54 protein-coding genes and 3 pseudogenes (2 of these 57 only partly in view) are annotated in these 57,671 nt (G+C 34.6%); 24 read left to right on the plus strand and 33 right to left on the minus strand.

Annotated features, from left to right (window positions below; translation table 11 throughout):
• On the minus strand, nt 1-359 hold the 5' end (the start) of the coding sequence (locus C7Y47_RS08685; RefSeq protein WP_142508407.1) for an AbrB family transcriptional regulator. Its footprint begins 670 nt before the window's first position; only the first 359 of its 1,029 coding nucleotides appear in the window; the start codon lies at nt 357-359; its stop codon lies beyond the left edge, outside the window.
• A gap of 213 nt (nt 360-572) precedes the next feature.
• On the opposite strand from C7Y47_RS08685, the gene C7Y47_RS08690 reads away from it, so the two are divergent.
• From C7Y47_RS08690 to C7Y47_RS08700, 3 genes are all read left to right on the plus strand, one after another.
• On the plus strand, nt 573-1,022 hold the full coding sequence (locus tag C7Y47_RS08690; RefSeq protein ID WP_142508408.1) for a LytTR family DNA-binding domain-containing protein: 450 nt from the start codon (nt 573-575) through the stop codon (nt 1,020-1,022).
• Nucleotides 1,023-1,455: 433 nt separating this feature from the next.
• Nucleotides 1,456-2,211 carry a DUF2087 domain-containing protein gene (locus C7Y47_RS08695; RefSeq protein ID WP_142508409.1) on the plus strand — a complete coding sequence of 252 codons (756 nt, stop codon included), beginning with the start codon at nt 1,456-1,458 and terminating at the stop codon, nt 2,209-2,211.
• Between the two features lie 16 nt (nt 2,212-2,227).
• A complete protein-coding gene (locus C7Y47_RS08700) occupies nt 2,228-2,569 on the plus strand; it encodes a GIY-YIG nuclease family protein (protein WP_142508410.1) in 342 nt (113 codons plus the stop codon).
• 288 nt (nt 2,570-2,857) lie between these two features.
• Here the strand turns inward: C7Y47_RS08700 and C7Y47_RS08705 are convergent, their stop codons facing one another.
• The 8 genes and pseudogenes from C7Y47_RS08705 to C7Y47_RS08740 form a co-directional block, all read right to left on the minus strand.
• Nucleotides 2,858-3,217, minus strand: coding sequence for an MmcQ/YjbR family DNA-binding protein (locus tag C7Y47_RS08705; protein WP_142508411.1), 360 nt, complete (start codon nt 3,215-3,217; stop codon nt 2,858-2,860).
• A 174-nt stretch (nt 3,218-3,391) separates the two neighbouring features.
• Complete coding sequence (locus C7Y47_RS08710) at nt 3,392-4,207, minus strand: YitT family protein (protein WP_142508412.1); 816 nt, start codon at nt 4,205-4,207, stop codon at nt 3,392-3,394.
• Between the two features lie 129 nt (nt 4,208-4,336).
• A complete protein-coding gene (locus C7Y47_RS08715; protein WP_142508484.1) occupies nt 4,337-5,638 on the minus strand; it encodes a M48 family metallopeptidase in 1,302 nt (433 codons plus the stop codon).
• Nucleotides 5,639-5,989: 351 nt separating this feature from the next.
• Nucleotides 5,990-6,787, minus strand: a complete 798-nt coding sequence (locus C7Y47_RS08720; RefSeq protein ID WP_142508413.1) for a hypothetical protein — start codon at nt 6,785-6,787, stop codon at nt 5,990-5,992.
• On the minus strand, nt 6,784-7,878 hold the full coding sequence (locus C7Y47_RS08725; protein ID WP_142508414.1) for an MBL fold metallo-hydrolase: 1,095 nt from the start codon (nt 7,876-7,878) through the stop codon (nt 6,784-6,786). Before C7Y47_RS08725 ends, C7Y47_RS08720 begins: the two co-directional genes overlap by 4 nt.
• Complete coding sequence (locus tag C7Y47_RS08730) at nt 7,871-9,532, minus strand: ABC transporter permease (protein ID WP_142508415.1); 1,662 nt, start codon at nt 9,530-9,532, stop codon at nt 7,871-7,873. Before C7Y47_RS08730 ends, C7Y47_RS08725 begins: the two co-directional genes overlap by 8 nt.
• Before the next feature lie 59 nt (nt 9,533-9,591).
• Nucleotides 9,592-10,616, minus strand: a pseudogene (locus tag C7Y47_RS08735) (ABC transporter substrate-binding protein).
• Nucleotides 10,613-11,581, minus strand: coding sequence for an ABC transporter ATP-binding protein (locus C7Y47_RS08740; protein ID WP_255505096.1), 969 nt, complete (start codon nt 11,579-11,581; stop codon nt 10,613-10,615). The pseudogene C7Y47_RS08735 and the gene C7Y47_RS08740 overlap by 4 nt, the downstream one beginning before the upstream one ends.
• Before the next feature lie 134 nt (nt 11,582-11,715).
• Here C7Y47_RS08740 and C7Y47_RS08745 point away from each other — a divergent pair, with 134 nt between their 5' ends.
• The 6 genes from C7Y47_RS08745 to C7Y47_RS08770 all read left to right on the plus strand — a co-directional run bounded on the left by C7Y47_RS08745 (nt 11,716) and on the right by C7Y47_RS08770 (nt 17,695).
• On the plus strand, nt 11,716-12,627 hold the full coding sequence (locus C7Y47_RS08745) for a LysR family transcriptional regulator (RefSeq protein WP_142508416.1): 912 nt from the start codon (nt 11,716-11,718) through the stop codon (nt 12,625-12,627).
• Nucleotides 12,628-12,691: 64 nt separating this feature from the next.
• Nucleotides 12,692-13,147, plus strand: a complete 456-nt coding sequence (locus tag C7Y47_RS08750; protein WP_142508417.1) for a PTS sugar transporter subunit IIA — start codon at nt 12,692-12,694, stop codon at nt 13,145-13,147.
• A complete protein-coding gene (locus tag C7Y47_RS08755; protein WP_142508418.1) occupies nt 13,147-13,410 on the plus strand; it encodes a PTS sugar transporter subunit IIB in 264 nt (87 codons plus the stop codon). The genes C7Y47_RS08750 and C7Y47_RS08755 overlap by 1 nt, the downstream gene beginning before the upstream one ends.
• A gap of 49 nt (nt 13,411-13,459) precedes the next feature.
• Nucleotides 13,460-14,728: a PTS ascorbate transporter subunit IIC gene (locus C7Y47_RS08760; RefSeq protein ID WP_142508419.1), complete on the plus strand. Its 1,269-nt coding sequence runs from the start codon at nt 13,460-13,462 to the stop codon at nt 14,726-14,728.
• A 322-nt stretch (nt 14,729-15,050) separates the two neighbouring features.
• The gene (locus tag C7Y47_RS08765; protein ID WP_142508420.1) at nt 15,051-16,037 is read left to right on the plus strand and encodes a BMP family lipoprotein; all 987 of its coding nucleotides are present in this window, start codon (nt 15,051-15,053) and stop codon (nt 16,035-16,037) included.
• Nucleotides 16,034-17,695 carry a methyl-accepting chemotaxis protein gene (locus tag C7Y47_RS08770; RefSeq protein ID WP_142508421.1) on the plus strand — a complete coding sequence of 554 codons (1,662 nt, stop codon included), beginning with the start codon at nt 16,034-16,036 and terminating at the stop codon, nt 17,693-17,695. Before C7Y47_RS08765 ends, C7Y47_RS08770 begins: the two co-directional genes overlap by 4 nt.
• Before the next feature lie 351 nt (nt 17,696-18,046).
• On the opposite strand, the gene menC is transcribed toward C7Y47_RS08770, so the two are convergent.
• From menC to C7Y47_RS08785, 3 genes and pseudogenes are all read right to left on the minus strand, one after another.
• The gene (gene menC, locus C7Y47_RS08775) at nt 18,047-19,156 is read right to left on the minus strand and encodes an o-succinylbenzoate synthase (RefSeq protein WP_142508422.1); all 1,110 of its coding nucleotides are present in this window, start codon (nt 19,154-19,156) and stop codon (nt 18,047-18,049) included.
• Nucleotides 19,157-19,170: 14 nt separating this feature from the next.
• Nucleotides 19,171-19,659, minus strand: a pseudogene (locus C7Y47_RS08780) (oligopeptide/dipeptide ABC transporter ATP-binding protein); the annotation flags it as partial.
• Nucleotides 19,660-20,184: 525 nt separating this feature from the next.
• Complete coding sequence (locus tag C7Y47_RS08785) at nt 20,185-20,757, minus strand: helix-turn-helix domain-containing protein (protein ID WP_142508423.1); 573 nt, start codon at nt 20,755-20,757, stop codon at nt 20,185-20,187.
• An 84-nt stretch (nt 20,758-20,841) separates the two neighbouring features.
• On the opposite strand from C7Y47_RS08785, the gene C7Y47_RS08790 reads away from it, so the two are divergent.
• The gene (locus C7Y47_RS08790) at nt 20,842-21,807 is read left to right on the plus strand and encodes a DMT family transporter (RefSeq protein ID WP_142508424.1); all 966 of its coding nucleotides are present in this window, start codon (nt 20,842-20,844) and stop codon (nt 21,805-21,807) included.
• A gap of 677 nt (nt 21,808-22,484) precedes the next feature.
• Here C7Y47_RS08790 and C7Y47_RS08795 read toward each other — a convergent pair.
• Nucleotides 22,485-22,925, minus strand: a complete 441-nt coding sequence (locus C7Y47_RS08795) for a GNAT family N-acetyltransferase (protein ID WP_142508425.1) — start codon at nt 22,923-22,925, stop codon at nt 22,485-22,487.
• A 550-nt stretch (nt 22,926-23,475) separates the two neighbouring features.
• The gene (locus C7Y47_RS08800; protein ID WP_142508426.1) at nt 23,476-24,444 is read right to left on the minus strand and encodes a DMT family transporter; all 969 of its coding nucleotides are present in this window, start codon (nt 24,442-24,444) and stop codon (nt 23,476-23,478) included.
• A 243-nt stretch (nt 24,445-24,687) separates the two neighbouring features.
• Here C7Y47_RS08800 and C7Y47_RS08805 point away from each other — a divergent pair, with 243 nt between their 5' ends.
• Both C7Y47_RS08805 and C7Y47_RS24895 read left to right on the plus strand, forming a co-directional pair.
• Nucleotides 24,688-25,536 carry a LysR family transcriptional regulator gene (locus C7Y47_RS08805; RefSeq protein ID WP_142508427.1) on the plus strand — a complete coding sequence of 283 codons (849 nt, stop codon included), beginning with the start codon at nt 24,688-24,690 and terminating at the stop codon, nt 25,534-25,536.
• A 70-nt stretch (nt 25,537-25,606) separates the two neighbouring features.
• Nucleotides 25,607-25,765, plus strand: a complete 159-nt coding sequence (locus C7Y47_RS24895; RefSeq protein WP_185903440.1) for a hypothetical protein — start codon at nt 25,607-25,609, stop codon at nt 25,763-25,765.
• 544 nt (nt 25,766-26,309) lie between these two features.
• Here the strand turns inward: C7Y47_RS24895 and C7Y47_RS08810 are convergent.
• Entirely contained in the window at nt 26,310-26,705 is a 396-nt protein-coding gene (locus C7Y47_RS08810) for a VOC family protein (RefSeq protein ID WP_142508428.1), read from the minus strand.
• A 164-nt stretch (nt 26,706-26,869) separates the two neighbouring features.
• Nucleotides 26,870-27,754: a LysR family transcriptional regulator gene (locus tag C7Y47_RS08815; RefSeq protein WP_142508429.1), complete on the minus strand. Its 885-nt coding sequence runs from the start codon at nt 27,752-27,754 to the stop codon at nt 26,870-26,872.
• 103 nt (nt 27,755-27,857) lie between these two features.
• Here C7Y47_RS08815 and C7Y47_RS08820 point away from each other — a divergent pair, with 103 nt between their 5' ends.
• Nucleotides 27,858-28,625, plus strand: a complete 768-nt coding sequence (locus tag C7Y47_RS08820; protein ID WP_142508430.1) for a sulfite exporter TauE/SafE family protein — start codon at nt 27,858-27,860, stop codon at nt 28,623-28,625.
• Between the two features lie 299 nt (nt 28,626-28,924).
• Here C7Y47_RS08820 and hblA read toward each other — a convergent pair whose 3' ends face one another.
• From hblA to C7Y47_RS08850, 6 genes are all read right to left on the minus strand, one after another.
• A complete protein-coding gene (gene hblA / locus C7Y47_RS08825) occupies nt 28,925-30,037 on the minus strand; it encodes a hemolysin BL binding component B (protein ID WP_142508431.1) in 1,113 nt (370 codons plus the stop codon).
• Nucleotides 30,038-30,060: 23 nt separating this feature from the next.
• Nucleotides 30,061-31,293, minus strand: a complete 1,233-nt coding sequence (gene hblD, locus C7Y47_RS08830) for a hemolysin BL lytic component L1 (RefSeq protein ID WP_142508432.1) — start codon at nt 31,291-31,293, stop codon at nt 30,061-30,063.
• Between the two features lie 46 nt (nt 31,294-31,339).
• Entirely contained in the window at nt 31,340-32,659 is a 1,320-nt protein-coding gene (gene hblC, locus C7Y47_RS08835; protein WP_142508433.1) for a hemolysin BL lytic component L2, read from the minus strand.
• A gap of 510 nt (nt 32,660-33,169) precedes the next feature.
• Nucleotides 33,170-34,207, minus strand: coding sequence for a Fic family protein (locus tag C7Y47_RS08840; protein WP_142508434.1), 1,038 nt, complete (start codon nt 34,205-34,207; stop codon nt 33,170-33,172).
• 436 nt (nt 34,208-34,643) lie between these two features.
• Nucleotides 34,644-36,140, minus strand: a complete 1,497-nt coding sequence (locus tag C7Y47_RS08845; protein WP_142508435.1) for a serine hydrolase domain-containing protein — start codon at nt 36,138-36,140, stop codon at nt 34,644-34,646.
• Between the two features lie 1,007 nt (nt 36,141-37,147).
• Complete coding sequence (locus tag C7Y47_RS08850) at nt 37,148-38,290, minus strand: serine hydrolase domain-containing protein (protein WP_142508436.1); 1,143 nt, start codon at nt 38,288-38,290, stop codon at nt 37,148-37,150.
• Nucleotides 38,291-38,743: 453 nt separating this feature from the next.
• On the opposite strand from C7Y47_RS08850, the gene C7Y47_RS08855 reads away from it, so the two are divergent.
• Together C7Y47_RS08855 and C7Y47_RS08860 are read left to right on the plus strand one after the other, a co-directional pair.
• Nucleotides 38,744-38,959, plus strand: coding sequence for a hypothetical protein (locus C7Y47_RS08855; RefSeq protein WP_142508437.1), 216 nt, complete (start codon nt 38,744-38,746; stop codon nt 38,957-38,959).
• Between the two features lie 119 nt (nt 38,960-39,078).
• Nucleotides 39,079-39,732 carry a hypothetical protein gene (locus C7Y47_RS08860; RefSeq protein WP_142508438.1) on the plus strand — a complete coding sequence of 218 codons (654 nt, stop codon included), beginning with the start codon at nt 39,079-39,081 and terminating at the stop codon, nt 39,730-39,732.
• 439 nt (nt 39,733-40,171) lie between these two features.
• Here C7Y47_RS08860 and C7Y47_RS08865 read toward each other — a convergent pair whose 3' ends face one another.
• Nucleotides 40,172-40,903, minus strand: a complete 732-nt coding sequence (locus tag C7Y47_RS08865) for an HAD-IIB family hydrolase (protein WP_142508439.1) — start codon at nt 40,901-40,903, stop codon at nt 40,172-40,174.
• A gap of 84 nt (nt 40,904-40,987) precedes the next feature.
• Between C7Y47_RS08865 and C7Y47_RS08870 the strand changes: the two genes are divergently transcribed.
• The 3 genes from C7Y47_RS08870 to C7Y47_RS08880 all read left to right on the plus strand — a co-directional run bounded on the left by C7Y47_RS08870 (nt 40,988) and on the right by C7Y47_RS08880 (nt 42,969).
• Nucleotides 40,988-41,650 (plus strand): Crp/Fnr family transcriptional regulator, encoded by a 663-nt coding sequence (locus C7Y47_RS08870; protein ID WP_142508440.1) that lies wholly within the window; start codon nt 40,988-40,990, stop codon nt 41,648-41,650.
• A 504-nt stretch (nt 41,651-42,154) separates the two neighbouring features.
• Nucleotides 42,155-42,598 carry a DUF4183 domain-containing protein gene (locus C7Y47_RS08875; protein ID WP_255505097.1) on the plus strand — a complete coding sequence of 148 codons (444 nt, stop codon included), beginning with the start codon at nt 42,155-42,157 and terminating at the stop codon, nt 42,596-42,598.
• Nucleotides 42,599-42,648: 50 nt separating this feature from the next.
• On the plus strand, nt 42,649-42,969 hold the full coding sequence (locus C7Y47_RS08880) for a DUF4183 domain-containing protein (protein ID WP_142508441.1): 321 nt from the start codon (nt 42,649-42,651) through the stop codon (nt 42,967-42,969).
• A gap of 504 nt (nt 42,970-43,473) precedes the next feature.
• Here the strand turns inward: C7Y47_RS08880 and C7Y47_RS08885 are convergent.
• The 3 genes from C7Y47_RS08885 to C7Y47_RS08895 form a co-directional block, all read right to left on the minus strand.
• Complete coding sequence (locus tag C7Y47_RS08885; RefSeq protein WP_142508442.1) at nt 43,474-44,382, minus strand: DMT family transporter; 909 nt, start codon at nt 44,380-44,382, stop codon at nt 43,474-43,476.
• Between the two features lie 300 nt (nt 44,383-44,682).
• A complete protein-coding gene (locus tag C7Y47_RS08890) occupies nt 44,683-46,323 on the minus strand; it encodes a sensor histidine kinase (RefSeq protein ID WP_142508443.1) in 1,641 nt (546 codons plus the stop codon).
• The gene (locus C7Y47_RS08895) at nt 46,320-47,021 is read right to left on the minus strand and encodes a response regulator transcription factor (RefSeq protein WP_142508444.1); all 702 of its coding nucleotides are present in this window, start codon (nt 47,019-47,021) and stop codon (nt 46,320-46,322) included. Before C7Y47_RS08895 ends, C7Y47_RS08890 begins: the two co-directional genes overlap by 4 nt.
• 740 nt (nt 47,022-47,761) lie before the next feature.
• Between C7Y47_RS08895 and C7Y47_RS25580 the strand changes: the two genes are divergently transcribed.
• The 4 genes and pseudogenes from C7Y47_RS25580 to C7Y47_RS08910 all read left to right on the plus strand — a co-directional run bounded on the left by C7Y47_RS25580 (nt 47,762) and on the right by C7Y47_RS08910 (nt 50,059).
• Complete coding sequence (locus tag C7Y47_RS25580) at nt 47,762-48,058, plus strand: hypothetical protein (protein ID WP_255505098.1); 297 nt, start codon at nt 47,762-47,764, stop codon at nt 48,056-48,058.
• Nucleotides 48,022-48,924, plus strand: a complete 903-nt coding sequence (locus C7Y47_RS08900; RefSeq protein ID WP_255505099.1) for a DUF418 domain-containing protein — start codon at nt 48,022-48,024, stop codon at nt 48,922-48,924. Before C7Y47_RS25580 ends, C7Y47_RS08900 begins: the two co-directional genes overlap by 37 nt.
• A gap of 92 nt (nt 48,925-49,016) precedes the next feature.
• Nucleotides 49,017-49,477 (plus strand): annotated as a pseudogene (locus C7Y47_RS25585) (hypothetical protein); the annotation flags it as partial.
• A gap of 30 nt (nt 49,478-49,507) precedes the next feature.
• Nucleotides 49,508-50,059, plus strand: coding sequence for a GNAT family N-acetyltransferase (locus C7Y47_RS08910; RefSeq protein ID WP_142508445.1), 552 nt, complete (start codon nt 49,508-49,510; stop codon nt 50,057-50,059).
• Between the two features lie 41 nt (nt 50,060-50,100).
• Here C7Y47_RS08910 and C7Y47_RS08915 read toward each other — a convergent pair whose 3' ends face one another.
• The 4 genes from C7Y47_RS08915 to C7Y47_RS08930 all read right to left on the minus strand — a co-directional run bounded on the left by C7Y47_RS08915 (nt 50,101) and on the right by C7Y47_RS08930 (nt 52,646).
• Nucleotides 50,101-50,484: a GntR family transcriptional regulator gene (locus C7Y47_RS08915; protein WP_142508446.1), complete on the minus strand. Its 384-nt coding sequence runs from the start codon at nt 50,482-50,484 to the stop codon at nt 50,101-50,103.
• 240 nt (nt 50,485-50,724) lie between these two features.
• A complete protein-coding gene (locus tag C7Y47_RS08920) occupies nt 50,725-51,504 on the minus strand; it encodes an ABC transporter permease (protein ID WP_142508447.1) in 780 nt (259 codons plus the stop codon).
• Between the two features lie 4 nt (nt 51,505-51,508).
• Nucleotides 51,509-52,411 (minus strand): ABC transporter ATP-binding protein, encoded by a 903-nt coding sequence (locus tag C7Y47_RS08925; RefSeq protein ID WP_142508448.1) that lies wholly within the window; start codon nt 52,409-52,411, stop codon nt 51,509-51,511.
• A complete protein-coding gene (locus tag C7Y47_RS08930) occupies nt 52,395-52,646 on the minus strand; it encodes a PLD nuclease N-terminal domain-containing protein (protein ID WP_142508449.1) in 252 nt (83 codons plus the stop codon). The genes C7Y47_RS08925 and C7Y47_RS08930 overlap by 17 nt, the downstream gene beginning before the upstream one ends.
• Before the next feature lie 177 nt (nt 52,647-52,823).
• Between C7Y47_RS08930 and C7Y47_RS08935 the strand changes: the two genes are divergently transcribed.
• Both C7Y47_RS08935 and C7Y47_RS08940 read left to right on the plus strand, forming a co-directional pair.
• On the plus strand, nt 52,824-53,363 hold the full coding sequence (locus tag C7Y47_RS08935; protein ID WP_142508450.1) for a helix-turn-helix domain-containing protein: 540 nt from the start codon (nt 52,824-52,826) through the stop codon (nt 53,361-53,363).
• A gap of 34 nt (nt 53,364-53,397) precedes the next feature.
• Nucleotides 53,398-54,258 (plus strand): YitT family protein, encoded by an 861-nt coding sequence (locus tag C7Y47_RS08940; protein WP_142508451.1) that lies wholly within the window; start codon nt 53,398-53,400, stop codon nt 54,256-54,258.
• A gap of 165 nt (nt 54,259-54,423) precedes the next feature.
• Here C7Y47_RS08940 and C7Y47_RS08945 read toward each other — a convergent pair whose 3' ends face one another.
• The 3 genes in view from C7Y47_RS08945 to C7Y47_RS08955 are tightly spaced (at most 12 nt apart) and all read right to left on the minus strand, a layout consistent with a single transcriptional unit that may run on beyond the window.
• Nucleotides 54,424-55,524: an ABC transporter permease gene (locus tag C7Y47_RS08945; RefSeq protein WP_185903441.1), complete on the minus strand. Its 1,101-nt coding sequence runs from the start codon at nt 55,522-55,524 to the stop codon at nt 54,424-54,426.
• Nucleotides 55,521-56,774: an ABC transporter permease gene (locus C7Y47_RS08950; RefSeq protein ID WP_142508453.1), complete on the minus strand. Its 1,254-nt coding sequence runs from the start codon at nt 56,772-56,774 to the stop codon at nt 55,521-55,523. The genes C7Y47_RS08945 and C7Y47_RS08950 overlap by 4 nt, the downstream gene beginning before the upstream one ends.
• A 12-nt stretch (nt 56,775-56,786) precedes the next feature.
• Nucleotides 56,787-57,671, minus strand: partial view of an ABC transporter ATP-binding protein gene (locus C7Y47_RS08955; RefSeq protein WP_142508454.1) — the 3' portion only. The gene runs 48 nt beyond the window's last position; 885 of the gene's 933 nt are visible here — the last part of the coding sequence; its start codon lies beyond the right edge, outside the window; its stop codon occupies nt 56,787-56,789.

Consider the following 57,671-nt stretch of genomic DNA (forward strand, 5'->3'; position numbering starts at 1 on the left):
CAGCATGTTAACGCGGTCGCAAAATCTAAATCCGCACGTTTTGCAACTAAATAACTAACACCAAAAAACAATACAATAAATAATACATTTAAAACAATCATGCTTCCTAAAAATTGTTTAATATCCTGCACCGCTTCTGGTGTAAACGCAAAACCTATGGAATATCCCGCAACGATTAAACCAAAATTCCGGAAATATTTATGCCATTTCAATTGTACTTTCGTCGATAACTGAACAATTAGCACCGCCGCAATAGCTCCAAGTAACCATGGCATTGGAATATGTAATACATTAAATAAAAACGCACCTGTTAAACCAATACATAATGTAATAAACATGTGCTTGTCAAAAATAAACATAGAAGCAACCCCTCATGACTGTATCATTCTATTATGCCGTGAACCTGCCTATTTTTCTACTTCATCACTTTTTTACAATGTTTTATATCGTTAAAATTGAACCTGTTATTTATAAAACCTCTTATCCAAGACTAAGCCCAAATTTTCTATGCTACATATTTATTCCCTGATTCAGTGATTCTCCGTTGTGGAGATATGTAAAGGAGGCCTTCAATGAAAATTTACTTAACGATTAACAGTGAATTAGAAGAAACTGAGGTTCATATACATGCAAAGGAATACAACAAGCAAATTGAACGTCTGATGAAGCAACTACAAACTTCACAAACGACAATGCTAGATGGCTATTTTCAACAAGAAATTCATATGTTAAAAATTTCAGATATTTACTCCATTTATGCAGAGGGTGCAAAAGTATTTTTGCAGACGGAGGAACAGGAATTCGAAACGAAGCGTAAATTATATGAGCTGGAAGCACAATTTGCGAAAGACTTTGTCCGAGTCAGTAAATCGACACTCGTCAACATTAACAAAATTACCTCTATTCAAATGGGTACAATCGGTACAACAGAACTAATTTTAGAAAATGATGTGTCCGTCCATGTTAGCCGCAAATATTTAAAAGAACTAAAACAACACTTAGGTATTGGAAGGGACTCATAATATGAAAAAATTTATACGTATGATGACAAGTGGTCTACTCAGCTCTTCCTACGCCTTAGTACATTCAGTTTCCTATCTAATATTCCCCAATCAGCTATACAACTTTACTAGTACGCAATGCCTTTATGGAGAGTTCAATCTCCAAGGTTTTCGAAGGTGCGCCCGCTTCACAGCTAGAAGAATACAAAAAAGTATATGGTATTGTCTATGACCTTGACGGAAATATACTAAGTACCTCAACAAGCATGATCATTATTATCGTCACAATTATTGTGCTAGCTATCTTATCTATCATTAGAAGAATAAATAAACACTTTCGCACATCGTTTATAAAACGATGTGTTTTTCATTGATTTTATTTAAACATTTTGTTATTTTAATAATATATAAGCAAACAAATTTAACAATCGTTTGTTTTATAGGAGGATTTCCAATGGATGTAAATGAATTATTTTGGCAAGCTTCGATTCATGACATAAAAAATGGCTACAACGATGAAGCAACACACCTCACTTGTTTACTTTGCGGGGAAAAGATTGAAAAGGGTATTATTTATCCACATGAAGGCGTTCTCTACGAGGCAGAAAAATTTATGCAACATCATATTACTGCTGCACATCAATCCGTATTTCATTATTTAAATGGCCTTAATAAAAAAAGGACAGGACTAACTGATCATCAAAGTCATATTTTACGCTTATTTTATGAAGGAAAAACCGATCAAGACATTAAAGAAGAATTGGAGATTGGTAGTGCAACCACAATACGTCATCATCGCTTTACCCTTAAAGAAAAGGAACGTCAAGCGAAAACCTTTCTTGCAATGATGGAACTATTAAAAGAGCAGAATGAAAAGGAAGACAGCTTTGTCCCTATTCACAAAACGGCTACGATGGTCGACGATCGCTATAATATTACGATTTCTGAAGAACAACAATTACTTGAAAAGTACTTTCCAAACGGTATTGGCAAAGAGCTTGTCCGCTTCCCAAAACGTGAAAAACATAAAATTGTCATACTCCGTGCAATCACAAAGCTATTCGATGCAACAAAACAGTATTCAGAAAAAGAATTAAACGAAATAATTCAACCATTATATGAGGACTATGTACAAATACGTCGCTATTTAATCGAATACGGCTTCATGGATCGACATGAGGATGGCAGTGCTTACTGGATAAAAAAATAAGAAGGCAGGGTTTCCAATGGACCATAAAAAAGAATTAAAGGAAATGTATAAAGAAATAAAAATCGAAGCTGGTGTTTTCACAATGACCAATCAACAAAATGGTAAAGTGTTTGTTGGCAGCTTCAATAATTTAAAACGCTTAAACGGCTTTCAATTTATGTTAAAAACGAAGACACATACTAATAAAGAACTACAAGCGGATTTCAACACATTCGGCCATGATGCTTTTGATATTGAAGTTGTGGAATATTTGAAGAAAAAAGAAGAAGGCTATTTCGATCCAAAAAAAGAGCTAGAAAAACTGGAACAAAAATGGCTCGACAAACTTCAGCCATTTGGTGAACGTGGATATAATTAAATAACAAAAAAGAATCTGTTTTCTACGAGACTAAGCTTGAGAAACTTGCAGATTCTTTTTTTGTTTCATATATTGTGTTGTATCGCACGGGGATTCACTCCTTCCGGGGAATTCCTTTTCACTGGTAGAGTAAATATCAGTTGGATCTGATCAGTTCTTCGGCCGACCCGAGCACTTTTCTCTTGCATCCGATCAGTTTAACCGGAGTGGTTTTCTTGGCATCTGAGTATTTCTTCGTCGGCCTGCCCCCACTTCTTTGCGTGCGGGAATCCTACTTGCTCTCTCACTTCATTTCTGAATTTCCTGCTGAGCTTTTTTTGTTAGCTTTCCGAAAACTAGCTCATACGAATGTTTGATTAAATTTTCAACTAAATCAATAGGTACGTCATCTACATCCATATAGATTGAATTCCAATGTGTTTTATTCATATAATAACCTGGAATAATACCTTCATAGGCTTCTCTTAACTCTTCAGCTCGATTAGGTTCACATTTTAAAGTAAGTACAGGTCTTCCGGTACTATCTCCACCCATCATGCCATACATTTTATCCCCAACATGATAACGATCCGCCTGCCATTCTTCTTTGTAATCATGCGTTGTTCCACGAAGTTTTAGGCAATATTTATGAATTGTTTCTTTGTTCATTATTCAACCCCATTTCGTTTTAAAAATAAAGAAACACACGTTCGATTATTTTCATTATAATCAATAACGTGTGTAGAGGAAATAATTATTTTAAATTAATTTCAGTTTCTAATAATTTTTGTTCGAGCAGATCTTCGGTCACACGATTTAATTTTTAAAGTGTTAGGACACTTTTTACTTTATGCCTCTATCAAACACACCGATGACCTCAGTAGTTTGTAATATATTGACAAAAGCTTTAGCATCTGCATTCTTGATCATACTTTTAACATCAGCAAGCTGATAGCGTGTAATGACGGTAATTAAAACTTTGCGCCCTTCGCCTGAATAAGCACCTTTCGCATCCATAATCGTTACACCTCTATGAAGCTTTTCCAGTAGCTGCTGTTTTACTTCCTCGCCCTTACTCGTAATAATCATCAGTGTCAATTTAATATGGCTCGTATGAATGGTGTCGACAACCTTCCCTGTAGCATAAATTGATACGAGTGTCAGTAATGCCGCATCCCAGCTAAAGACGAACCCGGAGATAGCTACAACGATACCATTCATCGCAGAGATTAATGTACCAAGTGGAAAATCTCGTTTACGACTTAGTAGCATCGCTATAATATCAAAACCACCAGAAGAACCTGCCGCACGAAAAATCAAGCCCAACCCTATGCCCACAATAACACCACCAAATAATGACGCAAGAATTGGATCTTGTGTAGCTTTATAAACCGGAATAATATACAAGCTTACCGACAAGACAACTACAGAAAGAATGGTATAGCCAATAAACCGTTTCCCTAGCTTCAAGACACCTATAATTAGCAAAGGTAAATTCAATAGTAAATTTAAAACCCCTGTATTCAAGGGTGTAATAATACCAAGCATAATAGCAATCCCACTTAATCCCCCACTTAAAATCTCATGTGGGATTAACAGAAGATTGTAGGCAAGGGCGACTAATATCGATGAAAGTGTAATAATGACAATATTCCGCATAATAAATCCCCTATCATAACGAACGAGTTTTGTACTTCTTTCCCTTAGAATACCCAATTTATTCGTTTAAAAAACCTTGAGTAGGGCACTATTGCAGTAAAAACAACGACATTTATTTCTTTATTTCTTCTAATGTTCTTTTTTCTGCTCCTCTTTTAACGGCTCTTCTTTATTCTCTTCAGCCTTCTCCGCTACCTTATAAATACGTTCAAGCATAGGCGGATGTGTATAACGGAACCACTTTACGAGCAACTGTGGATTTACCTCACTCAAACCAGATATTGTTAGCTTCTGAAATGCAGTAATTGCGGACTCTCGATCGCCCGTTAGTGAAATCGCATATTGATCAGCTCTATTTTCCTGATACCGCGAAATATAATTCGACAGAGGGCTCGAAGCAAATAATAAAACAGATGTTAGGAGTAAGAACAATGGATAAGAGCTTATATCACCGACTTTTTTAATTTTTAATACCTGTCCGTAACGTCCAATGAACCATCTCAAACATTTTGCTGTCAGCCATAAGCCTAGCAATGACAACAGAAGATACCCAGCAATCCCAAAATAAATATGCTTCTCAACATAGTGTCCCATTTCATGTGCCATGATAAATAATATTTCATTATCTGTTAAACGATTTAAGGTTGTATCCCATAGCACAATTCTTGAATTACTGCCAATACCCGTTACATAGGCATTTAAAGCATTTGTTTTTTCTGCCATATTGACTTCATATACGTGCTCTGCTGGTATATTTGCCTGTTCAGCTATAGACAAAATTTTCTCTTCTAGCTCCTTATTTTTTAACGGATAAAAATCATTATATAAAGGATCGATGACTACAGGTTGAATGAACATCACAAATATTGTAAATGGAATCGTTAGAAACCATGCATATAGCCACCATCTTTTGGCACTTTTTTTGATGAGCCAGTAAAGGACAGATACGATAATTAGACTCATGCCAAAGTTAACCCAAAAATCAATAATGCCGTCTCGCATCCATGAAGAAAAACCTTGTGTACTAATTCCGTAAGTTTTGCTTAAATTGTAACGATAATAATCGAGTGGGAATAGTACAACGTATAGTAAAAATGATAATAAGAATAAGTAGCTTGCATTTTGTAACAGCTTCCATTTTGTTTGTGACGTCGCCACCTTTTCAAAGTAACGTGATACGCCCATAGTTAAAATCATGAAATAAATTAACCATTCCAAAGGTGTAGCAACAAAGAATAGGAAGTTCCGTATTTTAGAATATTCACCGCTTAAGTATAGTTCTTTTTCGGACATAAACATCACTGGATCTGCAGCTGTCCCTTGCATCGCACGGGGTATTGTACCACCACCGCTGTGGAATATATACCAATACATACACAGCACATAAACACCGAATAAAAGTAGCGCGACAATTCCCATTTTTTTCGCTATGTCATTTCCTCCCTTGCTCAACACTAAGTTCGTCCTATAGTAAGTGTAAGCTAAAATGAAAAAGTTAGAACAATTTTTTCTTTGTTTTTATTTACCTTCTGTCCTTCTTTACACCAAAAGAACAAATGCACTAAAGCGCTGGAGAGCCCGAGGGATCGAACCTCGAGGATGTAGCGCTTTAGCTTAGACGAAAACTATACCCTTGTTTTTCCACAATAAAAAATCTATAGTTTCTTTAACAAAAAAATTCGTTCTACTTCTCCAAATGCGTAGCAAGCCATGTAGATGCTGAAGTACCACGGCTCGTTCGCTATTCCTAGAAGTGTCGCGAATTTTAAAGAATATTTTTTATTACCTATCCATTACAAATGCCGTTTTGCCACGTTGATCTTCACTTAAATAACTAGCTAATTCTAATCGATCATGCCATTCTTTTTCTATAATAGCGGCCTTTAATGCATCATCCTCTTTCGTTGATAGCTCTACCATAATCTCCTCTTGATATTGCCAAACCTCAATATCCGCCGCATAGCCCGCAAAGCTTCCTTTATATGTTGTTGCCTTTGCAGGACCATATACAACCGCTTGGGATAATGTGTTTTGATACCATGCTTCAGAATCCCAATTTAAAATTTTCTTCGGAACATTTTCTAAAATTAATTTTTTGGCCGCATTTGTATCCACTGCATCATAGGAAATTTTAGCTGTAGTCTTTAATGATTCCTTACGACTTATTGCGAACGAACGATTGCTACCCTTAATATCCGTTTCGAATTTATAGTTAGACTCTGTTCCAGTGAAGCCATGACTCTCTGTAATAGCAATTGCTTCATCCAAAGGTGTATTTAAAAATCTCTTTTTATACGTGATATCCATGTTATTGCTTCCTTTATAAACACGTAAACGGTGGATATAATCCTCATTTAGAAAAGCTCTATTCGGCGTATCAAAGAAATAAATCTTTACTTCATCTTTTTTTGTAGCTTGGAAAATAGTAAAAATATCCGGTTCAGTGAAAAGCTTAGATTTAAGATTGAATTTAATTTCATTCCCTGGTTCGATTGCTGCTTTAGCTTGTGTAGAATCCAATCCAATGATGCTAACAAGTACAATAACAACTAAATAAAAATTTACTGCCCATTTCTTCATGTTATTTCCTCTTCATGTTTTAGTAATTGCAAGGTAGTCGTTTCTCGATTCGTTAATGAACTGTGAAAATAGATAGTTTTATGTGAATGTATTTTCTTAAAAAGTGCGATGATATCATCATAATCCGGATGCGTTTTGTAAAAAAAATCCTTATGTTGATTTTTGGAAAATTGAATTTTATATTTGCCTTTATTCCAATATCCCGTAAAGATAACCATAGCTGTTGGCTTTTTGTGAAGTAGTTCCACTAATTTCGCTTCATTACGCTCAGGTACAAAATAAATGAAGTTTTCACATTCTGTTTTCTTTGTCAAACATTCTAGTTTAAACTCTTGCAAAATTGTTTTGATAGGCAATAAATTTTCAGGTGCCTCATAATAATTATCAAATAACGACAACAAATCATGATCTACATGTATCGCTCTTGTCGTATGCTGAAAAAGATAAGTAGCAATATCTGCTGTTTTTCCTGAGAAAGAAGCTGGGAAAATGATCGGGCAGCCTGGATTTGCATTGATATATTCCGCCATTTGCTGCAATACTTCTAAATTATTGATGCGCTTCTCAACATGACCGCTATCTATAATAGCTAGATCATAAACAGTCCCGTCCTCTATCGGCAGTGCTGCTTTTAACAAATAGGAATCCACAACATAATCGCCAGAGTAAAATATCATCTCCTCAAAAAAACGAATCTTGTACCAAACGCTTCCGATTAGATGCCCACTGTAGCCCCATTGAAAGGCAAGACATTTACTAACAACTATCCACTCTCCGATTGATTCTGGTTGAAAGGTTCTTGTATGTTGACAAGACTGTTTTAATTGCTGCGCAGTCATTTTACTCATAATTATCGGCCCTCTATATCCCCATCGCTCAAGTAAAGGAATAGCACCTACATGATCTGTATGTGAATGAGAAATAAACACTGCATCAAGCCTTGCCACATGAGCTTGTGTTAATTTTGGAGGTGTCTTTTGTCGATTGTTCATCACTCCGCAATCGAGTAAAATAGCATGTCCATTATTTTCAATGAAAAAACAGTTACGCCCATACTCACCGACCCCACCTAAAATCTCTACATTAAGCATCTACATGTCCTCCCCGTTTTTGCAGCCAATCTAATAGAAACATGAAAATAACGGTCATGACGACTGTAATCACCGCTACAGCCATTCCTACACCAACATTGCCTTGTTCAAATTGATTGTAAATAAATGTTGCGCCAGTCTCTACTGAAGGAGGCAAAATGAGTAATCCAGCGACAAGCTCACGCATTGAGATAATAAATGTCATCATCATTCCAGCAAGAATTCCCTGCATTAATAATGGAATGATGATATGTCGATAAACAGCCCAGCTACTTCGCCCAAAAATAGCGGCTGATTGGAATATCGAAGAATCCAATTGTGATAAAGATGACTTTATATATTGCACGGAGTATGGTAAAAAAAGTACAAAATACGTGACTACAACCATTGCCTTTGTGTTATAGATGGTCGCTGGTAGCCACGGTGCATTCCAAAACATGATTAACCCAACTACAAAGACAATTCCGGGAATAATATTAGACATTAAACTAAAGAAATCTAATATTTGCTGCTTTTTCGTTTCTCCTCTTTTAATGTACAAGGCAATGAACAAACCAATAATTGCTGTAACGACAGCTGTGATTACGGAGAAAACAACACTATTTAAAAATGCTGACAATCCAGCACTTCCACTTGTAAACACTTCCTGATAGGAGGCAAAGTAAAAATTCCCTGCCTGCAAACCATCTCCCCTTACTTTCTGCAAAGATGTCACAATAATTGAGAAGTAAGGAATACCGATTGATAGTAACATGATGATCCCGACAAAAAGCCATGAACCGAACTTAACATACCATTTATCTTTGATTTCGCGAATAGCTGGTGTTTTTCCAGATAGCACGCTATATGTATATTTTCGTCCAATAAGATTTTGAAAATACCAGATAACGAGACAAACTGATAGTAAAAATAATGATAGCGATGTCGCCATACTAATGTCTACTGGCCATCTTGAAAGGTAAGAGTGAATCTCCGTTGTAAATACTTGAAAGCCAATTCGACTACCAAACGTTGCAGGTGTTCCAAATTCAGCAAGTGTTTTGATAAAAATTAGCAAGCTCCCTAGAACATAGCTAGAAACTACTAAAGGCAAAACTATTCTCGTCCAATTTCTCCAAGAGCTTCGTCCAAAAATTAATGCAGCATCTAGAAAGGAGCCATTGATTCTTAATAGCGTATTTTTCAACATTAAATATAAGAAAGGAAAAAGATGCAGGCTCATAATCATGACCATTCCAAATAAGGAGAAGAACGATTCAGTCATCCAAGCAGCACTTGGAAATAGCTGTTGGAGAAAGCCATTATTTTGCATGAACAATATCCATCCCATGGAACCAATATATGGTGGTGTCATAAACGGAATCGTTAAAATAATATCTAGCCAATCGTATTTATATAAGCTTGTTTTCGTTCTTATTAACGCCATTGGGAATGCTACAATTGTAGTCCCTATAATAACTAAAACCCCTAATAACACAGAGTTTCCAAGCGTTTGCCACATTCTTTCATTGGCAAACATTCTGTTAATCTGCGAAACATCTAATTGCCCATCTTTCATAAACGTATAAAATGCAATGGCAATTAACGGTGCGATACCTAACGTGACGATAAGTGTCAGTAAAAATCCAAAAGTTCGTCTGCCTTCCATAATCATTGATGATTCAATCCTTCCCTAAAAAAAACTTAAAGGAGGCTAAAAAACTTCCTATCTACTTAACGAAAAATATCATTGAATTTAGTTAATATTTCAAACTGCTTCGCTTCTGCACCTTTCCAATTCACGTTTAGCTGTGGAATTTCATCTAAGGCTGCGCGATCCTTAACAGCTATATCTTGTTGCCTGGTAGTAAGTAAGCATTTGCTACAAGCTTTTGCCCTTCATCTGACAGTAAAAAATCAACGTACGCTTTTGCACTCTTTACGTTTTTTGCATCCTTCAAAATACCAACAACCCGCGGACTGACAACTGTCCCGCTTTTTGGATAAATAATTTCTACTGGCTCACCATCAGCTTTCGCTTTATAGGCCATGTAATCTACCCCTGAAATTGTGGCATTTTTGGCACCAGTAATAACAGCATCTAATGCTTCCTTATTGGCACCATTCACCTGTAAACCATTTTCCTTCCACCTTTCTATCGTAGCCCAAGCTGTTTTTTCAGCTTCTGTATATCCGAATAAGAAGTCTACAGCAGAGCCTGACAAGCTAGGGTCTGGTATATTAATTTTATGTTGCCATTCAGCTTTTGCTAAATCTGTCCATTCTGCCGGAACCTGTTGCGTATTTTTAGTATTATAAGCAATACCTAATACTGAGGCACTGTAACCATAGTAATACCCTTCTGCATTTGACCAATCAGTATTGATTTTCTTTGCATTAACAGCGTCTTTATAACTTTGAAGCTGATCAGTTTCCTTTAAGCCATCCATTGAAGCAACAGAGGCTAGTACGACAACGTCTGCTACAGGATTATTTTTTTCCGCTTCTAAACGCGATAATATTTTGCCTGTTGTCCCTTGGAACATTTCTACTTTTATACCTGTTTTCTCTTCAAATGCTTGTTGAATATTCGCAGCTAAACCTTCTGGACCAGCAGAGTATACCGTTAAAGTTTGTTCTTCTTTTGGGTTTGAACTTGCTTTATCATTCTTCTCTACCTCTTTATTTCCACAGCCCGCTAATACTAATGTTAAAAGAACCCCAGCTGTAGCAAATAGTTTTAACCCTCGTTTTTTCAATGTAAACCCTCCAATTGATATATTTGTTTTTCATCAATAAAAACTTCAAGCTGTTTGCCTTGTTCTATTGGTTCTGCTTCGTAAAAGCTCCAGTGCTTACCTTCTACCTGTGCCTGCACTAAATAACGATCACCAATAAAGGTACTTTTTACAATCATCGCTTGTTTTGCAATCGTACCTGGGCCTGGTAGTCTGGATACTCCTTCAGGTCGCACAATATAATTATCTTTATCAAACCAGTTCACTTTGCCGACAAAATCTGCCACATACGGCGTTGCTGGAGCGTGATAAATTTCTTCAGGTGTTCCCACTTGTGCAATTCTTCCTGCCTCCATCACGATAATTTGATCTGACATTGCCATTGCCTCTGTTTGATCATGTGTAACAAAAATAGCCTGACAATCTAGCTCGTGAATAATATGCATGATTTCATCTTGCATTTTTTCTCTTAGTACTGCGTCGAGCGCCGATAATGGTTCATCAAACAAAATAAGCTGTGGATTTGTCGCAAGTGCTCTCGCTAGCGCTACCCGTTGCTGCTGCCCTCCCGATAACTCCCCAGGTTTTCGTTTTTCAAACCCCTCCATTTTCACCAATCGCATAACATGCTCTACTCGAGCCGGAATGTCTGTCTTTGGAACAATACCCTTCAGGCCAAAAGCAATGTTTTGGAAAATAGTCATATGAGGCCATAATGCAAAATCTTGAAAAACCATTGCTATATTTCGCTTATTTGGTTTTACATTTTTATGGAGTTTGGATGAATAAATAATTTTGTCATCAAAGTAGATTTCTCCATTTGTCGGCTGTTCAAGACCTGCCAATATTTTTAATAACGTTGTCTTACCACAGCCTGATTGCCCTAAAATGGTAATAAACTTGCTATCCAGCTCCACATTAATGGGCCATAGCACTTGAGCCTGTCCATATTTTTTCTCGATATTCGTTAATGAAATTTTCATCATATCCTCCTCGTTAATTACAACTATAAATTCCAGATATTTAGAAAATATTAATATATTATTAATAACTCGTTAAAAAAAATCTAATAAACTAAAGCAAAACTAAGATTTTTTCTAATTTACTTTAGGAGGATAAAATGAATAACATGAAATTACAGGCATTTTGCCTACTCGTAGAATTAAAAAAATTAGCTCCTGTTGCCAAAGAGCTTGGTCTAACAGCACCGACAGTATCCTTTCATATTCGCTCCATTGAAGAGGAATATGGTATCCGTTTATTTCGGACAAATGCAGGTGGATACCGTTTAACAGAAGCGGGAGAAGGGCTCTATCATTATGCTCGCCAAATTGTACAGCTACAAAAAGACATGAATCGCTTTGTCGAAAATCTTTTAGCGGGTAATATCGGCTACATTCGTCTTGGCGCAAGCGGGCTACCTGCACATATTTTTATGCCAGATATTATTCATCTCGTTTCAACAGCTTACCCAGACATTCGAATATCGCTAGAAGTAAAAACAGCACCCGAAATTGAACAAAAGGTAGCTCTTCAAGAATTAGATTTCGGGCTAATTATGGAAACAAAACAAGAAAATTCATCTCTTATATACAAAACAATCGGCGAAGATTCCCTTGTATTAGCATTGAGTCCTAGCCATGAGCTCGCATCAAAAAAGGACATCACAAAAGCAGATGTCCTAAAAAATAAAGTATTATTGCATACATCCTCAAGTTCAACGAATCATTTTATAGAAAAATGGATGGACCCATTTCATCCATCCATTTATACGATTGAACTCGATTCTGTCAGCACTATTAAGAAGATGCTTACTTTCGGAAAGACAATTGCATTTTTGTCAGTTGCCCTAATCGAAGATGAGTTAAAATCAGGACTTTTGATCAAAAAAGACTTGCACGATGTGACACTTAATAGAAAAATTCAACTTATTTATCCAAAATCTCGTCTAGATAGCAAGTTGGATGCATTTGTAAAAACTGCAATTTATGATTTAGCCAAACAGTTAAAAATATATCCTTTTATGACATAATTCCATAGTCAGCAATAGTAATATGGAATGGGAGTTGTTTATCCCTATGAAGGGAGGGTTGTACTTGCTAACTGAGTTACTGACAAAAGATACTATACAACTCGCAAATTTTGTAAATACTTGGCAGGAAGCTATTCATTTAGCGGCAAATCCACTATTAAAGCAGCATAAAATCGAAGAACGCTATATTGAGTCAATGATTCATTCCATTGAAAAACACGGACCTTATGTAGTCATTACACCAAAGGTAGCAATTCCACATGCACGGCACACAGAAGGCGTTAATGAGCTAGCCATGAGCCTATTAAGCTTACAAAAACCTGTTTTGTTTGGACCAGAAAAGCCTGTTTTCTTAATTATTGTCTTGGCGGCAACTGATCATGTGTCGCATCTGCAAGCATTAGTTGACATAACAAAGATTTTGCAAGAACCAAATCAAATAGACAGCATCATTGCCTGCCAGCATAAAGACGATATTATCAAAGAAATCGAACAAATTATGGCAAAGGGGTCATTTTGATGAAAATATTAGTAGTATGCGGGAATGGCTTAGGCAGTAGCTTTATTATGGAATTGAATGTAAAAAAAGCGTTAGCTGAACTTGGAAAAGTTGCAGAAGTAACTCATACAGATTTAGCATCTGCCAAGGCCGAGAAAGCGGATATTTATATTGGCGCAGAAGATATTATTAATCAATTAGGCGAAGAGAGAGGTCACATCGTTAGTATTGTTAATATGATGAGTATTTCTGAAATTAAATTAAAGCTTAAATCTCTGTTATAAAGGAACGAATTTGAACTTAATTAAAAAATGGATAGGATGAGGTGTTAATATGTTAGATGTTATTATGAATGACATTTTAGGAACACCAGCTATATTAGTCGGCCTATTCGCTTTTGTTGGTTTATTAATCCAAAAAAAATCAACTTCAACAGTACTTTCTGGTACGTTAAAAACGGTTATAGGTTTTGTTATACTTGGCTCAGGTGCAAGCGTTTTAATTGGTTCTTTAAATCATTTTAGTAAAATGTTTGATCATGCATTTCATGTCCAAGGGGTTATCCCAAATAATGAAGCGATTGTAGCAGCCGCTCAAACTAGTTTTGGAACATCTACGGCCATGATTATGGTTTTCGGTATGATTATGAACATATTATTTGCGCGATTTACGCCTTTTAAATATATATTTTTAACTGGTCATCATACATTGTTTATGGCGTGTTTAATCGCAGCGTCACTGTCAGTCGGCGGTATGAGTGGTACACCTCTTATCATCGTCGGCTCTATTATACTAGGTCTTTGTATGGTCGTATTCCCTGCCATTTTACAACCAACTGTTCGTCAAATAACTGGCAGTGATGATTTTGCTGTTGGCCATTTTGGCAGTATTGGTTATTATGTCTCTGCTAAAATTGGGAAGATGTTTGGAAACAAAGCCAAATCAACAGAAGACATAAAAGTCCCAAAATCTCTAGGGTTCTTAAGGGATACATCTGTAGCTGTGTCCTTAACTATGTGTCTATTTTTTATTATCGTTGCTCTATTCGCAGGTTCATCCTATATTGAGACACAATTATCTGGCGGTTCGAATTTTATCGTCTTTGCCATTATTCAAGCTATTACTTTTGCCGCTGGTGTCTATATCATTTTGGCTGGAGTGCGAATGCTAATTTCCGAGATTGTTCCTGCCTTTAAAGGTATTGCAGATAAACTTGTGCCAAACACAAAGCCTGCATTAGACTGCCCTACAATTTTTCCGTTCGCACCGAATGCAGTTATTATCGGTTTCTTGTTTAGTTTTGTAGCAGGCTTAGTGTCCATGTTTATACTCCCTGTCATAGAGCTAAAAGTAATTGTACCTGGGCTTGTACCACATTTTTTCACGGGTGCTGCTGCAGGAGTATTCGGAAATGCAACTGGTGGTAGACGCGGTGCTATGGTAGGAGCATTTGCCAACGGATTAATTATTAGCTTTATCCCTGCGATTCTACTGATCTTTATGGGTGATATCGGCTATGAAGGAACTACATTTGGTGATTCAGACTTCGGCATTATAGGGATCATAATAATAAATATATTAAAGTTATTTGGTGCAGTTTAATTCATTTGTATGTCTCGCAAACTCTTTAGATGTTTGCGAGGCTTTTTATTTGCTAAAGAAAAGGGATGATTTTGCAAAATATATAAATATTTCACATTATTCCCCTACCTTTTTCACTATACAAATAGAGGAAATCCATTACAAAACAAACTAAATACTCAGTGATTAGAAAATATCGAGAATGATTTAAACCCATTTTCCTGTAGTAAATTGTAAATAATCTGATAGTATTTAATGGTAAAACAAAAAATCATCGTCTGACCTCTGACTTAGAATAATTTATTGCCGATATAAATAATACATACAATTGGAGGTATTCATATTGAAAAAATTAATGATGGGCTTTTGCTTAATAGCTTTGTTATTAGCAGGCTGTTCCATTACTCAGCAGGAAAAAGCGCAAGATGACTATAAAGTTGGTATCTTACTTTCGGATGCAGGGCTTGGTGATGAATCGTTTAATGACTCAGCTTTTAAAGGGCTTGAGAAAGCACGCGATGAGCTAGGTATTTTGTTTGATTATAAAGAGGCGCCTGATGGCAATTACGAGCAGAAACTAGAGGAACTTGTCGCAGAAAAGTATAACGTCATTATTGGTTTAGGCTTCTCTGTACAGGAAGCTTTAGAAAAGACTGCGAAGAAATATCCTGATCAGCATTTTATCCTTATAGATGGTCAATCAGATGTTGCCAATATCACTTCAATCACTTTTAAAGAGCAGGAAGGAAGCTTTTTACTTGGAATGGTTGCCGCAATGACGAGTAAAACTGGAAAATTAGGATTTATTGGCGGTGCAAATGTTCCAGTTATCCATCATTTTGAAAACGGCTTTATTGAGGGTGCTCGGTATTTTAATCCAACTATCGAAATTGTTAGTGAGTACGCTGGCTCATTTGATGATACCGAGGCAGGTGCCGCAATCGCAGAACGTTACATTAAGAACGGTGTAGATTTTATTTATCATGCAGCTGGATTCACTGGCTTTGGTGCCATAAAGAAAGCCGAAGATATGGGCATATATGCGGCCGGAGTTGATATTGATCAATTTTACATTGCAGAAAAAACTGTCGTAACATCAATGTTAAAAAACGTCGACCAAGCTGTTTTTAAAATGGCTAAAACATTAGATGAGGAAGGGAAAATTTCCGAAAAATCGTTGTCATTCGGTTTAGCTGATAATGGCGTGGGCCTAGCGGATATACGTGTTATTAAACTTACACCTGAGCAACAGGCTGCTATTAAAAAAGCACAAGAAGATATTGTTTCGGGTAAAATAAAAGTTACTGCAGAAAAGGGGAACAGCCAGTGACACTACGAAAAAAATTATTCATGAACATACTTATTCCCATTGTCCTCGCAATGGCTATGATTGGTTTTATTATCGTTCAAACATTTGATATACAAACAACCGCACAAGATGATACAGAGCTATTGCTGGCAGTGAAAGAACTTGAACAAAGTTTAGTTTTAGCGAGCCAATCATTAAATAACTACACTTTTTTAGATAGTGAGGCCAATAAAAATGAAGCTCTTTCAACTTTACAAGAAACGAAAGTAAATTTAGAAAAACTCTCAACTATTGCAAAAATAGCTGAGCATAAGGCCATCATCAAAAAAATCGGGAGTAAATACGACGAATTAGAAAAAGCTTCAGAAGCAGGATTTCTTGCTCACAATCGTCCTGAGATAAAAAAACAATCCATCAGAATATCTGGTATTTTGAACGATATGTATCTACTGAAAAAAGAAACAAATGAATGGTATAAAGAAACGAATGATTTGGCAACACAAAAAATTTCTTTTATTACTACATCAACAATAATAGGAAGTATCCTTCTACTTATTGCTACTATCATTTTTTCGTATGCCGCAACGAAAAAAATTACAAATCCGATTAACCGAATCGTGGATTGTGCACAATTGGTGGCTGCAGGGAATTTGACAATTGACACCTCTTCCCTTCCCTATAAGAAAGGTAGCCGCAATGAAGTTGATCAACTGACTGAGAACTTTTCTAAAATGATTGTTAGCTTAAAAAGCACCGTACAATCCATTGATCATGTAGGTAAAAATGTTGGCCTATTTACTAAAGATGTCACAAGCTATATTGAAACCGTTAACGAAGGCAGTAAACAAATTGCTACATCAACGGACGAATTGGCAAAGGGAAGCCTAACTATTTCAGAAGATATCCAGTCAACGGCTATCCTGATGAATACGATGGCGGATCAATTTACTACTGTTCAGGAAACAAGTGAACAGTCAGCAGTAAACGGGAACAAAGCACTTACTGCTGTTCAAAATGGTCGTAGCTCACTAGAGAAGCAATCCTCTATTGCAAAGGATATTTCATCCACTTCAATTAATATCAAAGAGGCTGTTACTCAATTCTCTCAATTCACAACAAAAATTGAAGGCGCGGCTAATGCAGTCCACGCGATTGCTGATCAAACAAATCTCTTAGCATTAAATGCTGCAATTGAAGCGGCACGTGCTGGCGAAGCCGGAAAAGGATTCGCTATTGTAGCGCAGGAAGTGAAAAAACTATCTCATGAAACAGAGAAGGCAACTACTTTCATCTCTTCGATGGTGACACATATACAAGATGGTATTACACTCATTCTTTCTACGGCAGAGCATGGACATCAGCTTTCAAAAGAACAATTACAATCGATGACCGATACAGAAAAGTCTTTTGAGGTAATTGCAACTCATGTATTAGACATTAATGATCAGTTAAAGCACCTTACGAAGGATATGGAGAAAACAAGCGAAATGAGCCAGCACATGAACAATGCCATTGAAAACATTTCAGCTATTACGGAAGAAACCGCTGCAGGAACAGAAGAAATATCCGCTTCTACTCAAGAACAGTTAGGATCATTCAAAAAAATTAGTGATAAGGTTTCAGAACTTCAAGAAATGACAAATACATTGTCTGTAGAACTAAAAAAATTTACATTGTAAATTTCGTATTATTTTCGTCTATTACTTCAGAGTAATAGGTGCGTTTAATGAAAAGACGCTGATATCTGCTACACGGTATTCACGCTCTCCCGCTAAAGAGCGTCAAGCCACATACAATAAAATGAGCAATTGTAGCAAGAACTTTTACACATAAGTAACCTTCACAATTTTTGGATTGTAGTAAAGTAAAAACTGATGGAGCTCTAAAGCCTCCATCTTTATAGTGAACTGCACCCCAATTGTTAGACACAATCTAACAATTGCAGGTGCAGTTTTTGTATGGCTAAATTTAGAGAAGAAATGAAATTTGAAGCTGTTCAAATAACTCTAAAACACGGCATTTGTCCTTCATTATGCTTCGTAAATACATTTTTCTAGTGTGTATTTTTCAAGTTTGTCTTGCGCAACATTATAACCAATACCTGGTAGATCAGAAACTTGGATATGTCCTTGTTCATCCATGACAATCTCTGGCTCAATAATGTCCTCATGCCAATAGCGGGAAGACGGCGCTGTATCACCAGGTATTGTAAAATTTGACAGTGTCGTAATGGCAATATTATGAGCACGACCAATCCCTGATTCTAGCATGCCTCCACACCATACAGGGATCTGATGCTGCTGACATAAATCATGAATCTTTTTAGCCTCAGATAAGCCTCCAACACGGCCTACCTTTATATTAATCACTTTGCAGCTACCTAGTTCAATTGCACGTCTAGCATCATCGTATGAATGTATACTTTCATCTAAGCAAATCGGTGTATTGAGTTCTCTTTGTAAATTTCGATGATCGACAATATCATCATACTCAAGTGGTTGCTCAATCATCATTAAATTTAATTTATCCATCTCCTTAAATAATGGTAGATCTTCTAACGAGTAGGCAGAATTGGCATCTGCCATTAAAGGAATATCACCAAAACGATCACGGATTACACGGAGTACTTCGATATCTTTTCCAGGCTTAATTTTAATTTTAATTTTTTTGAACCCTTGTTTTAAATAACCTTCAATGCTTTCCAGCAATACATTCGTATCCTCTTCAATGCCTAGGCTAATGCCAACTGTAATTTCTTTTTTTTTTCCTCCAAGTGCTTGTGCTAAAGGTATGCCCTGCTCTTTTGCATATAAATCCCAAATGGCTGCTTCCACCGCAGATTTTGCCATATTATTGCGACGCACACGAGCAAATTTCTCATTTACTTCATCTGGGTGGTTAAATTCCTGATTAATAACAAGTGGTATTAAAAATTCATCGATAATAGAGAATGCCGTTGAAGCCGTTTCTTCTCCATAATAAGGATAAGCGCTAACAACACATTCTCCATAACCAACATGCTTCTCACCATACGCTTCAATAATTAAGAAAATACGTTCTTGCTGCTTCATAAAACTTGTTTCAAAGGGTGATTTCATTGTCATCTTCATTTTGCGAACTATAATTTTTTCAATTTTCATTTCTCAAAACTCCCCTACTTGTAATATAAATGACAGGCCGTTTTATGGGCAGGTGAATGTTCGACTAACTCCAGCTCCACCGTCCGGCATTTCTCCATTACAAAAGGGCATCTCGTCTGGAAAACACAGCCTGTTGGTGGATTCAATGGAGAAGGGATTTCACCTTGCAGCTTAATCTTTTCACGTTTTATTCGCGGATTTGGCACAGGAATTGCTGATAAAAGTGCTTTTGTATAAGGATGCATTGGGTTGCTAAAAATTTCATCGGTCGTTGTTTCTTCTACTAGCTTTCCTAAATACATTACGCCAATTCGATTGGAAATATGGCGTACAACACTTAAATCATGAGAGATAAACAATAATGTTAAGTTAAATTCTTTTTGTAAATCCTCCAATAAATTCAGCACTTGCGATTGAATAGATACATCTAATGCCGATACAGGCTCATCACAAATAATAATATCTGGATTCATAATAAGTGCACGTGCTAATCCTATAATTTGCACGCACAGGCATTGCCGAAGTTATTGGCGAACAAAATATCATACCCACACTCATCACCTCTGGTGGAGACGATTTTCATTTTTACACAATTAAGAAACCACAATTAAAAGCAACGATGGTTGGCCTAGGCTGTAACCTCACTCCTGACTCCATCATCCTTATATGAGATTTGATACAGATGCTCTTAAAATCGGCACAAACATCTTAACTAAAACTGTGCTAGCCACTTTTCATGCTCAACAATAGATCAGTATTTTGATGAAAGTTAAAAATAAATTGACTGTGGAGAAAAACACAATATTTTTCTCCACCCATTTTGGCTATTTGCACTAAAAGGAGATGTTAGTTAGCAAATGCTTTGTAGGCAAATCTCTCATAAACGGTCATTAAAGACATACTTACTTTCCTAAATCCCACTCTGCTCTTTTCATTGAAACACAAATTCCGCTGGTTCTGTCAATACAGCTCTCAACTATAGCGTGGCACATAAAATCCAAAGATGAAAATACGCATGATACCTTATTTCAAGATAAATATTTCATTGTTAAATGGAGAACTGCTACTTCATTCCCCTTGTTTTCATAGCTATGCTTTCTATTTGCTTCAAATTGAATAGAATCAAATTCGTTTAATTCATACATTTCTTGTCCAACTTGAATCGAAATTTCCCCTTTCATTACTGTTACATATTCGATAGCTCCTTCATGATGAGGTTCTGCCTCATATACGCTATTCGGTTGCAAACAAGCACGATGCATTTCCAATCCTGTTTCTTTTTTGTAACGAAATATAGTCTCTAATCGCCACATTTGATTTTCTTCTATAATAAATCCTTGTCCGCAGCGTGCAACATCTACTATATCTTCTATCACCATAAGCCTTGATAACGGAATAGATAATCCTTTTGTAATCTTCCAAATGACGCCTAATGTAGGATTCGTTTCTCCTCTCTCAATTTTCCCTAACGTTAATTTACTAACACCTGTTTTTTTCGCTAACTCTTCTAAACTTAATTTCTGTTCATTCCTTATTTGTCGTAACAATTGACCAACTTGCAAAATTACTTCTTTTGTTTGTATATCCTCTTGTTCTTTCATATGAACCCCACTTTCGGTATATTATAATTTACTTTTTATCTAAATAATTATATTATAATATATATTTAGAAAGGAGCGAACGAAATGCGTGCTATCTTATTAGGTATTTTATCATCTGCGTTTTTTTCAGCTACATTTATTATAAATCGAGTTATGAACGTATCAGGAACAAGCTGGGCTTGGACTGCTTCCTTCCGATTTTTATTCGCTTTACCCATTCTATTCTTTATCGTCCTATTTCGCAAAAACCTTCGTCCACTATGGGTAGAAATGGGTAAACATCCTTTGGCATGGCTTGGCTATGGCACAATAGCCGGGGTTGGATTTTATTCATTATTAAGCTATGCTGCTGTCTTTAGTCCTGCATGGCTCGTAGCAGGTACATGGCAAATAACCATTTTAGCTGGTTTGTTATTATCTCCGTTATTTTTTATTACATTGGAGACGACATCTGGAGTTAAACGAGTTCGCGGTAAAATTCCAATGCGAAGCTTACTCGTTTCCTTATTTATTTTAACGGGTGTCATTTGTATGCAATTAACAGAATCTGGGGATATTACTATTTCTCAATTTTTATCTGGCTTCCTCCCTGTAGTTATCGCTGCATTCTTATATCCTTTCGGTAATAGAAAAATGATGGAAGTCGTTGCTGGTCGCTTAGATACATTTCAACGCGTGTTAGGCATGGCAATAGGTAGCCTTCCTATTAGTATTATACTAGCGATTTATGGTTGGACTACAACAGGTATACCAACATCTGGGCAAATCATGCAAGGTTTCTTATTAGCATTATGTTCGGGTGTTATCGCCACAATGACATTTTTCTTCGCTACTGACTTAGCGAAAAATAATCTGTCTTTGTTAGGGGCAGTGGAGGCAACGCAAGCTGGCACAATGATTTTTACTGTTCTTGGTGAAATCCTTTTTTTAAACGGTTCTTGGCCAGTTGGAGTATCTTTAATCGGTATGATCATTATTATGATTGGAATGATAGCTAACAGTATTTTAAATCGGTCAGTTCCTGTATCCAAACAAAAGAAAATAGTATAGTTTAAGAGCGTGTTTTAAACCGAAAACGGATTAAAACACGCTAAATTGAATTAGGATCTATAAAACACAAGATAAGAAAAACAAAATCCCGAAATAAGCTTATATTGCTCAAACGCAAGCTTCATTGAAAATGGCCTAAAGGACATCAATAATATATAACGTTAAAGTTGCAACAACTTCGATTTTGACGTAATAATTGTTCTTTTAATAGCTTTTTGAAATTCTTTGATCTTTTATATTTGCAATTTCTGCTTTAGAGCTGGCTTTCATTTTCCATAATAATCCATAATATTATCTCTCCTTTTCTCTAACGAATGAAAGGATCCCTCATTTACCGCTAAGTAATGTAATGTGTGCTTTATAAAAGTATTTTCTTGCATTAAATCCTCTCTAATGTTTGGTTTTTGCATAAGGAATATAAATACCGATAGATTTCGTTTATATAGCGTAAATAAAGCTGTTCAATGTCCATCTCTTCCCACCTTTCAATCTATTCTCGTTTGATAAAAAAAGTTGCACTAATTTATTTTTTTGTATTTTTAATAACGAAACGGCACGAGGGGAAAATGGAAATGCAAAAATTTTATAAAAAGGGATGCTCTTAAAGCCCTTTATAGACTTTAAGAACATCCCACGCAAACATTAGTTACTCAACATTTATTAGTCATTTAGACATTCTAATGAAAACTATATTTTGCGAGCATTTCTCCCCAAGGTGCCATTCCAGACTCTTTAAAACCTATACTGCCGTATAGTTTTCTTGCTTGCTCGTTGTCTGGCTGATACCCAAGCAAGATGACATCAGTGCGATCATCCCTACTCCGGATGTCTTCAATTATTAATTTCATTGCGCTCTTGCCATGTCCACGCCCTTGAAATTGCTCATCAATCATAAACCTATATATCCAATAGTTTCCATCATCCGAATCAATCCCGTACATCGCAAAACCGATAAGTATTTCTCCACAATAGATTGCCTTGATCTTCATGTGTGGTAAAAATTTACTTTCCGCAATTGAATACAGATTCGAGGCAATAAAACCTTCCTGTTCTTGCTTTGGCTTCAGTTGAATACAAGCTTCCCAATTACTTTGATCAATTGATCTTAAACTAAGCAAACTTCCGATTCCTCCTCTAGTAGTAGAGAAATCCATGATCACGAATTCTCTACTAAATAAGTATTCCCCTATTGATAAAACAATCTGTTATTTTTATATACATACTACATCACTCCTCATCAGATGGTAGTCATCATTAAACTGTACAATTATATAGAAATATTGCTCTCTATTTGTACTCTTGTTTATTTCGGCATACAGAAAAAAAATACCTTCTATATTTCTCTCATCATCATAACGTGTCATTGATTTCCGTTGCGACTAGGCGGCACAGATCCCTATATACATGGCATACGTTTAACAAATGTCATCCAATCATCCACAACTTTAAGCGATTGACCTCAGATGAGTTTTGTAATGATGTTTTTGTTCCATAATATTTCCCACCATGGTCGCTAGATATTAGTATATGGGACTTTCGTTGAAACTGTAGTACCGTTAACAATCAGGTAATTGTATAAATGTCGCTACGTTAAACTATGCCTTATAAATAAGTTAAAATGCTTAGAAGGTAAATTGAGCCAGCAAAAAAATACTAAGCCTTGTACTATTAAACAGCCTGCCGCAATTCTTCTTCATGCATAACCTGCGGACTCGTGTTTTCTTCTCTTCGTTGACAGATGTTATTCCAAATAAGAGCAGAAATAACAAGTAAGGTCCCTACTATATCAAAGATTGTTATTTTATATCCTTGTACCACCATAATGACTAATGTAGTAATTGGAACGAAGTTAATAAATAAAATTCCATTAATGGATGATAGGATTTTCACACCGTAATTCCAACTAAGCAATGCTACAATACCCGGCAGTGTCATCATAAACAATAAATCATATTTAATAGCAAAAATCGTTTCCATACTTGGGACTAATACAACCCCTTGTATCGTCATGATTATTGTGATGATACCTGTTACAGCTGTGCCAAATACACATGTTAAAGTGGAATAGCGCAGAGTAGACCAATCATTAAATGTTTGACCGCCCATTGTATAGATGACCCACCCAACAACACCAATTAAAATGAATGCGAGCGAAACCAGATTATGTTTTAGTGTAAGAAAGAAACCCATATCGCCTTTTGTAATAACAAATATAGCCCCAACAAAAGCAATGATCATACTACTAATCATATACTTCTTCGGTTTCACATGTTTATACCCCCAAAGAATAGCAATCGAAATCATCGGCATGAGCGCTTCCATAATCGACGCTACCATAACACCGGATTTCCCCATTAACATTTGGCCTAAGAAAACAAGCACGTTGTAAACTGTAAACGCCATCGTCCCAAAAAAGACGAGCAATTTACCTTTCCCTTCTAAACGAAATGCTTTCTTCCCTTCTTTCATCCATAATAAAATGACTAATACAATCGATACCGCTCCATATCGAATCGTTGAAAAATAGAGCGGATTTATATATTCAAGCGCATGATCTGCAACTGGAAACATGGCTCCCCATGACATACTTGCAATTAAACATGCGATCACGCCTACTACTATTTGATTTTTTCTCACTGTTTTTCCTCATTTCTATATAACCCTATCAATTATGCCTCGTCATGATTGCGACCGGAATCGGTTTTGTGCTTTCGCCGCACGATGTGGCTCACTCAGTCATTGCCACAGGACGTGGCGTTTTTAAACTGAGTTCCTCTATTGCACAATGAGAATTATAAAAAAGAAAATACATCACGTAAAATGATTGAAAGTGATATTAACTATCATTTATAATGATAGTTTTTAAGGGGGTAATGCTCGATGGAACTACGAGATTTACAGATTTTCAAAAGCGTCGCAAATAACGGGAGCGTTAGCCATGCTGCAAAAGAATTAAATTATGTACAATCCAATGTAACTGCACGTATTAAGCTATTAGAAAAGGAGCTCAAAACGCCGCTATTTTATCGCCATAAAAAAGGGATGACATTAAATCCAGAAGGGCGAAAAATGCTTACTTACGTTAATAAAATTTTGCAAGATGTCGAGGAAATGAAACAAGTATTTTTAGATAGTGATACACCGACTGGTACTTTAAAAATCGGTACAGTCGAAACAGTAAGTATATTACCTACCATTCTAGCGTCCTACTATAAAGGATATCCGAATGTCGACTTAACACTACAAGCTGGTTTAACTGAGGAACTTATCAAAGAAGTAGCGGATCACCAATTAGATGGGGCTTTTATAACTGGACCGATTAAACATCCAGTTTTAGAACAATATGATGTGTATACAGAAAACCTCGTTCTCCTATCACAAAACAAATCCTTTCATATTGAGGAATTTATGTCTACACCAATTCTTGTTTCTAATCAAGGTTGCGGCTATCGATCCAAGCTAGAACTCTGGCTCAAAGATGAAGGTTTATTGCCAAAAAGAATTATGGAATTTAATATTTTAGAGACAATTTTAAACAGTGTTGCAATTGGTCTTGGCGTTACACTTGTACCACAATCAGCCGCTGAACATCTTTCTACTACAGGCAAGGTTTATTGTCATCCAATTCCTAAAAAATACGGTACGATTTCAACCGTCTTTATTCGACGAAAAGATGCATATATGACAAATTCGATGGAATGTTTTTTAAAAACAATTGCTGAGCATTAGTATATATAGGGTTATTTCTTTTTTGCGTGATATCGAAAGAGAAGTAGATCCAAACAATAGGAGAGTGGTTTTGATAACATATATAGAGAATGCCGAAAGCTTACGACCTGAAATTGAAGTAGCAACAGGCAAAATGAATGAAGCTGTCTTAAGAAATCAACGCCCGAACATCGCTGATAGAAGAGCAAGAATCACTGATAAGCATCGAACATCGCTGATAGAAGAGTAACAATCGCTGATAAAGAGTCGAACATCGCTGATAGAAGAGGAAGAATCGCTGATAAAGCATCGAACATCGCTGATAGAAGAGTAACAATCGCTGATAAAGAGTCGAACATCGCTGATAGAAGAGCAAAAATCGCTGATAAAGCATCGAACATCGCTGATAGAAGAGTAACAATCGCTTCTCCATTCCAGATAAAAAAATAGTAAAAGAAAGATTACAGACAATCATCCATACAGATTTTTCATAAGAGCATTTTGATCCAAAGAAATAAATCATGATATTAAGAAATCTAAAAAGCGTGTTTTGATTATAAATTAAACCAAAACACGCTCTTATTAAAAATAGATTAACTTCTAGCAAAGTTCTTAATTCCTTAATAAAATTAATTTTTGGCGTGTTCTACATCCCGAGCAGCCCGTCAAAGTAAATAGAGCAATAGCTATTCAGCTGTTTAATTTTCAATGAAACAGCTCCTCGTAGTCTAAGTCAGGATTTTAAAAAATGCTTGCCGTGTCTTGTATTGCATATTTTTCAACTATTATGAACTCTATTTTGCATTTTTGTCAGGTTGATGAATTCCGAATATATTGCCTTCAGTATCAATATAGTATCCTTGCCACGCCATTCCTGGTAGTGCATATTTCGGCATTGCAACCGTGCCCCCAGTCTCAAGAATTTTAGCTTCTGTTATATCATAATTTTCCACACCCATTGTACAAGCAAATCCATTTAAGGCTTGGTTTGGTTCCGGAGAGGTACCTTGACGTTGCATTAAAGCACCATTAATTCCAAGCTCGTCCTCAGTGCCAGTCACCGCTCCAAAGTAAGGCATTCCAGCATAATCACTCCAGTCTTGAAATGACCATCCGAATACCTCTCCATAAAATTTCTTTGCACGTTCCATGTCACTTACATGAATTTCAAAATGAACTAATCTTCCCATGATATCCTCCTAAAACTAAAGAATTAAATTACTCACTGTGTTTGAGTATAATCACTATATATTATTATTACAAAGAATGGAAATAAAAAAGCAGAGAAATTATATGATAAATCGAGAATAAACATTCTAATGCTTGTTCCCGATTTTGGTTCTATTACTTTTAGTTAGTTTACAGCGTTTAAATGATTTTTTAAATACTGAATAAATGGATGCTCTTCTATATCTGATTTGCGTGTACATATAAATAAACTTTGCTGAATATCTGCCTGTTCAACATACACCCGAGCTAGTTTCTTATTTGCTATACTTTCCGTTACACTGTAGGACGGGGCTAAAGTCATACCGTATCCTGCTTCTACTACTTTAATCGATTCATGTAAGCCCTGCATTTGAAGTCCTAATTTAGGTAATTGACCGTTAAACGTGTAAAAAACCGACTCCAATAAATCAAGTGTCGAACTTCCACGTTCCCGATAAATAAAGTCCTCATTCGATAATTTATTAATGGGGACAATTTGATTTGCTAAAGAATGTGATGGGTGAACAACAAACCAAAACGGGATATCTACTATTTTTTCAAACCGTAAATCAGGGTGACGCATTTTATTTTGCACGACAAAACCAAGATCTACTTCATAACTCAGAACTTGCTCTTCCACAGATTTTACATTGCCTAAAGATACAATAAATTCAACACGAGGATTAGCAAGCTTATACGTTGCTATAATAGGCGGGAGTATATAGTTTATTGGTATGTAGGAAGAAGCAATATGTATTTTTTCTTCTTTCGCTAAAAATTTACCGAGCTTGTCATCAATTTGTGCTTCTAAATAAAATAAACGCATTCCTTGCTCATACAAAAACTTCCCCTCAGGCGTTAATTGAATGCCACGTCCTTTTCCTTCGATCAATTTTGCCCCGATTTCGCTTTCTAATTTTCGTATTTGAATTGTGACAGCTGGTTGGCTAAGAAGCATTTTATTCGCTGCTGCGGTAATTCCTCCAAGCTTTGCTACATTCGTAAAAATCCTTAATGCATGCAAATTCATTTCATTCACACCTTTCCATCCATAAATTATATTTATGAATAAGCAATTATTATATATTTGTTTTATGTATTAGTTAGCAGTAATTTAAGTATGAGGTGATTTGATGGAAATTTTACTACATGAATGGTTATCAGTAAATGGGTTTATGTTATTTACAATTGGCTTACTCGCAGCAATTATTGGTGTTCTTTTCGGTGCTGCCGGCTTCGTTTTGCTACCCGCAATGTTACTTATTGGCATTCCAATTCATACAACGGTAGCAGTTAATAAATTCGCGACTGGAATTTCAGCCCTATCCAATGTTGTATCGTTTATAATTAAAGGACATTTATCAGTAAAAAAATTCACATCTTTAATTATGCTATCTAGTTTTGGAGGTTTATTTGGCGCATTTTTAGCCACCCGGTTATCAGAGCAAGTCATGAATGTTGTAGCTTGCGTATTCTTAATTTTCGCATTTTTCATTGTACTTTGCAGTAATAAATTTATAGTAAAGGATATAAAAGAAACGGAGGAGCAACCAATTAATAAACTCATTCCGTTTGTGATTTCAATATATGACGGTGGTTTTGGACCAGGCTCAGCCCTAATGCATGTAACCTATCATCTTAAAAAGCAATATAACTATATAAAAGCAGTTGAGGTAACAAGAATTATTACGTTTTCAAGTTGTACAGGTGCATTTCTCTTTTACTACTTTACGGGCATTGTTAATTGGGGAATCGCAATTCCTGTTTCAATTGGCTCAATTGTTGGCTCGTTTTTAGGTTTAAAAATCATTCCATATATCAAAACGAAATGGATTCAAATTTTATTACCCATTATTTTTTTCTTGCTAATTGTTCAGGTCGTATCAGATTTATTGATATAACACCCATTGGCTAATATACGTTATTTGGCTTGTTGTGCAAATTTATCTTACTAGTAAAGACACAGCGTTATTTTTGTTTATTACATCAAAAAAGGTTGGGCAGTTAGTTAGGATGAAAGAAAATAACTGTCTTTGTCTGAATGAATGTTACATAAAAAATTCTACACCACTTACTGGTCTTGCAAAAAAAGTGTTCTAATTGCAAGAAAGCAGTCTAAAAAACTGAAATAAAAAAGCAGATTTGGACAATGAAATATTCCCCAAATCTACTTTTTTAAGTAATATATATTGAAAACAGGCTATATTTTTAACTCTTTTATCCCTGCTTTTAATGTGTCTGCATCTACTTTTAATGTTCCCCAGCTGTCTTTAGCTGATTTCACATTAGGTAGTAAAAATTTGAATTTATTTTGTTCCGCTTTTGCAGATGCATTCTCGATATGTCTTAGTACGCCTGAATATTGAGAGTCTAAATCATTCCATTGTGTAGACATAAAAGTAAGAGCGTTAATAGCATCATCGAGTGCATTGTACATTTCACTAATATTACTATGTGCAATGCCAACTACACGATTTAATGTTGTTTTATAATCGACTGTCTGATTTAATTGTGCTAATAACGGTTCTAACTGACCTAATTGATCTCTTGCTATCCCTAACATAATACCACCAGCAATCCACGTAGGAATAGAGGGCACAGATACTGTTATTATTCCATCAGACTCTAATTTTTTATAATAGTTTACTGATTCTAAAACTTCTTTTAGTCGCTTTTGATCATCCTCAACTGCAACCCCCTGATTTTTTAAAATCGACTGTAAAAGATCTTTGTTACTGCCGAATGCTCTTACATCTTGTCCAATAGCGTCTCTTAATTTAGTTAATTCTGCTATTAATTGTTGTGCATATTTTTGATTTTGTTGAATTTCTTCGCGTAAATCTGAAATCCCTTCTATTAACGTCTCTCCATCTCCTGTATGAATGGCCTCTACAATTATGTCATAATAATTTTCAAATTTAGTGTCGTATTCAATAATACCTGTCAATGTATCTATCAGCTGTTTTTTTACTTTTGTATCCCATGTAAGGGCATGTGCTCTTGCATCTTTTTGATCCTGCATAATTTTACCAGGTAAATTCGGATAACCTTTAATGTTAATTCCTTCAAAGTTGACATCTGGATTCTTAATTAACATATAAGAATAGGCATTCATAGATTTCGCAAAAAGCCCCGCCATTTGCAAAGTTTCTCTCATTTTCGCTTCGTTTGCTGAAAGAGATGTATCACTATTGTTAGTTTGCTCAATCTTACTTGTCTCTGCAAATGCTGCTACTGGAGAGATTACAGAAGTTGTTGTCAAGGTTAAAAGCGTCGATACAGCGAGTACTTTGTAAAGAGATTTTTTTTTCATTTTGTATTCCTCCTAGCTGTCTTTCAATTCTTTTCTTCTTGTTTAAAGGCAATGTCTTTTGCAATAAATTCTGCATCTTGATGAATATCATTCCAACTCTGTTTAGCTGCTTTTAAATCATCAGGTATTAAAGAGAGCTTATGTTCTTGCATTTGATCGATATTATCATATAAATCTTTATAATTTGCCCCCATTGTATTCCATTGTTGCTGAATATTCGTTAGAGACATTATCGCTTGATCCACTGTTTGATACAAATACGTCAAAGTGTCTTTAGCGTTAGTAAGTGCAATAACTGCTTGGTTAGCAAAATCGGCTTTCATCGTTAATTCTCCGATTTTATTAGAAATTTCGTTATAGGAGTTCATATGACTAGATGCTGTAACTCCAGCTGCTGTTCCTAAACCAATACCAGCAGAACCTAGAACTGCAAGGCCTCCTACAACTGCCGGTGTAGCTGTTCCGCCAGTCACAACGATTACTACTCCTCCTGCAATCGTTCCAATAACTAAAACAGCTGCTCCCAAGCCTCCACCAATTGACCATGCTAGTACATTGTCAAAATGTGCCTTCTGAGTGGAACGCAAATTCTCAATTTCAGCTTGAAGCTGTGGAATCAATGCTTGTTTTCCCGCTAATATTGCCGTTAATCCACCTTTCCCATCTGGTCCGCCAATATTATTTTTAAAGTCGATCGTATTTGTATACAGTTTTGTTTTGAAGGCTTCTAACATTTTAATCACTTCTGTAACTTCTTTCGAATTTGTATGAATTGTACTGATTAAATCGCCTATACCTTCTTTTAAGCCTTCCTTATCTTTCTTTTTTACAGTGTCTATCAATGTGTCGTAATAGTTATTAAATTGTTCATCATAATTTACAATATTACGTGCTGTTTTTTGAATTTTTGGCTTTGCCGTATCTAACCAATAATTCGCATGGATTCGAGACAGTTCCTGATTAAGGTGAATATTTTTGATTAATTCTCCCCCGTCTGAACCTAAATCAATATTGGATAGATTTACATTCGGCTGTTTAATCATTGTTTTTGCGTACAAATCCATTACAAGAATATGAGATCCTGTTTCAGCTAACGCTTTTTTCAGTCCTTCAGGTCCTAATGTATAATAATTTCCTATTTTTTGTTCCTGAGTAATGTGTTCTTGCGCAAGTGCATGAATAGTGCCACTGTTAGTAGCGGTTATAACCGTTGCTAAAGTTGCCACAGTTAATACTTTAAAAGGAAATTTCTTCATATTAAACTCCTCCAAATCTTCGATAGATTTTTATAATTTCACAACATTAAAATTTATCAACTTGTTCCTCTAGTTGACTTATTATATTTTTCAATTGTCTTAATGTATCTTTTTGAGACGAATTGTCAGTAGTATCAGCATCAGTACTTAATTTTTTGATACTATTTTTTATTAAATTCAAGTCTTCTTTATAGCGTTTCAATAGGTCAATTTCTACATCCACTTGGCTAGCAAATGTATGTAAATCATGTTGCATAAGAAGTAGCATTGATTTTTGTAAATCTGCTATCGTTAGTTTCGTTGTTAAATCATATAATTTTTGATTTTGTTGCCCTAAATCATCTAAGTATGCTCGTTGTTCTGCCTTTAGCTTATTTACTTCAGCGAAGGTACTATATGTTTTTTTGATTTTTTCTGGGTCAATTGCTTTCATAAGGTCATACTCTTTCGCTTTTGTAGCAGCCGCTGCAGCAATTTCACCTTTTTTATTTTTCTCAATGGCTTCACGAGCTTCTTTTTTAGCAGCCTCAATCTCTAAAGCAGATTTACCCTTTTCTTTTGCTTCTTGCTCTGCTTTTTCCTCAGCCTCTAGAATAGATTTATTAATTTCTTTTCCTTTGTTATACGCCGCCGCCGCTGTTTGTGCAGCTGGGTCGATAATATCTTTTGCAAGACTATAAATCTCTTGGAATATTTTAAGTCCTTGTACATTTAAAGCTCCCGGCAGTAATGCCATTTGCTGTAAATCATGTTGAATTAATTTTTTAGTAGCTAGTAATTCGTCTTTTAGCTTGTCTATCTTGCCCGTTCCCTCTAGACTTAGTACTCCCTGAGCTTTTGTCACATCCGTATCGAGATCTTTAAGTTTTTTTTCAAGCTGTAATTTAAGGTCTGTTAATTCATTAATTTGAAGTTGCACATTTTCTTGATTCGTTATAGCCATTTCTTGAAGGACTTCTAATCTATCCAAAAAACCTTCTCTATCGTCCTTATTATCTACATACCCTTTCAATGTTGGATAATAATTATTAAATTTAGTGGCAAACCCTTTACTTTTTGAATTTATTAGCATTAACTTTGGATAATGTTCCGATGACCATTCTTTCATATCCTGTTTTATTAGAAATTGCTCTGTGTTTAAAGCTGGTACTTCCTCTAGCTGTACATTAGGGCTTATTAAAGCCTGATCTATATATAGTTGAATCAATTTAGACTGTGCACCTAATTTTCGTAAAGATGAGGAAATAGCGATGTTCTCTTCTTGGACTTCCGCCTGAACTAAAGGCGTTGTAAAAGTATGTATAGGAATAGCCCCCGTTGTAAAAATGGACGTTATCATTAACCCTGTAATTATTTTCTTTTTCATGTTGTTTACCTCCTTCTATAATATTTTTCAAAGTAATTTATGCAATTACTTCTTAAGTCCCTCTACTATACTTATTGTTTCAGGAAAGATCCTTGCCAAAATGATTTATACTTTCCTACAATGTAAATTTTAGGTATTGTCACAATTTTTGGCAAACTGCAGTGTAAAGAATCTATTTTATGTGTAAAATAGTTAATTCTCGCTGTAATATTGATTTTAAAGTAGATTAATAGGAACAAAATTAACATGAATGTGCCATAATATGGCGAAAATAAGCAGATTGAAATTGCAATAATGACATATTTTTGCCAACGGAATAGGCAATAAATCTTCAAAATTTAGACATATTGGTTATTTTAGAAAGGACGTATTTATTGCTTTCCATTCCTTATCAGATAGATAACTAAAGAACCAATTGCCACTTAAAGATTGGCAATTGGTTCTTAGAATAGATTTTTAATTATTTAGTAAAAACTGATTAGCCCCGACTTTAAAAGGTGTAGATTAAGACTATACTTTCATCCAGCGCGCATTTCTCCCTTTTGAAATAAGTTTAATTTCACCTAATAGTTGCAAATCAGTTAAAGCTTTACTAATAGTACTTTCAGCTATATCTGGGTAAATGCTTCGAATGCATTCTTTTGTAAATGGTTGCTTCTGATGATGAATAAAATGTTGAATTCGCTCAACCTTCGTATGTTTACATATAGAATCCAGTACTCTGCTATGTAGATCCTCATAAGCTTCTAAAATAATAAGTAAAAACTCTTTTAGCCAGAAGCTACTATTATGACCATTACAATACCAATTAACCGATGATTTAAATATGGCTTCATAGTATTCTGACTCTCTCTTCTTTATATATTCATCTAAACAAACATATTTTACAAATGTATGTCCGCTTTTTACTAATAGTAATTGCATTAACATAAGTGTTAATCTACCATTGCCTTGACTAAAAGGAATTATGCAATAAAAGTTCAATATAAAGCGAGCTATTAATATAAGTGTAGGTAATTCTTTTTTACGATGTAATAAATTGTACTGGTTACATAGTTGTTCTATTGCCCGCGGAATATTTTCAGGTGGAAAAGGACGATAACAAATTGTATGCATCCCTTTTTCGGGAAGTCCTGGGATAGAAAATGGCTTTTGGCGCCATTTTGCACCGTCAGAGGTATTATAATGAATTAATTGGAAATGCAATTCTTGTATAGTATCTGGACTTATAGAAAAAGTACAAGATTTTTTATGTACTAAAGATAAAGTTTCATAATAACAAAATATTGCATCTTCGGAAATTGATTGGGGCATCATATCATCTAAAATAAGTTCTTTTAATCGCTTATTTGAAACTTTTATATCCTCATAAACTGAAATATAGTTTTTTATGTATTGTAGGGGTATAGCTTTTTCAAGGCTAGTGAATATGTCAGGTCTTTGCTCTTTATAAGCGGTCAACATTCCTTTATATTCACTAATTTCACTGACCAAGTTTATTAGTTGTTGCTCAATATTTATGTACGGCTCTTCGAAATAATTTCTCATTTTGTTCCTCCTGTTACTATCTCTCAATGCTCTATTACAATAATAAATTTTTGTTGTTTGGCTTTCCTAATGTTATTCAGTATTACGATTCAAATAACATCCGGTTTAATAGAGCTTTTACTTTCTAAAAAAAGAGGATTAATTTATTTTTCAAATTTTTGTATAAAATTTAGACTGATTTATTCAAAAAGTGGATGTATCGTAAATATAGATGTTAGACATTAGACATTATTAAATATCGGAATATTATCTTTTAAGTGTACTGATTTTTATTATTTTTTGTGACATTTTATATATATTTTTTCTTCCCGCTATATAATCATCCATTTTAACGAAAGGATGTTGAACAACTAAACCCGCTTCGTTAGTTCAATTTACTTCAACAAAAAGAGCGTTAATCCCTTGTTGGATCAACGCTTTAAAATTTCTAATTAAACTATACCGATTGGATCTGTTTAACCTTTTGAATTATTAGGATTTTCAAGAATAAAACTAAAAAGAACAATGTATGTACTATACTAAATATAATCAGTCCTGATGTGACATCGGGTTCTTTTTTAAAGTTGAATAACGAAGGAACTCCCACGTAAAAAGGTAGTAAAACGTAAATGTAATACATTACTCCAAAGTATAATACTAGTAAGAAAATGATCACACAAAATCTACTGAAACTAGGTTTCGCAAAAGCTACCCTATGCCTTCCTTTTGCTAAATTATAGCATGTTAATCCTAATACAGAGATTAAAATAATACAAATGAAGATTGTGATACCAAGAATTATCTTAGCGGCAGAATTCACCTTTGGAAAATCCTTACCTAATAAAGATTTAGGGGTTCCTCCTTCCACTATTCTAAATAAATTAAATCCAGAATGGTATGTTATACCCTGTTTCGAATTTGATAAGAGAACAAGACCAAAGGATTTATCAGAAGAAAGGACCATCGTTGAAGTGAAGCCTGGTAACCCACCCTCCATATACATATTATGAGGATATACATACCAATTGTACCCTACTCCATATTTATTAGCTTTGAATATTTCAGTAATACTATTTGAACGAATCAGATTACCCGTAGGCGTTATTCCCCCGTTGAGTAAACACATCATAAACTTTGCTAAATCTGTGGCATTTGAGGATAACCCAGCCGAGCTAGATGTAGCATAGACTAGCTTCTCCTCATAGGGTTTAATTTTCCCCCATTGATAGCGATGCCCCATTGCTGTATTGGAAAGGTGATGATTATCAAATGTAAAATACCCTGTTCTGTTCATTCCGAGAGGCTTAAAAATATTGTCATCCATATATTTTATAAAAGGAACACCTGAAACTTCCTCAATAATTATTTGTAACAAATCTGTATTCATATTGGTGTATTCAAACGTTTCACCAGGTTTTGCAACTAACATAACATTACCTAGTTTATCACTAATTTGCTCTATAATCTCCCGGCGATCTACACTTTTAACATCATGAACATTGAGACGACTTGGCAAACCACTCGAGTGATTAAGTAAATGTTTAATAGTAATTTGATTTGACATGAAAGCATCTCTTGTCTTAAACCAAGGAAGATGGTCAACAACAGGATCTTCTATACTTAAAAATCCTTTCTCCTGAAGCTGCATAATAGCTAATGTGGTAAACACTTTAGAAAGCGATCCTAAGTTAAAGTTTGTATTTTCGTCAATCTGCTGGGTATCTTCTCGTATATCTAAAATTCCAAAACCTTTAGAATAAATAATCCCATTAGAATCAACTAGCGCAAAGGCAATCCCCGGAATATCATGTGTTTTCATGTTGCTCTCAATTTCAACTTCAATCAGTTTTATTTTCTCATCCCTATCACTTATTGTTGCCAAAACTTTATCTGTAGACATAATTAGTAAAATACAGAGAATGCTAGTAATTAAAACTATAATCTTTTTAATCATACTTCCCCCTACTCTTTAATATTAAACCACTCTACATCTAGTAATGTTTTAACTACTGTACGAAGTATCAAAAGTTTTTTTAAGGAATCTTTTTCGATAAAAAAATAAACAATGTTGCGAACTTGGACTATTACTGATGTTGCAACATTGTTTTCTTATTATGAATTGTTTTTTTCGATTCCATTTAATTTATATGTTGTTGCTGTTGACATTGTTGTATAGAAAGTTCTCTTATTGTACTAGGCATAATTTATGTTAGCAATCGTTGCTACAGCCCTTTAATAAAAATACTCACTGGTATAATGGCCCTTTTCAGATAATATTCCAATTATCGTTTTACCTCTTAAAATATGTCACTATCTTCTCTATAATTCTAACAAAAGCACCCAATTTCCTTATAGAAAGTTTGACCCAATACAGCAAAAGAGCGCCATCCTCCCTGGATAACGCCCGATTCTTGAAGCTACTGTAGCATGCGTAATTTTTTAACAGGCTTAGATGTATCTTCTTCACCTACACGATACTTTCCCATTAATGCTCAAATTTTCCCTGCTACATCTTGCATAGGTGTGTCCTTGCTCCATTTTCCCAATCAAATAGAGATTTACTTGCAAAAAAAATAAAATATAGCTTTACAATAAAGAATGATTAAAAGTGCCTTCAGCTTTGCTTAACAGCAAATGAAAAAACTCCATTTTGAAAAAAATTAATCAAAATGAAGTTCATTTTAGTTAAGTATGAGAGTTTTATAAAAAAGTTTGATCATTTCTAGTGTTGTTCCACAATTGCGCCCGTTGAATGCAATTTTATAGACTTTCAAATTCCCTATTTTCGATTAGATATTACTCCAAATTTGATGCTTTAATATATGTTTGCCCTTGTAGTGTTAGTTTTAAAAATAAAAACTACTAGACAACGACAGAATAAGAATGGGGAATCTACAAGCAAGATAACCTTGTACTAACTAAAGCATTTTTTGAAAAAAGATACATCAAAATATGCTTTTTCTAATGATTTGACAATATTAACTGTTCAAACTTTTGTAACCCAGCTTTTTCTCCGAATAAAATCTTTTCTAAAGTAAGGGTTAACAAATATGGTGTCTTGTTTAACTCGTTATCCGTAAAGTCTAGGTTATTTAGTATTATTATAGCTTTGTTACTCTCCTTATAACTAATTAAAACTGAATAATAACCTGCCCAATATCCATCGTGAAGAATAATCTTCTTATATTGAGGATGGTCCTCTATTTTCCAACCAAGTCCATATCCTCCTAAATTTTCGTGCAAACAAGGACAATACCCATTAGCAGCTTCTCCTTTAATGAAAACTGGATCTATAATACTTTCCTTTGTTTGTTCTGATACTAGATCATTATTATAAATAGCACGCTCCCATTTCAGCAAATCATCTACGGTGGATTTTATACCACCATCACCTTTAACACCACCGAAGAAGTAAACATACTTATGTTCTTCCATTTCAGTTGGTAGTCTATACAAGTCCTGTTCCCAATCATAGATAAAACCTGACGAAAAGTTTTCAATTTCGCTATCTAGAAATTGTGAATATGTTGATGTATTGAACATATTTAAAGGTGTGAATATTCTTTTCTGTAAAAACTCTCCGTACTCTATTCTAGAAACCATTTCTATGATTTCTGCAAGTAATACATACCCTGTATTACAATACTCCCACTTTTCATTCACGTGGAATAACACTTCTGGCTTTTCATCTTTCAAAAATTTAACTACATCTTTATTCGTTGCAATTCTATTTGGATCCCAGTTACTTGGATGTTCAAACCATTCCATGTAATCCGGAAGTCCAGAAGTGTGAGTTAACAGATTTTTAATAGTAATGTTTTCATAAGGGAGAAAAGGAAAAAACTTTTTAAGATTATCATCTATCGTAAGTTTTTTCTCCTCAATTAGTATCATAATTGCCATTGCTGTAAAGCTCTTTGAAAGCGAGGCAATTTCGAAGACTGCATCAAGAGACTGTTTACTTGAGTTATTTCTCTTACCAATTGCTCTCTTGTAAAATGTTTTGCCTTCCTCAGATAATAGTACAACCCCGCTAAATAGCCTATTTTGTTCCAAGAAGTCTAATACCTTATCTAGCTCTTTACGTTTCAAATTTTGATTCATATTTCGATGACCTCCATTTATGATTTTTGTATTAATGAGTTACATTATTATTAGGGTTGCAAAGCTCTTATTGCTGGTTATTTAGGGTTGGAAATATTAAACAAGTTAACTACTATTAAACATCAATTATTTCAAAATTCGGCAATTTGAGCAATGTCTTTATTATAAACGTCACCCAAACTTCTTATCTTTTTATAAACATCGCAACTTTATTTCAAATTCTCATGTTTCTTAGCGTCATTTGCGCGTTACATTCCTTTAAAGCCATTCAATTGGAAAAAATGATCTTAATGATTCAGAGCTTTTATATCCCATTTGTTTAATTACATCACTTAGTTTAAGCGGTGGATACAATCTCTATTTTTTTATATACAATTGTAAAAATATTCTATAAAATGAAAATGAAATTGCAGATTTAACAACTAGCTAAAGGTAAAGTTTATGGAGGTTTAGATGGATAATCAAAAAATAATGCTTATATGTAGTCATTACGACGTTAATCCTAAAGATATAGAGATTTTTAGAATGAATGAAAGGGTTTTAGCAAAAATTGAAGCAGAGTATACATATATTCTAAAAGGAGAACAAGCAAGTAAAACCTATTGGGAACAATGTTGTAATTTTGCTAATAGTCTATCAGAAAAAGGGATGAATGTTCTCAATATATAAAATCTAAAAGTGGTTTTTACGTTGTAGAAATTGAGGAGAAAGTATATTCATTAGAAAGAGAACTAAAGGGCGAAATAATTGAAACTATAACAGATGCAAAACTTGTTGAAATCGGTCGTTTGTTAGGTGTTCAGCACTTCATCTCGCAACAATTATCAACTCCATTCAACACAGTTACTTCTTGGAGTTTATTTGGTGGAAATCAAACTGATGCAATTGGGGATTACGATGAAAATGAGTTAAGCTTTATAGATTTAAAAAAACAGTTTAAATCGCACCCGATCTTTACTAAAATAGAATCTTTATATAATGATTATCGTCAAAGATTAAAGTTAATTTGGGGTTATTTACCACAAGGAGCGATTCAAGGTGATTTTTGTTATTACAACATGTTAAAACAAAATCAAGGGATTCTAGCAATTTATGATTTCAATCTAGCTGGAAATGAAGTTTATTTAAATGAATGTATTGCAGTTGGTGTATATCATGCTTGGCATGTCCCCTACGAAGGTAGATTAAATGGAACGGAGCGATTTAAATTATTTATTGATGCATATAACAAAGAACGCCCCTTAAATGAATTAGAAAGAACTTATGCTGCTTACACAAAAGCCATTATACGCGCGTTTCGTTTTGACAGAGTAGAAGATGGTATTTTGTTAGAAAGTAAAGAAGAACAAGATTTATTTTTACAGGAAACGTTACATATACTTGAAGAATTAGAATTTAATAATTGTGATTACTACGATTGTAACTTTAAAAAGTTTTATTAAATTATTTATCCTTTAAATGAGAACAACTATCAAAAGCATGTTTTGATTAATCTTTTTTCAAAACATGCTCATATATACTTATTACCCAGTTTATTTTTTATAAGAAGATATTGTGCCGGAGCTTGATTCACAAATTGAAAATATCTAGCTTTTCTTCTACCTTTTGTACAAGGGTCACTTTCATTTCAAGACCCTTTAATTTTAATTACCTATCAAAATAGCTTCGGTAGTTTTGTCAGTATCCCGTTTAACGTATAAGTACTGATATATCATTCATTTTGTTTTTTCATAAAGTACAGCGCTTAACAGGCTTTAATTAAGACATAAAATGAAAGTAACCTGTTATTCCTAAATAAATCCTAAACCATTCAATATTTCTATTATTATGTCGCTGATATTGAAATCGTCTAAAAGTGGTGAAATATTTATTAATTTTAATTTATTTTAAATCATATTTTCTCATTAGTTCACGAATCTTCTTCGCTACGCCAACTCGTTCAACAATGTCATTCGCATAACTTTTCACATCATTACTCCCAACACATACACTATGAACCGCATGCTCAAACAAGCATTGGTCATTGCTATCATTCCCAAAAGCAATAAACTGTTGAATGTTCAACCTATGTAGTCCACTAACTTTATTAATCCCTAGAGGGCTAATGTCGATGGCATGTTCAGTTTTATAGTGTGTGACTATGACTGGAAATGCTTCAAGCACTTCTAACACTTCCTCATTTGGTTGGAAAATAACTAATTTGCAGACTGGAAGTAATTGTTCCAACGGTATGTTCGTTGAATTGGTTTTATCGATATTTCGATAAATAGGATGGGCAATATCACCTGTAAAGGAGTAATCCCACTGACCATCTGCTAAATATTTCAACTGATGTCGATGAATAAGTGTGATGAGTTTGTCCAAAATTTGTTGTTCAAAATGTGTCACTTGAATTTGCCCATGATCATAAGTAAATGTTCCATTTCCTCCAACTAATAGACCTTCATGAAAATCCTTTGGTATGATAGGTACTAAATCACGAATAGGTCTAGCTGAGGCAAAAATCACTTGATGCCCTGCTAACTTTAATTCTTGAAGTGCTTCAATAATTTCTCTATCAATACTTTTACCATCAAAGCAAAGTGTTCCATCTAAATCGAATACAAAGTTCATTTGAATCCCTACCTCTTTATTAATTAACTATAACTATATTAAAATTAATACTATTAATACAGGACAGATGTCTCGGAGGAAAAAATGAATCAAAGTCTATTTAAATCTATTTATAACTACACTTTTACACAAGAACTAACTTCATCCCTTATTGTATGTCCTTTCCAACCAAATGAATACATTCTAAAAGCAGGAGACCAGATAGACGGAATATATTTTTTACTGTCAGGAAGGTATATGGTATCAAGTTTAGAAGTGACTGGGAAAGAGTTACTATTAAGGTACTGCCAACAGCCCTCGATTATGGGCGATATTGAAATATTTACAGATTGTTTAATTGTATCTAACTGTATCGCTGTAGAGCCATGTGAAGTTTTAATTATTCCATTAGAAGTGTACGAAACTCATTTAAAATTTGATAGTAAATTTAATCAATTATTATTGAAAGAGTTAGCATATAAGCTCCTAACTTGCACAATTTCATCTAGAGTTAATGCGCTTTCTCCAGTAAATGTACGTTTAGCAGCTTATTTATGTACTGTTGAATCCCCAACACATGTCAATCAATACATAAAAACAAATTCTTTAGATGATGTTGCCTCATTAATTGGTACTACAAAAAGACATATAAATCGTATCCTAAAGGACTGGACAGAAAAAGGGATTATCATTCGAGAAGATAATGCGATAGAAATTTTGGATTGGGCTAAGATGAAAGAAATTTCTGAAAATGTACGCTTTGAATAAACATGGAAAAACAAAACTTCATAAACTAAATTCTGAGGTTTTTCTTTTCCTTTAATCCTCTCTACTTGGTCACTTCGATTTAGAAGTGATCATTTTTATGTCTATGTTTGACAAAATAAATAGTAGTTATACGTGAAATCAAGGAACGATTATAGTACTTTCGCACTTTGTTGCGCTATGGCTTTTTCATTTATAAACAAAATAAAATCTACAAAAGCTTAATTCTTCAAAACCAATCTATTCCAAATTCTTCTAGTCTAATTCTTTTTTTTGCTTTTTCAACAGTATTTCTATCACTTTTTACTTTTATAAAACTCCATTTTAATTGCTTTAAGGTATTCAAAAACCTATTTTTTCGTAAAAAAATTTATTTAATTCTCTTTTTATAGACTAAGTGCCAATCACCTTCCCATTCTAATTCATAAAATATAGTAAAAATAAGATATTTTTTTTTGAAAATCTTTCTTTATAACAAATGCCTATAACTTACGGGGTCAAAAACATATGAAAAAGGGAGGTGAAAAAATAATGGGAAAATTGGACCCACAAAAATTGATTTGTGACAGTTGTTGTGAAAATAATCGAATTTTTTGGCCCCGTATGAAAGCTATTGATGTAGGTTCTATTCAACCTCCTCCAGTTGTTATCCCTGAAGGAACTATTATTCCAATAATAAATAGATATTTTTATATTGTGACAGATGATATTGATTTAACAAACGGAACAACTCTTCCTGCTAATTTATTTACAGATGATACTGGCGATCCAGTAACAGAATTCAAGCTTTTTAATCCCAATGGATATGTCAATCTTTACATCAATGCTGTGATGCAAGAAGGCGGTGCTTATAAAGTAACCCCGGATTCATTAATCCTTAAGCCCTTTAATACAACTATTTTTGCCGGAACTCCAATCATTATTGAATCATTGGGTTTCCAACAAATGTGATAGGAGAAGCTGCTAAATTATTCTTTTTCCCTTGAAAGGAGGTGAAAAAAATGGCACTTTCAATTATTAATATTCATGTAAACGTTAATGGTACTTCCACAAGATTTTTTGATGTGTTAGCAGCAGATTTAACAGTTGCTGACGGTACTACAATCCCCGCAACTGCCTTTCTAAATGATAGTGGAACAGCTGCGACTGCTTTTCCAGTAGTAACACACGGCTACTATAATTTCTATATAAACGGTGTATTACAAGAAGGTGGATCGTATACAATTTCTGCAACAGAGTTAACTTTTAACGGTGTTACTGGCACAATCTCAGCCGGAACTCCATTAGTAGTAGAAGCTGTAGAATTAGTTACACAAACTTAATGATTAGTTTTTAACTAATCGCAAGTTGAAAATATCTAGCCTTTCTTCTACCTTTTGTACAAGGGTCACTTTATTTCAAGTGACCCTTTATTTTTAATTTCCTGCCAAAGCTCCGATTTAAGGTAGTTTATATTTTTAACCTATCTGACCTTTTTAATATCCATATCTCACTCTAAGGCTGAATACTGTAATAGCACTCGCTTTGTTTTTACTATAAAGGGTCTCTAATTGAAAGTAACTAGTTATTCCTTGAGGACCTATTACTACCTAATATCTAAATTTCTTAATTTGAAGTGATCCTTTTTAGTTTTTAGATAATCTAAAATATAGAAGAAACCCACGATTTGAATAGAGATTGATCAAAATACGTGGGCTGATTTGTTATGACTTTGGTTTTTATTAAAAAGTTTGATTAAAAATCCCAGAAATTATAAACTGTAAGACTTTCACTATCTTGACAAGCTCTAGGAATTGTAGTTAAATGGACTTCTTCTGAAACCCCGGTTAGGACTCTTTTTGTATAACTTTAATAGGAGTACTTAATTTGATTTTTTGACTAGTTATATAAACCCCTATAAGTATAAAAACTAATCCAATGATTAATCTCCAACTTATATTTTCATTTAAAAGAAAATATCCCCAGAAAATAGCTGATACTGGCACTAAGTATGTAGATATGGAAGCGAAGTTAGGACTTCCTTTTTGAATTAAGTAAAAGTAAAGTAAATAGGCTATACCTGATCCAAATGTACCTATTCCAATTAATGCACCTATATGATGCCATGATATTTTAGTTAAAATTTGAATTGGCTCTTCTAAAAATAGAACTATGACACCACTACATATGCTACCGACTAATAATGTACCTAAAGAAATTTGGAACATAGATATATCTTTTAGATAACGTTTTGTTATATGGGTCGCTAAACCATAGCAAAAAGTTGCTATCAACATTGCGACGAAATTTAATGAATCCACTGAAAAAACATTGGATAGATGTATATCTGAGAGTATTAAAATACCTATGAATCCAATACATAGACCTATTATTTGGTTACGATTAGAATGTATACCAAATAATAGAATTCCTAAAACCATTGTCCATAATGGTTGGGTTGCATTTAAAACTGAAGCTAAATTACTAGTCATTTTTTGTTCGCTAAAACAAATAAGTGTCCATGGAATTAATGTATTTAGTATTCCTACAGCAAACAAAGGAATCATAGGAATTTTCCCGCTAAAAGATTTGCGGAAAAATGGTATAAGTACAATAAGTGTTACAGCTCCAAAAGTTGACCGTAAAAATGCTACTACCAAAGGATTGAAATCTGCAACTAAAATTTTAAAAAAATAGAAAGATCCTCCCCAAATAAGACTTAACATAATTAGTGCAAAGTATAATTTACGTGACATTTTTCCCCCTCTTTACTTTTTACTATTTATTACTTGTTATCTAGATATTATATGGATTCCTTTCACATAAAATCTCCTCATGGTCCACCAACGGCAATGATCAATCTTTTTAATAAAACTATAACTATTATATCTATTTCTTTTTTAGCTTTTTGTTTAGTCCAATTATAGATTGATGTATGAGAAATAGTTATGAAAAAGCTGTTCGTATAGGGATAACCCTCTAAAAAACTACACTTCAACTTCAAGCCTGTTCAAGAGTGAATGTTTTTCATCTGTATTGCCCAAATTCACAATATTTTAATGTTTAAATTTCAACACAAAAACTGTACCTCTTGCTCCCGATTGGACACTAATGGCTCCATCATGCAAATCGATTAACTGTTTAGTAATAGCCAACCCTAGTCCTGTACCCGTTGTATCGTCTGTAGTATTTGTCCCTCGATAATATCGCTCAAAGAGGTTATCAAGCTCCTTCTGAGGGATTCCAGGACCTTTATCAGCAATGGTCAGCATAATTTCATTGCCGATATTTTTCGCTTCTACACTTACCTTTGTACCATCAGGCGTATATTTTTTAGCATTAGTTATTAAATTGTCTAAAATGCGCTTTAATAAAAGCTCGTCTGCTTCGAGCATAACATCCCCATAAACCTTTACAGACACCTGCTCATCTTCATATTGAGGTAACCATATGTTGAGTGGTAATAACACTTTTTCAAGCTGGATCGCTTTATTTTTTAATTGGTACGTATAGGTTAAATCTTGTATAAGAGCATCCATGTAGGTCGCCTTCTCCTGCATTGTAGTTGCAAAGTCGCGCATTTCTTCATTTGTCCACTCATAATCTTTAGAAGCAAGCATGGTTGAATAACCATATATAGAGCTTAACGGTGTCTTTAAATCATGTGATAAGCCTGTTATCCATTCTTCACGTAATTGCTCTGCATGCTTAATTTGCCGTTCATTAGAGTCAAGACGTTCCGATAAGTGATTGAGAGATTCATCAACTGGCTTAAATAACTTAAATTTCCTTTTTAATTTACCTGTCTTTCGGTGATGTACCTTCTTATCTCTTACTTCACTGTAATCAAACTGTGTAAGTCGCTCTATTCGAGATAGTATATACACAAGCGGGCGAACAAATTGACGAGAAATGCTAATTGATAAAAAGAATACCCCTATTAACATGATAATACTTTCACCAAAGAAGCTGAAAATAAATAAAAACATTGCATTTTTAAAAGGATCTTCCAAAGGCTTGTATGACGGATTTGGCATCCGTACAACTAGTGTCTTGCCATCCTCCAAAGCAGCATTTTCTATAAACTCTGTATGTTCAAAAATATCATATTTCTCTTCTAGCAATTGAGGCTTATGTAGCTTTTTATTACGCTCTCCAATGATCTCTATCCTATCCCATTGCTCATTATAGATTTCAACAGATGCCTTATTATCTTGTAAATGCTGGAGTACCACATTTGAAATTCCCCCTGTAGCTTTCCAATTTTGCAGTGCCTCCTCAAAAAGTGGTTGGACAGATGATATAGGTAGAAATAACAAATAATATTTAGGAATCTCCCATGTGTGCATCCCCGGGCGTTGAAGAGTCATTATTTCGTTATCTGTCATTCCACATAGTTCACATGAATCTCCTGTGTAATCAACAATATCCATCGATTCATTGAACAAATATAATTGCCCTGCATTCTCTTCAGCTCGCTTCACTAAATAATCAGCAAGCTTAATGGATTTGCCTTTTTCTATGACAGCATTATCTTCAATTTCAGAAGAAGTCATTGTATGAATATTGTCACCCATATGACCAATGAGAGATTGAAAGAAAAACACCAAACAAATAATAAAGCCTGAAATGATTAGTAAATAAAAAATGCTAAAATAAGACACAAAACGAAGCGTTAATCTCCTAGCTGGCTTCATGAAAGAACATCTCCAACAAGTTTATAACCAATACCCCTTACAGTTATAATGTAAGTTGGTTTACCTGGATTCTTTTCAATTTTTTCACGTAGTTTTCGAATATGTACCATCACTGTATTATCATCAAACAAACAATCACCCCATACACGCTCATAAATTTGCTCCTTCGATAATACTTGCCCTGCATTTTCACATAAATACTTCAGTAAGTGAAATAATCGCCCACTAATAATTTCCTTTGTACCATCTACCGTTATCTCTGCTGCATCCATATCAAATGTAAACCCATCACATGTGAATACATGGCTTTTTGACCCAATCTTTTTCTTCATATATCTTGTAAGCTGTACCTTCACCCTCGCAACGAGCTCAAGTGGATTAAATGGCTTCGTAATATAATCGTCTGCACCGTTCATAAAACCGCGAAGCTTATCTGCATCACTACCTTTTGCCGTTAAAAAGAATATAGGCGCTTCACTATGCTCACGAATCATATTCGCCATATCCAGCCCACTTCCATCTGGAAGCATAATATCTAATAGATAAAAATCAAAAACCTTTGCTTTAATTTTATTTTTTGCTTCTTGAACAGTACAGCAAAGTGTAATGTCTAAAAACCCCTCTTTCCTTAATATAATTTCAATCATTTCCGCAATTGCACGTTCGTCCTCTAATACTAAAATTGACGCATCTTGCATACTATCACCTTCTTTTAAGATTAATTTAAAGTAGTCATAATTTCACAATAAGCTTTACCAACCACTATGTATAAGATAACCAATTAAGGAGATTAAACGCAATCAAAAAACGTGTTTCCTTTATTCATACAATACGTAGGTTCGTCCCTTAATAGCTAGTGCTTGTACTCTACATGATAAATGAATATACAACAAAAGCCTCATAAAACAGTGATCTTTTCATCATAAAAAGTCATATCCCTCTTATAAAACTTTATAACCTTTTATTCAGTTTTTAAGACTTTATTAAGATGCTCATTATCTTCCTATAAGGTTATGCCCATATACTTACACTATATTAAATAGTAAGGTTACATGTTTAGAAATAAAACGAGTTTCTATTATTGATTTATGCAAGGATTCAATTCACTTAGGATATTACTTGCGAATTTACTTATTGGAAACATAGAAAAGTATATAGGTTGAAATGTGTAACGCGCTAAAAAAGCGAGGTCCATTTGAACAGATTTTACATTTGTGGACGCACAGAAGGAGGGGAACAGAATGCTGACGTTTATCTATGAAGTATTTGTCTTTTCAATTACTAATTTAATATTTGATAGCTTTGACAAAATAAAAAGAAAAAAGAAATAGCCCTCTTAGCTTAGGTTTCCGACTCAACTAGAAAGACTCCAATGAAGTTGTACATCGAAGAGGTGCTTTGGTCTAATAGTAACATAATGAATTGGGAGGTTACATTTTTGGGAATAACACGAATTTCTTTTATTGATTGTATGCGAGGATTTAGTTTACTTGGGATATTACTCGCGAATTTGCTTATTTTTCAATTTGGAATTATAGGAAAGGATGAAGTAAGGGATTTATCACAGCTTGATCAAGGTGCACTGTACTTCTTGAAAGTTTTTGTTGTAGACTCATTTATGCCGATTTTCACATTGCTTTTCGGCTTTTCACTTATGAAACTAGTAGAATCTGTACACCGAAAAGGTAGAAAAAGTAGATGGGTAATTCTTCGTCGGAGTATTGTATTGCATTAGGTTGGCTACATTCAGTAATTTGGGAAGGTGATATTTTAGTAATTTATGGTGTAACGATCCCTTTATTAATTCTTTTTATCAATCGAAAAGCAAAAACTACATTTATTTGGGCTGGGATACTGTTTGTTACTTCTACTGTGCTGTTATATGGACCAAGTGAGGTCTCAATGAAGCAACAGCAAAGGGTTGATACTTATATTGAAAAAGAAAGTTATACATATGTACATGGTACTTTTGCAGAAACATATGATTTTCGTAAACATGCTGAAATGCCAGGAATGGAAGATCCTTTAGTTTATATGGCTAAAGTGATATTTGGACTAGTTTTACATTTACCATTATTTTTAGTAGGGATGGGTCTAGCCAAAATACGTGCATTTGAACATATGGAGCAGGAGAAAAAGTGGTATATGCTAGGGGTACTTCTTGTACCAATTGGACTGTTGTGCAAGTCTCTAGGACTAATGGAAAATAGTTCTTCTCCTATGTTTTCGATGGGCGGCGCTATGTTATTATCGTTAGGGTATGTATGTTTAGCTGCCTTACTGTATAAATTTTGGCATACCTCTATTATTTCACAGGTCTTTGAATGTGTTGGTAAACTATCGCTAACAAATTATTTAATGCAATCCATTATTTGTACGACTATCTTTTATGGCTATGGCTTTGGGTTGTATGGAAAACTTGGTGTCTTTAATGGCATTTTGTTAGGCCTTATTGTATATAGTTTGCAATGTGTAGCGAGCTTTTTCTACTTGAAAAAAAATAAACGAGGTCCATTTGAACAGAATTTACATATGTGGACGCACTGGTCATACCCCAATCATCTAAAGCAAAAAAAGCAAGCTCAAAAAGTCGTTTGTTAGATATGAACAAAGAACCTAAGAAAAGAATTGCCCTTTATAATTTTTTAGAGCGATGTTTTAATCGCTCTTTTTTTATTTAATCCCTATCTAGTGATTCCGGATTTATGCAAACTATTGGTAACTAATTACTAGAGGCTTCACACGATATTGCCAACGATCTCGGTGTGGGCCTAGCTGCTGTAGTTCCATTAACAAAGGGAATTGCAGTCGTTGGCGCCATTACAGGCATAGACAATTCTGGCTTCTCAAATATTTCCTTAGCAGATTCCGTCGGTAGTTTGTTTGGCAACGCATTGGTGGTGGTACTGCTACTTTAACAGCTTTAGGGCAAATAACAGCGATCTTTGCAGGAGGAGGAACATTAATTCCTTGGGTTTTAATCCCTGCTGCTATTTGTACTGTTAGCCCCTTCGAACTTGCATGGCGTAATTTATTACTAGTGGCGATTGGCCTTGTGATTACAACTATTGTGGCTGTATTTTTAATAAAACATTGTAAAAGTAATGAACTCTTTAGTGGTTCTTTTCTACACAATTATAATGGTATAATTTAACTATACAAATTAGAAAGGTAGATGAGTTCAATGAAAGTTTCCTATTGGCGCGGAGCAAAAATTCGGTTAAGAGCGCCTAAGTCTAAAGACATTCATATATTTGAAAATTTAGATGATGACATACTTAAAAACCTTGATTCAATCGCTTTCCCCCGGACAAATCAGCAAATTGAAGAATGGATAAATGAAATATCACAAGGGGCATCTACTGACAGTGATGATTTTTACTGGATTGCGGAGGATGCTTCAAACAATGTCGTGGGGACAATTGAGGTTTCTGGTTGTGATGGAAAGAATGGGACATTTGACTATGCTATAACGGTATTTCCCCCACATAGAGGAAAAGGGCATGCAAAAGATATGATTTTAACGATTTTAAAGCATTATTTCTTTGAACTTCGCTATCAGAAAGCAACAATTTGTGTTTACTCCTTTAATGCATCTTCTATAGCTCTACATAAAAAACTGCGATTTGTTGAAGAAGGCCGATTAAGAAATATGATTTATACAAATGGTTCCTTTTATGACGAGATCTATTTTGGAATGACCAAAGATGAGTTTACTAAAATTCACTCTAATTAGTAAGAGATGGCTTCTGTTCATTGCAGAAGTCATCTCTTTTTTTAAGGCTCAATATAAAATTTTCTTCTATTCTCATGAAACAGCTGCTGTAATTGATATTCGCTAATACCTAAAACATACGCTTCACACATTATTTGTTCTACCTTTATAGAAATTTGTTGAAGGCTAACACCTTTTGCTTCAGCAGGCTTATTAACAGTTACTTTTGAGTTAGGTTTTATAGCGATTATTCCCTTCTTCTGAAGCTCCTTGTAGCTTTTATGAACGGTATGAAGATTAAGGTTTGTTTCGGCTGCTAAATCACGAATAGAGGGCAATAGATCACCATTTTCGCAAATTTCTCCTGTCGCTATTTCAAAAAGTAGTTGCTGGGTTAACTGTTGATAAATAGGAATTTTACTCATTGGATCTATTTTTATATTCAATTGTTCACGTTTCCTTTCATATGGCTTATCGCTAAAAGTTGATGTCATTTGTGAAAACGAATATCATGAAAATAAGTTGGTATGGTAGTGGATGTGCGACTCCTTGGGAATCAGGTCAAAGATGCAACTCTGAAGTACATGTTGTTGGTCACTCAGGTGTTTTCATAGGATGTGAAGTTCTTAGCCCGAATCCCTCTATATTATTTCACTCTCGCTACCCAAACACTTTTCTGAAAGAAGTTAAAATTTCTTTTTCGCAATAAAACTTTGCATAGTAATGATCATCAATAAAACGAACAGCAGTGTTCCTACAATATGGAGGCCATACAAAGTTTCCACATCACCCGACATTAGGATATTTGTTGCATACATACTATTACTAGCAGGATTAACAATGTCTATTAATGGATGTAGTCCAGCGATAAAACGACAGAATAATAGGGCAACGATACTTATTAGTGCTATAAATGCAGGGCTATTAAAAAATGTACTCATCATCGCAACAAACGTTATGATGAATAACAGCCAAACACAATAGAACGCTAAAGCCCACATAGTTTGTGTCAAAGGAACAGTTGTAAATAAATACGCTGAATAGCCGTAAGATACCCCATAGCCAAGAGCTATACAAATAACAGCCAATATATAATGGATGATGATTTTACTATTCAAATAAGATGCTATCGAAACTGGCCTTGTTAGAATAAATGCCATCATGCCATTTGCTTTTTCCCCTTGAATAATGCTCATAGTGGCAACGACTAGAATAATAATGCCTAGCTGATCAAACTGTGAACTTAATGTTGAGGCAAGTACCTCCTGTCCCACAGGCTTTGCCATCGTAGGATCAATTGTGATACCTTGAACACCACCCGCTGATTGTAAAATAACAGGTAAATAATACATCATTATCGGTTGTGTTAACCCTAGTAAAATAAATACAATTGGAAGCCACAATATTTTAAACTCCCTTGCCATTTGATGTACCTCTTTTTTGCTTAATGCAATAAAAGCACTCATTCACTTACACCACCAATTCTAAAAATATTTCTTCTAGATTGTCTTGAATACCCACTTCAAATTTAGTAAACATCACTTTTGAATCCAGTCCGTGCTGTATTAATCGATTAGCATCTGTTTCCAAATTTTCAACGTGTATTTTGAAGCCATCTCCACAGCTTTCGATTTTCTTTACATATTTTAAATGTTCAACCATTGTTAACCATTGAAAATCTGCCTTGCGAATCATTAAAAAGATAACTGATTCTTGATGGCGCTCAAGTAACTCTGATTTTGTAGCATCTTCTATTTTGTGACCATTTTTAATCATTATAAAGCGCTCACAAATTTCCTCCGCATCGCTCAATATGTGCGTTGATATTAAAACTGTCGTTTCTTTTTTTATTTCTTTTAATAAATTTAACACTTCTCTTCTTCCTATTGGATCTAGCGCTGATACCGGTTCATCCATAATCATTAAAGCCGGCTTATGCAACAATGCTTGTGCAATGCCGAGACGTTGCTTCATACCACCTGAAAATGTCCCGACATGAATATGTGCTTCTTTCCCTAAGCCTACCTTTTCTAAAAGTAATGGAATTTCTTGCTGCAATTCACTTTTTGATATGCCTGAAAGTGTTCCCATAAAGGACAATGTTTCAAATGCTGTCATCCATGAGAAAAAATTAGGATACTGAGGTAAATAACCAATTTGATTTCTCATAGATGAAATCTTTTGACCATCAAGAAGAATTTCACCTTTGTCTGCATTCAGAATGTCTGCAATGATTTGAATTAACGTAGATTTCCCCGCTCCATTTGGTCCAATTAATCCAACACACTCATTGGAATCAATGACCATTGAAAAATCATTCACGGCTGTTTTTTGTTTAAACTTTTTCGTAATATTTTTAATCTCTAAGCGCACGTTTATTTACATCCTTTCTACCAATAATGAAGTATAGAACAGAACCAATTGAGTTACAGAACAAAATAATAATTGTCCACATCAGTATGTTTTCTCGCGTATCTCGGTGCCGATATAAATCGAATAAAGCAACAATGATTAGAACAAATCCTACGAATAAAAATGGCAAAATGATTGGAAGTATACTTGCCCAATCCAATTGGCTTAAATCATCAAAACCATAGTGTAATTTCATTTCTAAAACCTCCTATTCATTATCATTATCGATAATGATAACAGAAGATGTAAATAATTTCATTACCTTTCTACTGTACATCTGTATAAAATATATATAGTATATTTATTGATAATGTTCTCATATTGATAACATTGATTGCTTCCCTTGATTCCATTTGATAGGAGGATCGTTTTTATGCGGAATAAAGCAGAGGTTTTAATGCACCCTGTGAGAATGAAAATTTTACAAGCTCTAATGCACGATAAAGAAGAAGGCTTAAGCACTTTGGAGATGATTTCTATTATAAAGGATGTACCTCAAGCTACTTTGTATCGTCACATCCAAATTTTAATGGATGAAAACATCATAAAAATTGTGAAAGAGCGAAAAGTACGTTCTGTCACAGAAAAATTTTATGCATTAAATGAAGGAGCAGAAAAACTAAGTCAGGAGGATTGGACACAACTAACAATCAAGCAAAAATTAAATTATGTTTCTAACTATCAATTAGCTTTACTATCTCAATATCAAAATTATTTAAATTTACTTGATGAAGAAGAAAGACTTGCAGATTTAGCAACTTTCTCATTTATCGATTTGACATTAACGACTAATCAATTTATGAGTTTTGAAAATGAATTAAACGATTTAATAATTAAATACTATAATATGGCCGACTCAAGCAAAGAGACTGAGACAAAAACAATTGCTATAAATATTATTCCAAAACCTTAAGTAATATTTTTACGTAAAGAAATGGAGAAGATTTATGAAAAGAAGAAAGACAGTTGAAAACACACGAAAATTTATCATGATTATAGTTGGCGCCATCATCGCAGCATATGGACTAGAAGCGGTATTAATACCAAACGATGTCATTGATGGTGGCGTGACAGGTATTAGTATTATGGGAGCACACCTCTTTGGTATTCCATTAGGCGTACTGCTCTTTGTATTAAATATTCCTTTTATTTGGATTGGCTACAAACAAGTAGGTAAAACTTTTGCATTGATGAGTTGTACTGGGATAGCAGCTCTTTCTATTTCCACAGTTCTTATGCATGATGTTAAAACAATTTTAGGTCCAAATGATCCGTTATTAATTGTTTTATCTGGTGGTATGCTACTAGGTGTTGGAATTGGGATTGTCTTACGTAACGGTGGGGCTTTAGATGGCTCTGAGGTTTTAGCCGTATTGCTATCACGTAAAATTCCGTTTTCAGTCGGGGATATTATATTATTTATTAATGCCTTTATTTTCTTAGGGGCAAGCTTTATTTTTGGCTTAGAGAGCGCATTATACTCAGCTTTAACGTACTATATTGCGAAAAACGTTATCGATATTATTCAAGTAGGTTTAGAAAAATCAAAAGATGTTCGTGTTGTCAGTGCAAAATCAGAGGAAATTGGGGATGCGATACAAGCTCGTTTAGGACGTGGTGTTACATATACAAAAGGGCGTGGCGGTTTTTCTAATGAACCAACGGATATATTAAACTGTGTCATTAACCGTATGGAAGAAAATAAACTTGTGTCGATTATTAAAGATATCGATGAAAGTGCCTTTGTAGTTATTTCTGATGTATCAGAGGTACGTGGTGGTAACTTCAAAAAACGTGATATCCACTAAACAAAAGGTAAGAAAGTAAGTCGTTCATAACTGCATCCCCATTGTTACATATCTAACAATGGGGATGCAGCTTTTTATGACTAAATATACAAACGAACTTAAACAGGTATTACATTTTTTTCATTACGGGAGATTGCTAACTTTTGGCAAGGAATTCGCTAAATTTTAGCTTTTCTTCTCCATGACACTAATTCCAATGCCCATAAATACGACTGTCATAAATAATAGTAGGCTTAAAGGTTGTAATAACTCTACATAAGAACTAGCATTAATCGTCACACCTTTTAAAATCTCTAAACTATATGTGATTGGCGAAATATAAGATAGAGCTAAAATTACTTTAGAAGTAACGATTTCTAATGGCCAGTAAGCGCCACCTAGCATCGCAAATGGTACTGCAAGAAACGCCATCACTGTATTAAATATACTAGGTGTATTCGTAATTGAGGCGATAAATATGGATAGTGCAACGATACACAATAGATACGGTATGACTGCGATTAAACTTGCTACAAACCCTCCGTAAAACTCTACACCAACCCCAAAATAAAAAATGCAAAATACTAATACGATTTGAAGATAGCCTATTAAAAACGCATAAGCTAGATTGGCGGCATATACTTTCCATTTACTAATATTTGAAACCGTTAAACGATTCCAAATACCATTTCTACGCTCCATGACGATATGATTGACACCGTTGGATACCGTATAAATAACCATAAACAGTGCAAAGCCAAATAGAGTGTGAAGTCCAGAGTCCCATTTAAATCCTTTTTCATTGGCAAAGTTTGCATACTGAATATCAAATGATGGAGCTGTTTTCGCTACTGCGATTGCACTTGTTACCTCATCCTGCAAATCTGTAGGAAAAGCTTTTATCATCGCATCATTTTGAACCACCTGACTATAAATTCGGTCTAGTTCATGTTGAACCAATTTGGAATTCATAAAATCAACAGCCACCAGTAACTTATAGCCGGCTTCCTGTAATAAAATTGCTACATCGACTTTACCCGTTTCAACTAAATCTGTTGCTTCATCCTCACTATAAATCGTAAATTCGTAATTTTTATTACTTTCTAACTCAGTCAATACTTGCTTTGTCATTTCCTCACTTAAAGTCGAATGGACTGCAATCGGCTGCTTTGTTTGTTGTCCTTGCCCTATCAAATACGCATAAAGACATATAATAATAGTAGTTAAGATTAATGAACTAGGCTTTCTTTTTAATAATAAAAATTTTGTCTTGAGTATATTTATCATGCAATACCACCTCTTCTCGGGAACAATAAAAAGGCGATTGTTGTACAAACCACTGCTACAGCCGTTAATATCCATAAATAAGATGAAATCTGGCCAAGCCCTCCACCTTGCTGTATCGTTAAATAACTTTGTAAGGCTGCCCCATTCGGTGTCCAGCTCCCAATTTTCGCAAGAGTTGGTGCAAAGGTACTTAAATTAAAGAAGCTACCACCAAATAAAGCTAAAATTGATACGATAACTGAACCAAACACATTAGAAAACTCTGCCGAATTAAAGCGGTAGTTAGCCGCTGATAGTAATGCAGCAATACTCCCAACAACAATTGCCAGCATCAATGTCACGAGTAAATGTAAAGGCAATTGTACAAATGAAATATCAAGCATAAGATAGACAACTACAAATACAATGGACACTTGAATGAATGACAAAATAACAGTTGAAACAATAACCGCTAATAAATAAATGATCGGATGGATATTTGCTAGTAAAATACGATCAAAAATATGCATATGTTTTTCTAAAAATGCTTGACTGGCGATTGTCCCTGCTATATATAAAATAAACATGACAGTCATACTAAACGTATAATATACACTCGTTGAGACGGGCTCCTGTTGATTCACTGTCTGAACGGTAGATGAAATATCTGCTTTTGGTAATATAACATCCCGCGTTAATAACCCTTTTGAACTAAGCTCTGCCATAAGCGAATATTGATATTGAAATGACTTTAAAATATTTTGTACAATCGTTGAAGCAATTTCTTTCTGTTCGTTTAAATACACATGTAAGGCTGGAATATCTCCTTTCGCGAAAAGTGATGTATAAAATTGCTTTGTAAATCCAGCTGGTATTTCAAGTATTACATCGTACTCTCCTTCTTTTTTAAGCGCATCCATATCACTTGAAGCAATCTGAGAGACAGTAATAAATTGTCGCATATCCTCCTGCTCTAGCAATTGCAAGAGCATAGAAATGGGTAGCATTTGTTTAAGGCTTTCCCGTGAATGTACATCAGTCCTCAGCTCACCTTGTGATTCCTGCAAAAATGCCGCTAACTCTTGCTGCTCATCCTCATGTTCTACAATCGCAACCTTTACATTAATTGGACTATTATCCCCATCCATTAATGAGCCGATCGCAAAACTTATTATAGATATAAGGCCTATCGGCATTACTAGTAAAATCACCAACTCTTGAGGGTGACGCCACAATACTTTTAACTGTTTGCGAATAAGTGCTAAAAACATCACGGATCCCCCCTAATTCCTTAATGCTCTACCAGTTAAATGTAAAAACACATCTTCCAATGTCGGCTCTTTGACATGAAAACTTTTAAGAACTATGTCATGCTTCTCACATAAAGGTAATAACATCGGAAGGAAATTAGTATTTTTCGCTACACTAAAGGAAATATCCGCATCCTTTACCTGGAAATTAGATAAAAAGCCTTGTTTCATAAGCACATCAACAAAATCATTTGAATGCTTTTCTAGCTTTAAGACAATCGTTTTTTCTGAAGATAATATCGCCTTAATTTCTTCCTTTTTACCAGTTGCAATTATATGCCCTTTATCCATAATATAAATGCGATCACATAAATACTCGACTTCCTCCATGTAATGACTCGTATAAATAATCGCTGTATTGGCCTCTTTATTCAGCCTCTTCACAGTTTCTAAAATATACTTTCTCGATTGCGGGTCAATGCCAACTGTCGGCTCATCCATAATTAAATATTCAGGCTCATGAAGTAAGGCAACACCAATATTTAAACGTCTTTTCATCCCGCCAGAAAAATGTTTAACAAGTTTTTTCGATTCATTTTCGAGTCCGATTTGTGTAAGTACTAGACGAACCCGTTCCTGCAATTTCAAATGCGGAATTTTATAGACGTTCCCAAAAAACTCCAAATTCTCACGTGCTGTCATTTCCTCATACAAGGCAATTTCTTGCGGTACAACCCCTAGTACTTTACGTAAGGAAGTTGGATTTTTTAAAATGCTTTTATGCTGTAATAAGACATCACCAGCTGTTGGTTGAATCAAAGTCGACATCATCGCAATTGTCGTTGATTTTCCAGCGCCATTCGGTCCAAGAAGTCCTACAATTTCGCCAGGCTCAATGTAAAGGCTCACATCATCTAC

This window comes from Lysinibacillus sphaericus (assembly GCF_006864135.1).
Classification (GTDB): domain Bacteria; phylum Bacillota; class Bacilli; order Bacillales_A; family Planococcaceae; genus Lysinibacillus.

Bases quoted from the DNA above. Each gene is read 5' to 3' on its own strand.
- C7Y47_RS08865 (WP_142508439.1), bottom strand. From the start codon at position 40,903: ATGAACTTTGTATTCGATTTAGATGGAACACTTTGCTTTGATGGTAAA.
- C7Y47_RS08920 (WP_142508447.1), bottom strand. From the start codon at position 51,504: ATGAGTGCTTTTATTGCATTAAGCAAAAAAGAGGTACATCAAATGGCA.
- C7Y47_RS08895 (WP_142508444.1), bottom strand. From the start codon at position 47,021: ATGCAAGATGCGTCAATTTTAGTATTAGAGGACGAACGTGCAATTGCG.
- hblC (WP_142508433.1), bottom strand. From the start codon at position 32,659: ATGAAAAAGAAAATAATTACAGGGTTAATGATAACGTCCATTTTTACA.
- C7Y47_RS08785 (WP_142508423.1), bottom strand. From the start codon at position 20,757: ATGAAAGAACAAGAGGATATACAAACAAAAGAAGTAATTTTGCAAGTT.
- hblD (WP_142508432.1), bottom strand. From the start codon at position 31,293: ATGAAGAAATTTCCTTTTAAAGTATTAACTGTGGCAACTTTAGCAACG.
- C7Y47_RS08885 (WP_142508442.1), bottom strand. From the start codon at position 44,382: ATGTCACGTAAATTATACTTTGCACTAATTATGTTAAGTCTTATTTGG.
- C7Y47_RS08945 (WP_185903441.1), bottom strand. From the start codon at position 55,524: ATGATAAATATACTCAAGACAAAATTTTTATTATTAAAAAGAAAGCCT.
- C7Y47_RS08935 (WP_142508450.1), top strand. From the start codon at position 52,824: ATGCGGAATAAAGCAGAGGTTTTAATGCACCCTGTGAGAATGAAAATT.
- hblA (WP_142508431.1), bottom strand. From the start codon at position 30,037: ATGAAAAAAAAATCTCTTTACAAAGTACTCGCTGTATCGACGCTTTTA.
- C7Y47_RS08700 (WP_142508410.1), top strand. From the start codon at position 2,228: ATGGACCATAAAAAAGAATTAAAGGAAATGTATAAAGAAATAAAAATC.
- C7Y47_RS08880 (WP_142508441.1), top strand. From the start codon at position 42,649: ATGGCACTTTCAATTATTAATATTCATGTAAACGTTAATGGTACTTCC.
- C7Y47_RS08850 (WP_142508436.1), bottom strand. From the start codon at position 38,290: ATGAATCAAAATTTGAAACGTAAAGAGCTAGATAAGGTATTAGACTTC.
- C7Y47_RS08725 (WP_142508414.1), bottom strand. From the start codon at position 7,878: ATGCTTAATGTAGAGATTTTAGGTGGGGTCGGTGAGTATGGGCGTAAC.
- C7Y47_RS08900 (WP_255505099.1), top strand. From the start codon at position 48,022: ATGGGTAATTCTTCGTCGGAGTATTGTATTGCATTAGGTTGGCTACAT.
- C7Y47_RS08930 (WP_142508449.1), bottom strand. From the start codon at position 52,646: ATGAAATTACACTATGGTTTTGATGATTTAAGCCAATTGGATTGGGCA.
- C7Y47_RS08870 (WP_142508440.1), top strand. From the start codon at position 40,988: ATGAATCAAAGTCTATTTAAATCTATTTATAACTACACTTTTACACAA.
- C7Y47_RS08890 (WP_142508443.1), bottom strand. From the start codon at position 46,323: ATGAAGCCAGCTAGGAGATTAACGCTTCGTTTTGTGTCTTATTTTAGC.
- C7Y47_RS08845 (WP_142508435.1), bottom strand. From the start codon at position 36,140: ATGATTAAAAAGATTATAGTTTTAATTACTAGCATTCTCTGTATTTTA.
- C7Y47_RS08790 (WP_142508424.1), top strand. From the start codon at position 20,842: ATGCGTGCTATCTTATTAGGTATTTTATCATCTGCGTTTTTTTCAGCT.
- menC (WP_142508422.1), bottom strand. From the start codon at position 19,156: ATGAAAATTGAAAAAATTATAGTTCGCAAAATGAAGATGACAATGAAA.
- C7Y47_RS08690 (WP_142508408.1), top strand. From the start codon at position 573: ATGAAAATTTACTTAACGATTAACAGTGAATTAGAAGAAACTGAGGTT.
- C7Y47_RS08730 (WP_142508415.1), bottom strand. From the start codon at position 9,532: ATGATTATGGAAGGCAGACGAACTTTTGGATTTTTACTGACACTTATC.
- C7Y47_RS08820 (WP_142508430.1), top strand. From the start codon at position 27,858: ATGGAAATTTTACTACATGAATGGTTATCAGTAAATGGGTTTATGTTA.
- C7Y47_RS08760 (WP_142508419.1), top strand. From the start codon at position 13,460: ATGTTAGATGTTATTATGAATGACATTTTAGGAACACCAGCTATATTA.
- C7Y47_RS08695 (WP_142508409.1), top strand. From the start codon at position 1,456: ATGGATGTAAATGAATTATTTTGGCAAGCTTCGATTCATGACATAAAA.
- C7Y47_RS08710 (WP_142508412.1), bottom strand. From the start codon at position 4,207: ATGCGGAATATTGTCATTATTACACTTTCATCGATATTAGTCGCCCTT.
- C7Y47_RS08815 (WP_142508429.1), bottom strand. From the start codon at position 27,754: ATGAATTTGCATGCATTAAGGATTTTTACGAATGTAGCAAAGCTTGGA.
- C7Y47_RS08745 (WP_142508416.1), top strand. From the start codon at position 11,716: ATGAATAACATGAAATTACAGGCATTTTGCCTACTCGTAGAATTAAAA.
- C7Y47_RS08910 (WP_142508445.1), top strand. From the start codon at position 49,508: ATGAAAGTTTCCTATTGGCGCGGAGCAAAAATTCGGTTAAGAGCGCCT.
- C7Y47_RS08940 (WP_142508451.1), top strand. From the start codon at position 53,398: ATGAAAAGAAGAAAGACAGTTGAAAACACACGAAAATTTATCATGATT.
- C7Y47_RS08875 (WP_255505097.1), top strand. From the start codon at position 42,155: ATGAAAAAGGGAGGTGAAAAAATAATGGGAAAATTGGACCCACAAAAA.
- C7Y47_RS08840 (WP_142508434.1), bottom strand. From the start codon at position 34,207: ATGAGAAATTATTTCGAAGAGCCGTACATAAATATTGAGCAACAACTA.
- C7Y47_RS08950 (WP_142508453.1), bottom strand. From the start codon at position 56,774: ATGTTTTTAGCACTTATTCGCAAACAGTTAAAAGTATTGTGGCGTCAC.
- C7Y47_RS08740 (WP_255505096.1), bottom strand. From the start codon at position 11,581: ATGATGAAAATTTCATTAACGAATATCGAGAAAAAATATGGACAGGCT.
- C7Y47_RS08720 (WP_142508413.1), bottom strand. From the start codon at position 6,787: ATGAAGAAATGGGCAGTAAATTTTTATTTAGTTGTTATTGTACTTGTT.
- C7Y47_RS08755 (WP_142508418.1), top strand. From the start codon at position 13,147: ATGAAAATATTAGTAGTATGCGGGAATGGCTTAGGCAGTAGCTTTATT.
- C7Y47_RS08805 (WP_142508427.1), top strand. From the start codon at position 24,688: ATGGAACTACGAGATTTACAGATTTTCAAAAGCGTCGCAAATAACGGG.
- C7Y47_RS08705 (WP_142508411.1), bottom strand. From the start codon at position 3,217: ATGAACAAAGAAACAATTCATAAATATTGCCTAAAACTTCGTGGAACA.
- C7Y47_RS08810 (WP_142508428.1), bottom strand. From the start codon at position 26,705: ATGGGAAGATTAGTTCATTTTGAAATTCATGTAAGTGACATGGAACGT.
- C7Y47_RS08855 (WP_142508437.1), top strand. From the start codon at position 38,744: ATGGATAATCAAAAAATAATGCTTATATGTAGTCATTACGACGTTAAT.